Consider the following 57,179-nt stretch of genomic DNA (forward strand, 5'->3'; position numbering starts at 1 on the left):
CGGGTCTGACGGCGCTTAGTGCTGAATTCACTATCGGCGAAGGTGAGTTGATGGCTCATGATGTCCCTCTGGGATGCGCTCCGGATGAATATGATGATCTCATATCAGGAACTTGTTCGCACCTTCCCTAACACCATTGATATAACGTTAGTAAGACTTCTGAAACTATTGTTATTAGTAGGGTACGAGTACGTCTGCTTTTTGCTGTGAGTTCAACCTATGGATGCAACACACCTAAGCAACCTGACCATAATACCAGCGTTCTCCTGTGAACCATTCATCACGATCCTCGCTTCCATAGTATTCGAGTGTGATACCGATTTCCTGTACGTTAGCTGGCAGAATGAGTCCCCACTCAGCAGCAAGGCTACGATCTTTGATCAAAGCAGAAGCACCATTTTCAGAACGACCTTCAGTTACGAAGCCTTGATAATATTCCTCGGAGCGATAAAGACAGACCTCACTTGTAAACATATCCGGAAGACATACTACAGCGGTAATCCGAGGGCTGTAATTCATACCAGCAGTGGCCGTTATGAGGTTTGAACATGCATTAATCAAAGCTTGCGCACAAGCTGCTTTGGTTTTAAGCGTGCTATATTTCCCCTGAACGAGGTTGATATCTACTGGAATTTTGAAATTCCAGTAATGCTCATCTTCTGAAAAAACACTACGTTCAAGGTTGTGAAAAGTACCAGCCCAACGGTTAAGAGCTTTTATGCGTCGGGGAATATTTCTGACTTTGGTTCGATGATCTCTGTTAAGTCGTCTACTCATGAATAATTTACTTTTTAGCTGCTCAAACGGTTCACGTTGTGTCCCTACAAAGAGCATTCTATCCTAAGTTGTTCAGTTTATCGTTACGTCTGCAATTTAATGCACCGCAATCGGCTTGCAAGAATTTATGTTCGCCCCTCGCTCAAAACAGACCTCACATTTCTTCATGCAAGTCTGCTTCGCGCCAGAAGCGAACACCACTTACCCCCGTAGCCACGGTGTGATCGTCAACCCGGTAAGCAAGCCTTCAGGGCTAAGCAGGCGAGTAACGGTTTGCCCCCACGGTTCGGTGCGGTTAGCCACCAGCAGGCGATAGCCTTTTTCACTCAGGATACGGGTAGCGGAAGCGAGATCCTGCACCTCATATTCAATCCATCCCTGCGGTATCGGATGGTCGGCTGGCCACTGCTCCTCGCCAAAACATGATGTTGCAGCCTGCGATAGCGGCCAGACGGCAAAATGTTTAACTCCCTTTAACATACCTTCTTCGGCAAGAAGATAGTCGCAGTTACCCTCCATTGGCTTAAGCGGCAATCCGAGTGTCTCGACATAAAACCCTGCACTGGACTCTGTATTTCGCGAAATGGGCCCGAAACCCGCGACAAACAAAACCTCAACGCCTGGTAAAATCTGCGACATATCCACCCCCTTAATTGCCTGAAATTAATTCTGAATTTATATTACGGCTGGCCTAAACGCTACCCTCAATTCTGGTATCTCATTCACTGTACGGGTTTAGCACTCAGGGCTATGACAATCAACAGGATGGCACCCGCACTCATTACCAGCCATGCGCTGGTCAGTGAAACCGCATTGTCGCGAAGGATCCCTCGCAATTAATGGCATGAGTGCAGCAATCATGTATCCACCACCTTGCACTTTAGAGAGTAACCTCCCGGCCTGTGCAGGTGTTCGTGTGTGCTAGAAGGTGATGATGAGAGACTGCGGGAAGAGGGCTCCGATACCTGTGCAGGCAGCAAGGTTGACACTGCCTACCCGGCGAAAATACCAGACACATTAGCCTCGCCATCAGTAGCAACAGAACAGCGAGCAGTGGAACACGACGATCGGGGAATTTATCAGCCAGCGCTGAAACGACAAACCCTGCGACAACTTCGGTTGAATGGTATAACGTCTTGCGGCAATCTGGTTGCTGTAAGCTGTTCAAAATCACAAAGGCTCATATGAAACAAATTACTATCAGTGACCTGAACCACCAAAGCGAGCAAGCCGCAAATTCCCCTCGCTTACGTGCTCATCGGAATTTCCACACTAATCTGAGTGATCCAGTTCAGCGTCTAGCTATTACTATGGAGCCAGGCACCGCTGTGCTGATGAAATGGTACGCTCAGGTGCAAGTGGGCGATGGTGGTTTTACTCTGTAAATTATTTACAGTGGGCCCAGCGAGTTGAAATGTGATCCTATTCAGTTGGCATTTTAAAATACTAATCACTTGCGATCTAAAATATTACGAACGGTCCTCTTTTAAAACGGAATGATAAAATGGCCCATTCATTACAACGACTTGATGATGACCCTCTAAGGGAACAAATCCGGGGGGTAAATGTCTATCAACATGACAGCGGCCAGCTTCCCTTCGGAAACATTGATGCCTCACATTTTGAGTTATTGATTGCCGATCTTTTCCGGCACATGCAGGGCACTGGAGTCGATTGGAACTGGTATGATGATGTCTGCCGGGTAAATGATGGTGCCGATAATGGCGTTGATGTCCTGTTATCTCTTGATCAAGAGAGCCGGGGTATTGTGCAGTGCAAACGTTATTCGAGCGCTGACGTTACCATGACGCTGGTTCGTCAGGAGTTGCTTGCTCTTACTCTGCGCGGACTGATCATTGACGACCTGCTTCCTCCCGAGGATCACTCAACACCCTTCCGGTATATTCTTGCGGTATCCAACAACGTCGCGGCAGATGTGTTCAGTTTCTTTACAAAGAAAAATGCTGTGATTAAAGATCTCACGAATAACCAAAGTAAGTGGGAAACGGCGGCCAGAATCGTTAAGAGCAAATATGCCCTGCTTAAAAACAGCTCTGTGTTTACCGGTAAAACCGATGCCCAGCTTCTGGCGATGGTGAGCGACAGATTAAAAGCATTTAAATATACGCTGTTCCGTCAGGAGTCACTTTCTCCGCTGGTGAGGAGGTGCGACTATGTCATGAATACCTATTTTGCCCGGGAGCAAGTTTGTACGGTAGATGAGATCCACCGGTTATTCCAGGAGTATATGCCGGAACAGCCAGAGCTGCTTGCGTCAAATTACCTTGCTTACAGGTCCGTATATACACGGTATTTCAACGCAACAATGCTGTACGGTAAACGACTTCATTCGGTACTCATCCACCAGAGAGGACATGAGGCGCTCAAGACACTAGACGAGATGCTGACAACACATCTTCCCCGCCAGACGGGCTCACAGCCTTCGGTAATTGTGTTCTGTGCAGATGCCTTCACACTATCTGATTATGCAACCCTTAATAATCTTATCAGCAGCTATCCCTTTCCCGTTGTGTTGCAAGCTGGTTTCGGGTGCGTAAAAGGCAGTGATCTGAATGGGTTACGAGAATCAGCGATAAATTTCCCGGACGGTGACACAACGCTTTACCCGGCTGACGCAGACTATCAGGGGGGCTGGTGCTGGATAAAGGAAGAGAATTCAGCTCCAGAGGTATGGTTATTACTCGAAACCACTGACCGCGGTTCGGGGACTGGACACGGCAGATTGTCCCTTCGACTGAGTTTTGCGGATATCAATCTCTGGTGCACCCTGAGTGGTGATTTTTACCCGGATACGCAGAATAAACACTTGCTGTGCGAAAAAGTTCTGGTCGGGATGAAGGATGATCGTTCAGGAAGAGGTAATCTCCTGCTCGTCTCTTCTGCCGGCCCCATTCAGCAGAACACAGTCTGCCGTCAGGTGAATCTGTTCAATATGCTCAGAAGGCAGTCGGAGTTGGGGGTGGTACTTTGTCACGCGGCAGGAAACCCGGAAATCAGTGAGGCTCTGCGACATGCCACGGGATTTTTCCCGCTGAGTACCGGCGATGACCGGTTGTTCCTCTGTCCGAAGGCGCAGGATTTCTTCCTCCTGAGAAGCAGTCACATTGCCTCAGTTATACTAACGCTTACCTTTGACAAGACCCGTAACAGTTTTAGCCTGATTGATTCCTTTTTATATCAGCGGCATGCGGGGCAGTTACTGTCCCTCAGCAAGGGCATTCAGATGGAGCTTGACCGTATGTTAAGCCCGTTGATCCCGGCGACGATGTATCCTATGACTTCCGCCGGTCTCACTGCTCTGCGCCAGGGAATACTGACGGGAACAATCCCATATCCGGAAAACCTGGTGCAATATGCACTCAATGGTACGGGCTCTGAAAACAACACCGAACCGGATTCCCTGCATTATCATAGGATTGCCCTGCTTCGGATCCTGAAAGCGCTTAGTTATCTCTCCGGTGATGTCAATATCAGCTGGCAGTCTGACACGAGCATGACGGCACACCTTTCCTGGGAACAGGCAGGTGGGCAGAAGGACGGGATCCTTGGCTGGGATGCTCAGGGAATGAATTATATCCAGGTGCAGAGTCGCCTGCTCGAATGGATGAGGGATGGTTCATGGCACCCCGACTTATTTGTTTTCGCTCTCTTCGAGGGACATATGCCAGCCGGGCAAAACCGGGTACCGCTCGATCTGACCCGCAATGACATTGTACAGCCCGACGAAATTCCGGACAGCACCGTTATGCCAAGGATTTCCCGCAGGGCCTGGGTGGTGGGGCTGATGGACTTGGTGCAAAACAGCATGACAAGCACAACAACAGCGGATCGCACGTCCTTCCTGAAACAGATACAGGGTCTAAAAAATGGATAACCTAGTAAACCTGATAGATGCCAGAGCCAGCATGACAGGGTTTTTACCCCATAAAAAGGCCCGCACCCGATTTGCGCAGGTGAAGCATGCGGTAGGGTATTGGGAGTCCGATTATGCCTCGCTTCTGCTCTGGGATGTCAGTTATGTGCCTCAAAACGACCTCATCCGTGTGATGAATTACGGTGAGCAGGTTCTTGATACCCTGACGCGCGAAAGAGAAACAAAAGGGTACGTTATCGATGCTTCTCTCATTTATGCCTTCAGGGATCCGTCCCTATGTCCTTCAGCTCTTGTCGGACGGATCGAACGTGACACACATCTGGCCCGTAAGCACGTTGTTATTAGGGTGGACGGCCGTTGGACCCGGACAGAACGGATCACTGTTCTGGGGCTTTCCCCAGTCTCGACAGAAATTCATGCGTCCGATGGCGCACGTTTTACCGATGCTACAGAGCGTCTGATCATGGACATTACCCACAGCAGTCCCTCCGGTCTTGCCCGCCGACATGCAAATGAATGGGAGAATGGTGATGTTTGATTTACGCATTTTATCGGTAAAGATTAAGAATTTCAGGGGTATTAAGGGAGAGGTTACGCTTCCACTTGATGCGGGGCTGACCGTCATTTATGCGGTAAATGGCACGGGAAAAAGCACGTTGTGTCATGCAGTTGAGTGGGTTCTCACTGGTGAAGTGGCCGAGGTCCCTGCAGATGCGTTGGTGTGCCATTTCGCCACCGGTACGACGGAGGTGACCTGTGTTTGTCTTCTTGATGGAAAAAAAACAACCCTGGTTCGCACCCTGCAGGGTGCCACTCTTCAAACAGAGGAAGGAGAAGAGAGGCATATAAAAGATGACGAGTTGCTCGCGATGCTGACGCCGGCAGAAGCTGGTCTCAAAGCGCGATCAAACATTGCCACGAGAAACAAACGCGAGTGGTTACGGCACAGTCGCTGGCTCTATTCGCATTCGCTTGCTCTGCTGGTTGATGAAGCCGAATCGGAACAGCGTTCACAAATTTTTGCCAATATACTTGGTTATGGTCACTTACTTCCTCAGCAGAAATTACTGATGGACTATCTGCGGTATTTGCCACAGTCCGTCTCGCTTTATAAAAAGCTCAGGGATACGGAAACAAAACGGCAGGAACTCGAACAAAAGCGTGAGCATTACGGGATACTTGCAACCCGCACCGAAGAGAGGCTGACAGCGCTATGTGATGCGCTGCGGATCCCGAGGGAAAACGTTCCTCCCCGGACACAGCTTGATCGGGCCTTGATGACACTGCAGATACGGCAGTTTGATCATCAGCTTCAGCAAACTCGCTACAGACAACTCGCCGAAACCTGGGAATCCGCCCACTATGCGGAAAAAGAACTGACACTTGCGGATCAAAAACATCTCTATTTTGAATCTGAGATCCGTTCCCGTGAGGAAAAGCAGAGTGAACGGAAGACGCAGATACGTGCTTTAAAACACCATATTGCGGAAGTGAACCACCAGCGGGACAGGGTAACCGAAACTCTCACCACTCTTAACAATCAGTGGGAAATGGTCAGTGAGCGCGTTTTTGAAACCATCGGGGAGTATCCAGACCGACTCACATTAGCGCAGTTACAGGCAACGGTGCCTGAATCCCGTCTCTCCTCTGCCATGAGCGGAAAACGACTTTCCTTACTGCATAAAGCTCTCGCCGTACACCGGGCATGCTGGCCTGACGAAGACACGAGAAAGGAGTGGCAAGAATACATACGGGAATACAGTGATGAAGCTCCGCTGAAAGCCAGGGGGGAGCGTTTTCAGGTGCTTAAGGAAAAGCGCGATTCTTTCCGTTTCAGACAGATACATCTCAACGACACTCTGACCCAGCTCATAATCCTCGGCGAGCGTATCGTCAGTCATTCTGGTGAAAGTCATTGTCCATTATGCAGCCATGACTGGGAGGGAAATGCATCTCTGATGGAGGCGATACGGCAGTCAGAAAGCATGCTCTCGCCAGCTTTACATGCACTTAAGACCGAGCTGCGGCAAACTGAAGAGGAGATGGGGCAGCTCCGGGAAGAGATCCGTGGCCTGAAAGTTAAACGAGATCGTGCTACTAGCTATCAGGAACGTCTGCGTCGTGCTGATAAAACGTTTCTTGAACAAAAAGCGCTTCTTGATGTGGAGTGGCTCACGCCCTTGACTCCGGAAACGTGGCGACATGAGACACTGGAAAACTACTTAACCCGGCTGAATATGGGCCGGATGATTGCCGAGTTTGCGGATAAAATTAGGCAAGCTGAGAGGTTACTGGATGACCAGACACTGAGGAATGATGTCGCTCTGGGGGATCTGCCTGAGGAATACCGTTCAAGACTTACAACTACGCAACGAACACATGAGGTTTTGCTGACCAATCTTGCTCGCCAGCAAGCAGAGCTGGAACTAAAGCTCGGGCAGGAGTCTGTTTTGTTAAATGAACTGATTTCCGAGCGTAATCACATTGAAATAGTGCTTCGAGGGTACAGGGAAACCTGGGACTCATTCAGAACATTATGGGACAGTTTTACCGGAAACGCTCCGGTAAGTCAGAAAACACTTTCTGAATACAAAAACACACTGGATAACGATCTTACTGCCGATGAGAACATCACCCTGCTATATGAAAAGGCTAAGCTTGCCGTTCATGCCGCTGTAGCTGGCGAAGACTATACCCTTCTGCTCAGTGAAGAGAAGGAACTTCGTCAGCGTATTGAATTACAGGCAAAACGCAAACAGGTCGCTAGTGTTGCTCTGTCAGAAGTTACGCATGAAATTGAGAAACTGGCAGATGCACGCATTAATGAGCTGATCGTGCCGGCTTCAGAGCTCTTCTCCAGAATGCATGCCAATGAGGTCTATAAGGGACTGAATATTGCCGGCAAAGGAGAACTTCGCTGGCGGGCTCTGGTTGAAGGGCCGGGAGACAATGATGATGCTTTGGTGGCTGACAGCTACTTCAGCCAGGGGCAACGTCAGGATCTGGCCCTTTCTCTCTATCTGGCGCGGGCACGTTCTCTGGGGGGCACATTCTTTCTGGATGAACCCGTGGCACATCTTGACGATCTAAACCGCGCTGCAATGGTCGATATCTTCAGGGTGCTTTCAGTCCAGAATCCAAATATGAGTCTTGTGCTGACCACCAACAGCGATCTGCTGAGGCGGCATCTGATACAGAAGTACGCCCTACTGAGCGATCAGGCGCTGACGGTGATTACTATGACAGGAAATCCTCATCAGGGAGTCGATGTTACGGTCAGCTCAACAGGCAGGAGGCCTCACTTCCCGGATAACAGACTACCAGCCCCAGTCTGGTGAGGGACTTCTCACCGGAGCGGACGGGGTTGTCGGCTACAACTCGTGTAGTAGGCAGGTTCTCGTCGCTGGCAGTAATGTAGAATTTTTGACCCCCATCGGGTATACCGTGCTACGGTGTTCCAGTTTCTGAACGCTATAGCCGGTTTAGCTACAATCATTTTTATCAATGCAGATGTTTGCAGGAGTTGTCTGGAGTACCCGAGCAGGGTACTCCAGTGCAATGCGGCCTTTTATATCAGGCCGCCAGTTCGGGCATTTGCTCCTTCACGAAATTCAATACCTTCTTCGCGTCCAGGGACGCATAGGGCAGACTCTCAATAATGGCGATTGAACGCGTATTGCCAACCGTTTCTTTTATCTCATCAAGTTTGTATTGAATGTGCGGCGCAATGAGAAAACCGTCAAAAGCGGGGGCGACACTGGCGAAGTTATCCAGCCCGACAGCGCTAATCATCAGCGGATAGCCTTCCCGTTCAGCCAGAGACTGCATCTTTTTGGCGAGAGAGTTTGCGGTATTACCGAACAAACAACATATCAGAAGCTTTTTCATGTTTTTTACCTCCTGAAAACCGCTCACAGGGTATTCCTGGCATCATTCCTGAAATGAGCGCTACATCTTATTTTGTGACAAATAATGGATGGCGACTCTCAACGACTTATTACCTTTTAAGCCAGTCGAGAAAAAACTGGCTAAAAGCAGAGACCTGAAGCGGCTGTAATTTGCGTTGCGGGTAAACAAACTGCAGCCCGACATCTTTGCGGTCGTATCGGCTAAATCCGGTAAAACTGTCGGCAAACAGCACCGTGAGTCTGCCGGTCTCGACATCGTCTTTCACATCCCACCACGATTTTCCTGCTATACCCGCCCCACTGAGCGCCCACTGGCGAAGCAACGCCCCGTCGTCACACACCATCGCTGGTTCTACGCGAACGACGGTTTCTTCACCCTCATTTTCAAAACGCCATTCGTTCATCACCACCCCCTGAGACTCAAGTGCCAGACACCGGTGATGGGCTAAATCTGCAAAAGTGGAGGGGGTACCACGATCGTTCAGATAAGCCCTGGCAGCGACCAGAACCCGGTGATTCGGGCGGATATTTCTGACGACAAGGCTGCTGTCCGGCAGGTTGCCGAAACGAATGCTCATATCCAGCCGGTTAGCGACCAGATCCTCAACATGTTCCCTTAAGTAGATGAAAAAGTTCACTTCAGGATGGAGCCGGGAAAATTCGATAACGGCGGGGCTAAGGTACTGCCTGCCAAAGTCAGAGGGGGCGGAGAGACGAATATTGCCACTGAGAACACCTTCTTTTTGTGTCAGTAACGACTCGGCGTGATGCATCTCTTCCAGTACGCGCAGCGCGGCATGGTAAAACTCTTCGCCTGCGCGGGTGAGCGTGATGGAACGTGTAGAACGATGGAACAGACGAGTCTGGTAACGCTCTTCAATTGCCTTCAGGCGGGCCGTCATGGTCGCAGGAGATAGCGACAGGCGTCGTCCGGCGGCGGAAAGGCCTCCTGCCTCGGCGACTTCAACCAGCAATGCCATGTCTTCAAGTTTGCCCATTATTCATTTTTTCCGAAAAGTGCATCTGTTTTTCGTGTAATTATCAAAGTCAGTAGCCATCTGTAAAGTGTTTTCATCCAAAGCACAAGGGATGAAATCATGAACCGTATTTCACTTTTTGAACGTTACAGGTTGGGTAAACAGAACCTGAAAAATCGTATCGTTATGGCACCGATGACGCGCGCGCGCTCCCTTCAGCCGGGAAACATTCCGTCCTCCCTGATGGCTGAGTATTACCGGCAACGAACCAGCGCAGGATTGATCATCACGGAAGCCACACAGATCTCTCCCCAGGGCCAGGGATATTCATGGACACCCGGGATCCATTCGCCTGACCAGGTTACAGGGTGGCAACTCACCACGGGGGCTGTGCATCAGGCGGGAGGTGTGATTTTTTCTCAGCTCTGGCACGTCGGCCGGATGTCACATGCCAGTTTTCACCAGGATGGAAAGCCCGTTGCCCCGTCAGCCCTGGCTCCTGACGCAAAGGTGTGGGTAGTGAATGACAAAGGTGAAGGCCAAATGGTTGACTGCCCGCAACCGAGAACGCTTTCACGCAAGGATATTCACGGCATTATTGCTCAATATCGTCAGGCTGCATTGAATGCTGTTCAGGCCGGGTTTGATGGCGTGGAAGTCCACGGGGGAAACGGCTATCTGATCGACCAGTTCCTGCGTCAAACATCAAACAAACGCACGGATGAGTATGGCGGCACCCTCGCCAACCGGATCCGTTTTGCGCAGGAGGTGTTGAACGCCATTGCTGAGGCCATTGGTCACGAGCGCACGGGCATCCGCCTGTCACCGTTTATTACCCAACGCGGGATGAACGATCCGCAGGTCACTGAGGCGATACTCGCTCTCGCGGCCTGGTGTGAACAGCGAGGGATTGCGTTCATCCACCTGGCCGAAGCTGACTGGGACGATGCGCCACAAGTGCCTGACCACTTCCGTAAATCACTTCGTGAGGTATTCACGGGAACCCTTATCGTCGCGGGGAACTATGACCTTGATAAAGCGGAAAAAATACTGGCTGCGGGCTATGCCGACTTGATCGCGTTCGGTCGGCCGTTTATTTCCAACCCGGATTTACCGCATCGACTTGAGCACCATTTGCCTCTGGCTCGGGTGCGTGATCCCGCCACGCTGTTTGGTGGCACCGCGACGGGATATACCGATTACCCCATTTACAACCTGCAAGAGAATGATCTGCAGTGACCTTAATAACGAGTTGAGAGAGATTATGAAATATTCAACGTATTTGGCCCCAGGCGTAATGGCGCTCATTCTTGCTGCTACCACAGGAACAGCCTTTTCGGCCCAGGTAGAACTGGTGAAACCGGAACATCTTATTGTCGATAAGAGCCTGCCACAGACGCAATTAGCGGCGAATGAATATGTTGCCAGAGAGTATGCGACATTCTGGAATACGGGAAAAGAGTCCCTGGCCCGTGACGCCCTGGCGATCAATTTCATTGATAAAACGCCCCCTGAAGGTCGTAAGCAGGGACCTGATGGTGCAATTCTGGCCTCCAGGGCGTTTCGTTCAGCTGTACCTGATTTGCGCTGCGACGTTGAACAAATGATTATTTCAGGTAACCGTGTCGTATCCCATTTACATTTTCGCGGTACGTTCACCGGGACATTTGGCAAGCTGAAGGGGATGGGGCAGAAAATAGATTTCATCGCCACGGATATCTATGAAATCAGCGAAGGTAAAATTGTGGCTAACTGGCATATTGAGGATAACCTGACACTGATGAAACAGCTGGGCGCACTGTAAATTCATCACTCCGGGTAACCGGGGGTGGCCCGGAGTGATGCGTAAATCCTATAGCCCAAGGTCGCTCAACGAGGGGTGATCGTCCGGGCGTCTGCCCAGCGGCCAGTGGAACAGTCGCTCTGATCCCTTGATCGGCATATCGTTTACACAGGCGAAACGACGCTTCATCAATCCGTCCGGCTCGAACTCCCAGTTTTCATTGCCGTACGAACGGAACCAGTTGCCTGAATCATCATGCCATTCATAGGCGTAGCGAACCGCGATCCGGTTTTCTGTGAATGCCCAAAGCTCTTTTATCAGACGGTAATCCAGCTCTTTCTTCCACTTCCGCTCCAGAAACGCCTGGGCCTCTTCACGGTTATTGGCGAATTCTGCGCGGTTACGCCATTGGGTATCCAGCGAATAGGCCAGCGCGACTTTCGCAGCGTCGCGACTGTTCCAGCCATCTTCTGCCAGTCTGACTTTTTCGATGGCACTTTCACGCGTAAAGGGCGGTAAAGGAGGACGTGTGTTCATGGCGATTACCTCAGAGTGATATTAAGTAGACAGATCTGTCTACTTGCGGTAATCTAGTCCTGAAAAATAACGCTGTCAATACTCTCGTTTGAGGCTACCGAAAAGTGAATACAGAAATCACGAGCAACGATAAAAAAATCAGCGTCAGGGATAAGATATTACTTACGGCGCACGATCTGTTTTATTCCACGGGCTTCAGGGCGACAGGGGTGGATACGCTGATTAAAGAGGCGAAAGTGACGAAAGTGACGTTTTATCGCCATTTTCCGAGTAAAAGTTTACTTATTCTTGCCTATTTGCAATATCGGCATGAAATATGGATTAAGTGGTTTGAAACCACGCTGCGCCGACATCTCGACGAAAGCCAGATACCTTCTGATGCGTTATCTGCAACGCTCGCTGAATGGTTTATTTCGCCACAGTTTCACGGCTGTGCGTTTATTAACGCCAGCGCAGAGGCAAAATCCGAAGATATTGAAAGCGAAATAAAAGAAATATGCCGCAATCATAAATTCGAAACAAAGAAAGTCATTACGTTGCTGACGGGAATGGCTGATGAGAACGTCGTCAGTGAAATAATGTTACTCATTGATGGCGCGATTATTCACGCGCAAATGGGGATAAATTCAGATGAGGTAATAACCCAGCTAAAGGCAGGTTTAATGAGACTGAGCGGAAACGGCTATACACCTGAACAACATTCATACCGGAAATGAGCGTATGGCCCATAACTGCACATTCTCCCTTGATATCGGCTGGAAAACCTTGCGGAAGGACGCGGGGCTTGAGCCAGAACAAATACTCCGCGGATGTGCTCGCCCGTGCCGCTAAAAGTCATCGCTTGCGACCGCGCCTGGCTGGGAGACCGTCTATGTGATCGCATTATTCTCAGCCAGACGCGATGATCCCTGCGTCGAGGGTAGTGGTTACGCGCCGAGTTCTTTGCGGATAATCTCTGCCCCGGCGCTCAGGGCCTTCAGCTTACCGTTGGCAACCTGACGGGAAAGCGGGGCCATACCGCAGTTGGTTGACGGGTAAAGCTTGTCGGCATCGACAAACTGCAGCGCTTTACGCAGCGTATCGGCCACTTCTTCTGGCGTTTCGACACTGTTCGTGGCGACATCAATTGCGCCAACCATCACTTTTTTACCACGGATCAGTTCCAGCAAGTCCATTGGCACGCGTGAGTTATGGCACTCCAGGGAGATAATGTCGATGTTTGACGTCTGCAGCTTAGGGAACGCTTCTTCATACTGTCGCCATTCTGAGCCCAGCGTCTTTTTCCAGTCGGTATTGGCTTTAATGCCATATCCGTAGCAGATATGCACCGCCGTTTCGCATTTCAGCCCTTCAATGGCGCGCTCTAACGCAGCAATACCCCAGTCGTTCACCTCATCAAAGAAGACGTTAAACGCAGGTTCATCAAACTGGATAATGTCGACACCAGCGGCTTCTAATTCTCTGGCCTCCTGATTCAGTATTTTGGCAAATTCCCAGGCCAGCTTTTCGCGGCTTTTATAATGAGCATCGTAGAGCGTATCAATCATCGTCATCGGGCCAGGCAGTGCCCATTTGATCGGCTTGTCAGTGAGCTGGCGCAGGTACTTCGCATCATCAACGAAAACCGGTTTTTGACGCGTCACGGCATCCACGACGGTAGGGACACTTGCATCATAGCGATTGCGAATGCGCACAGTCTGACGGTTTTCAAAATCCACGCCGCTGAGATGTTCAATAAAGGTGGTGACAAAGTGTTGGCGGGTTTGCTCGCCGTCGCTGACGATATCGATACCCGCGCGTAGCTGTTCGTCGAGGGATAAACGCAGGGCATCCTGCTTACCGGCACGTAATTCATCGTCCTGCAATTTCCACGGGGACCACAGCGTTTCGGGTTGGGCAAGCCAGGTTGGCTTAGGTAAGCTGCCAGCCGTTGATGTCGGGAGCAATGTTTTCATAATAATAAACCTTTTAATATTGATTAATCACAGCGTGAAGTTATGAGACCACTGCTCAAGAATGTGTTTGTAGGGCTTAATAAATTGCTCTTCCGTAAACTTGCCCTGCTGAATAGCGAGCTGGCTACGTTCTTCCCGGTCGTAAACAATTTTTGTTAATGAATGATCCTGTTGATTCAAATCCGGCTGATAGCATTGTCCTGCCGCCGAGTTCGCATTATAAATTTCCGGACGATAAATCTTTTGAAATGTCTCCATCGTACTGATGGTTCCGATCAGTTCAAGATTGGTGTAATCGGCAAGCAAATCGCCGGAATAATAAAAGGCAAAAGGTGCTGCGCTGTTTTCAGGCATGAAATAACGAACCTTCAGCCCCATTTTACCGAAGTACTGCTCAGTCAATGATGACCCCTCTGGCTGATACTCAATACCCAACACCGGGTGGGAGTTACCTGTGCGGTGGTAGATATCTTTACTGGAGACACTCAGGCAGATCACTGGCGGCTTTTTGAAGTTCTGCTGGTATTCAGCGGATTGTGTAAAGTGCTTAAAGATGTTGCCATGCAAATCACCAAAGTTATGTGGGATGCTGAACCTGGATTGATCTTTATTGTGATCGAGCAGCAATACGCTGAAGTCATAGTCGCGTACGTATGAAGAAAAATTATTCCCGACAATGCCTTCAACACGCTCGTTGGTTTCTTTGTCGACAATGAACGTTTGCAGTATTTCAATTGCCGGGAAGCTATTGTCGTCACCAACATTCATATCAACAGAAACAATTTCAAGCTCGACCGAATAACGGTCGGATTTAGGGTTATCCCAGCGTGCTAATGCATTAAAACGGTTGTTAATCATCACCAGCGTATTACGCAGATTTTCCTGACGCTTTTCACCGCGCGCTAAGTTGGCAAAATTGGTCGTAGTACGCGTATTTTCTGAAGGGTTATAGTTCTCATCGAAGCAACTGCGCTTAAGGGTGAATGTAAAATTTTTATTCATTGTGGTTATGCATCCTAAGTTCATGTTGCCAGGAAGTTATCAATACATCATTTATGCCTTAGCCAGTGGTGCAGGGGAAGTGACTTAATTTCAATGCAACATGAGCTATCTTCATACACGGTGAAAAGGACTAACGTTCGGCCAGTCTGGTACACCCTCGCTAATTCCCGGTATAATTGCCAAAATTTCCAACCGGTTTAGAAACGAACATGACAAAACTCACCTTACAAGAGCAGATGCTGAAAGCGGGCTTAGTGACCAGCAAGAAAATGGCTAAAGTCCAGCGCACGGCAAAAAAATCCCGCGTACAGGCTCGCGAGGCGAGAGAGGCTGTGGAAGAGAACAAGAAAGCGCAGATTGAACGTGACAAGCAGCTCAGCGAACAGCAAAAACAGGCCGTGCTTGCAAAAGAGTTCAAAGCGCAGGTGAAGCAACTGATTGAAATGAACCGTATTACCGTTTCAAAAGGCACGATCACCTTTAACTTCACCGACGGTAATCTGATCAAAAAAATCGACGTCGATAAGCAGACGCAAACCCAGTTGATTAATGGTCGTCTGGCCATTGCGCGCCTGGTGATTAACGCTAACGGTGATTGTGAATACGCGATTATCCCGGCAGTGGTGGCGGATAAAATCGCCCAGCGTGATGCGGAAAGTATTGTTTTGAACAGCGCGCTGAGCCAGGAAGAGCAGGATGAAGACGATCCGTATGCAGACTTCAAAATCCCTGATGATTTGATGTGGTAAGCAACGTTCAGAATGGTGCGTCGTGACGGGCGTTGATCGGTTTTCCGCTCACCGGATGAACAAAATCCAGCCCGCTTGCGTGCAGCATGAGCCGGGGCGTCTGTTCGGTGCCCGGCCATTCAAGACCACCATACAAATCGCAACCGATAATCGGGTGACCTAACTGCTGGCAGTGAATGCGTAGTTGATGGGTTCGCCCGGTCTCCGGGGTAAGCTGCACGCGCGTCAACGGTAACACCGTTCCGTCTTCCTGTTCCTGAAACATTCGCTCTACCACCCGATAACGGGAGCGGGCAGGTTTGCCGTTGATGGCGCAAATCGACATTAGCGGGAACAGCGCCGGATCTTTGGCAATCGGTGCATCAATGACCCCCTCGTTGTTATCCACATGCCCGCAGAGCAGAGCCGTATAAACCTTGTTGATGGCGCGCTGGCTGAACTGATGGCAGAGTGCGGCATTGATCGCCTTATTACGGGCAATCACCATCAGCCCGGAGGTGCCGAAATCAAGACGATGCACCAGCGTGCAGCCGGGGAAGGCCTGTACCAGACGGTAGTGTACAGAATCGAGGTTTTGCGGGTTTTTACCTGAGAGGCTCAACAACCCTGAAGGTTTGTTGATCAGTATAAGGTCGTCATCCTGCCAGAGGATCTCTATTTCCGCAAAGCACGGCGGGGCAATAAAAGTATCAATAATCGCAGACATCAGGCAGCCCGACAGGAGAGTGGGTGCGGATAATAACGAAATGGCGGGAAAAAGAAAAACCCTCTCACCAGGCGGTGAGAGGGGGAAATCTTAGGCGGCTACGAAGTCATCGATAGCGGCTTTCGCATCAGACTGCGCTTTGGTCGCCATTTCCGGGCCGTAAGCGATACCTTCAGCGAACACGAAGTTCACGTCGGTGATGCCGATGAAGCCCAGGAAGACGCTCAGGTACGGTGTAACCAGGTCAGTTGGGGTATCTTTGTGAATACCGCCACGGCTGGTCAGAACCACAGCACGTTTACCTTTAACCAGACCTTCTGGGCCATTCTCGGTGTAACGGAAGGTTACGCCTGCACGCGCTACCAGGTCGAAGTAGTTCTTCAACTGAGTTGAAATGTTGAAGTTGTACATTGGGGCGTTGATCACGATGACGTCGTGCGCCTGCAGCTCAGCAATCAGCTCATCAGAGAGAGCCAGCGCTTCCTGCTGACGTGAGGTCAGTGGGGTGTCGCCTGGACGCAGCGCGCCAACCAGTTCGCCATCCAGCACAGGAATTGGGCGGGCAGCCAGGTCACGTACGGTGATTTCATCAGCAGGATGCTGTTCACGCCACTGCTCAACGAAGTAATCAGACAACTGACCAGACTGAGAGTACCCTGCCAGAATACTGGATTTCAAAACTAATACTTTGCTCATGGGTGATTCCTGTTTTGCATTTGATTGAAGGGGGGGGCCCCGTTGCTTGTTGACACTTTATTCACAATCCTGTCGCAGAGATAGCGCAATATATCGAAGTCTATGTTCGAATTTTTTGAATAAGGCACTGAAAGCGCCAATGTGGTACTCTATAGCAATCATTAAAATGAGATTTTACCCGGCAGAGCACTGCCCGTTAACGCTATGACAGAACAACAAAAATTAACCTTCCCGATGCTCCTGCAACAGCTTGATTCGTTGATGCTGCGCGACAAACAGCGGTTTGCCCGCCGTCTGCACGGGGTCAAGAAGGTTAAAAATCCTGATGCACAACAGGCCATTTACCAGGAGATGGCGAAAGAGATTGAACAGGCAGCAGGGAAGGTTGTGCTGCGCGAAGCCGCACGTCCGGATATCACCTACCCGGAAAACCTGCCTGTCAGCCAGAAAAAACAGGACATCCTTAACGCCGTGCGCGACCACCAGGTGGTGATTGTCGCGGGGGAAACGGGTTCCGGGAAAACCACCCAGTTGCCGAAAATTTGCATGGAGCTGGGGCGCGGTGTGAAAGGGCTGATTGGTCATACGCAGCCGCGTCGTCTGGCGGCGCGTACCGTGGCGAACCGTATTGCCGAAGAGCTGCAAACGGAGCCGGGCGGTTGCATTGGTTACAAGGTGCGATTCAGCGATCACGTTAGCGATAACACCATGGTCAAGCTGATGACCGACGGTATTCTGCTGGCCGAAATCCAGCAGGACAGGCTGCTGATGCAGTACGACACCATCATCATCGATGAAGCGCATGAACGCAGCCTGAATATCGATTTCCTGCTCGGCTACCTGAAAGAGCTGCTGCCACGTCGCCCGGATCTGAAAATCATCATTACTTCCGCGACCATCGACCCGGAACGTTTCTCGAAGCATTTCAACAATGCACCGATTATCGAAGTTTCTGGCCGTACTTTCCCGGTGGAAGTGCGTTATCGCCCGATTGTTGAAGAGGCGGATGATACCGAGCGCGACCAGTTGCAGGCTATTTTCGATGCCGTCGATGAGCTGGGGAACGAAAGCGCAGGCGATATCCTGATCTTTATGAGCGGCGAGCGTGAAATTCGCGATACCGCTGATGCGCTCAGCAAGCGCGACCTGCGCCATACAGAGATCCTGCCGTTGTACGCACGCCTGTCGAACAGTGAACAGAACCGTGTGTTCCAGGCGCACAGCGGGCGTCGCATCGTGCTGGCAACCAACGTGGCGGAAACCTCGCTGACCGTGCCAGGCATTAAATATGTCATCGACCCGGGTACGGCGCGTATCAGCCGCTACAGTTACCGCACCAAAGTTCAGCGTCTGCCGATTGAGCCGGTTTCACAGGCCTCTGCCAACCAGCGTAAAGGGCGCTGTGGCCGTGTATCGGAAGGGATTTGTATTCGCCTCTATTCCGAGGACGATTTCCTGTCGCGCCCGGAATTTACCGACCCGGAGATCCTGCGTACCAACCTGGCGTCCGTCATCCTGCAGATGACCGCGCTGGGGCTGGGTGATATCGCCGCGTTCCCGTTTGTGGAAGCACCGGATAAACGCAACATTCAGGACGGCGTGCGCCTTCTGGAAGAGTTAGGGGCCATCACCACTGACGAACAGGCAACGGCGTATAAACTGACCCCGCAGGGGCGTCAGCTCAGCCAGTTGCCGGTTGACCCGCGTCTGGCACGTATGGTGCTGGAAGCGCAGAAACACGGCTGTGTGCGCGAGGCGATGATCATCACTTCGGCGCTTTCCATTCAGGATCCGCGCGAGCGGCCGATGGATAAACAGCAAGCGTCTGATGAGAAACATCGTCGCTTCCACGATAAAGAATCCGATTTCCTCGCCTTTGTGAACCTGTGGAACTACCTCGGCGAGCAGCAGAAAGCGCTGTCGTCGAACCAGTTCCGCCGCCAGTGTCGTGTGGATTTCCTTAACTACCTGCGCGTGCGCGAGTGGCAGGATATCTACACTCAGCTGCGCCAGGTGGTGAAAGAACTGGGTATTCCGGTGAACAGCGAACCGGCTGAATACCGTGAAATACATATCGCGCTGTTGACCGGTCTGCTGTCCCATATCGGGATGAAAGATGCCGAAAAACAGGAGTTTACCGGCGCACGTAACGCCCGTTTCTCCATCTTCCCTGGCTCTGGTTTATTCAAAAAACCGCCGAAGTGGACCATGGTGGCCGAACTGGTGGAAACCAGCCGTCTGTGGGGGCGTATTGCTGCCCGTATCGATCCTGAATGGGTTGAGCCGGTTGCTCAGCATCTGCTGAAGCGCGCTTACAGTGAACCGCACTGGGAGCGGGCGCAGGGCGCGGTCATGGCGACCGAAAAAGTGACCGTTTATGGCCTGCCGGTAGTGGCGGCGCGTAAGGTTAACTACAGCCAGATTGACCCGGCGCTGTGCCGCGAGCTGTTTATTCGTCATGCGCTGGTTGAAGGCGACTGGCAGACGCGCCACGCGTTCTTCCGTGAAAACCTTAAGCTGCGTGCTGAAGTTGAAGAACTTGAACATAAATCCCGTCGCCGCGACATTCTGGTGGACGATGAAGCACTGTTCGAGTTTTACGACCAGCGCATCAGCCACGATGTGATTTCTGCCCGTCATTTCGACAACTGGTGGAAGAAAGTCAGCAAAGAGACGCCTGACCTGCTCAACTTTGAGAAGAGCATGTTGATCAAGGAAGGGGCGGAGTCGGTCAGCAAGCTCGATTACCCGAACTTCTGGCACCAGGGCAACCTCAAGCTGCGACTGACCTATCAGTTTGAACCGGGAACGGATGCCGATGGTGTAACGGTGCATATCCCGTTGCCGTTGTTAAACCAGGTGGAAGAGTGCGGGTTTGAGTGGCAGATCCCCGGCCTGCGCCGCGAGCTGGTGATTGCGTTGATTAAATCGCTGCCAAAACCGGTGCGCCGTAACTTTGTTCCTGCGCCGAACTATGCCGAAGCATTTTTAGGCCGCGTGACGCCGCTGGAGCTGCCGCTGCTGGATTCTCTTGAACGTGAATTCAGGCGCATGACCGGCACCACTATCGATCGCGATGACTGGAACTGGGATCAGGTGCCCGATCACCTGAAAATCAGTTTCCGCGTGGTGGACGATAAAAACAAAAAACTGCAGGAAGGCCGTTCGCTAACCGAACTGAAAGATGCCCTGAAAGGCAAAGTTCAGGAAACACTCTCTGCCGTCGCGGATGACGGTATCGAGCAGAGCGGGTTGCACATCTGGAGTTTTGGTCAACTGCCGGAAAGCTACGAGCAGAAACGCGGCAACTATAAAGTGAAGGCCTGGCCAGCACTGGTGGATGAGCGTGACAGCGTGGCGATCAAGCTGTTCGATAATCCACAGGAACAACAGCAGATGATGTGGCGCGGACTGCGTCGTTTGCTGCTGCTCAACATCCCGTCGCCGATCAAGTATTTGCACGAGAAGTTACCGAACAAAGCCAAACTGGGTCTGTACTTTAACCCGTACGGCAAGGTGCTGGATCTTATCGACGACTGTATCTCCTGCGGCGTGGATAAGCTGATTAACGAGGCGGGTGGCCCGGTCTGGTCGGAAGAGGCGTTTGTCACGCTGCACGATAAGGTGCGGGCAGAGCTGAACGACACCGTCGTGGAAATTGCTAAACAGGTCGAGCAGATCCTGACAACCGTGTTCAACATCAACAAACGCCTGAAAGGGCGCGTGGATATGACGATGGCGCTTGGGCTATCGGATGTGAAAGCTCAGATGGCGGGGCTGGTTTACCGTGGGTTTGTTACCGGCAATGGCTTTAAACGTCTGGGTGACACCCTGCGTTACCTGCAGGCGATAGAAAAACGTCTGGAGAAAATGGCCATCGACCCACATCGTGACCGCGCGCAGATGCTGAAAGTGGAGAGCGTTCAGCAGACGTGGCAGCAGTGGCTGAACAAGTTACCTCCGGCGCGCCGCGAAGATGAAGACGTGCAGGCGATCCGCTGGATGATTGAAGAGCTGCGCGTCAGCTTCTTCGCTCAGCAGCTGGGAACGCCATATCCGATTTCGGATAAACGTATTTTGCAGGCAATGGAGCAGGTTTCAGCGTAGCAGTTACCCGGGAATCCCTCTCCCGGTGGGATGAGGGTTCCCCCGTAAAGTAATCGGGCAGTGCACAATTCCCTCACCCCTCTGGGGCGAGGGGAACCCTCCGGCACACATGTTCATCCGTTCACTATTGCCAGCGTAAAGCCATCCCACCCCTTCAGACCGACCGTTTGCAGCGCTGTGGCAGTAAGACGTGGATTATCTCCCGTCATCTCAATAAACCGCCGTACGCCCTGTACGCGTGCGTCATCACTTTGGCCGTTAATGACTTCGCCGTCGCGCACGACGTTATCACCGATAATCAACGTGCCCGGACGCGAGTAGTACAGTGCCCACTCAAGGTAGCCGGGATTGTTTGGTTTATCGGCATCAATAAAAATCAGGTCAAACGGGGGAATATCGCCAAATTGTTCGAGGGATTTGAGCGCCGGACCTTCTGTCAGTTCAATGCGCTCATTAAGCCCCGCCAGCTGGATATTCGTGCGTGCCACCTCAGCATGTACCGGGTCAGCTTCGAGTGTCATCAGCTTCCCGTCAGCCGGCAGGGCGCGAGCCATCCAGATGGCGCTGTAAGCACCCAGCGTGCCAATCTCCAGAATGCGTCTTGCCTGTGTCATACGGACAAAGAGGGCCAGAAGCTGCCCCTGATTAGCGGCAACGTCGTGCTCAGGTAAACCGGCACGTTTGTTGTTTTCGAGAACCTGCTGGAGAACCTCATCCTGAGGAATGAGCGAAGAAATCATGTAATTATCGACTGCAGACCATTGTTGTTGCACAGATTGACTCCTTAGTTTCAGGCTTGTCTTAAAGCGTTTCCTGGCCTACTACCTGGTGTCCGATGATTCAGCGTCTGACGTAAAACAGAGTTCAAATGAATATGATTCATTCATGTTAATCATATGTGAATGGAAAAGTTAATGAAAAACGAGCGCTGACAGGGTCACGATGAAATAATCAGCAATCGGTGCTTTTTCACTGGAGGTGAGCGGCGTAATGTTTTGTATGATGGTTAATCGAAAGCATAAAATGCAGGTTAGCCCGGCTGTTTTTGATTATTCCAGAAAGATGGCAATCTGCCGGGGTGACGGGGATGTCGGCTTTCGGAGATATCTCCTGTTCAGCCACGATGTGCGCAGTACTCTGACCCAAACACTGTAAGGATATCACTATGACACGGGCACGTTTCCCTTGTTTACCCGACGCCACACGCCATGCCATTAACATTGTGGGAGAGTGGCTGGCGCAGGACGATCTGCAGAACGATCAGTCCGTTGATCTTGTCATTCTGGCGGGAAATGCGGTTATTCCGACTATCGACGCGGCCTGTCGCGTGGCGGCAGAGCAGGGTGTTCCGCTGCTTATCAGTGGTGGTATCGGCCACTCCACCTCTTTTTTGTATGCCGCGATTGCGCGCCATCCCCGCTATAACACGCTTCCCACCGCTGGGCGCGCTGAAGCCGCCATTCTGGCGGATATCGCGCGTGAGTTCTGGAATATCCCTGCGGAACGGATTCTGGTGGAAGATCAGTCAACCAACTGTGGTGAGAACGCCCGCTTTAGCCGGGAGATGATAAAACGCCTCCGTCTGGCCGCTGAACGCGTGCTGGTGGTTCAGGACCCTACCATGCAGCGACGCACCATGGCGACCTTTGCACGTGTGTGTCGGGACGAGCCTGTATCACCGATGTGGGTAAGCCATCCCGGCGTAACGCCGGTGTTGCAAAATAGCGATGATGGTCTGGTCTTGCGGGGCGGGAATGAAGGCCTTTGGCCTGTTGAACGTTATTTGTCGCTGGTGCTGGGTGAGCTCCCGCGCCTGCATGACGACATTAACGGCTACGGCCCGGCAGGGCGAGATTTTATCGCCCATGTTGAATTTCCTTCAGACGTCGACGTCGCGTGGCGTACCTTGCGCGAGGACGCGATCCTGACCGATGCCCTCGCCAGCCGTTCACTGCTCTGAAGATTCCCCTCTCAGCAGAGAGGGGATGTTGAGTTACAGCGCGGCATACTTATCCAGCGTACGCACCAGCTGTGTGACAAACCCGTATTCGTTGTCGTACCAGGCGACGGTTTTGACCAGTTGCACGTCACCCGCATCTGTCACTTCTGTCTGGGTGGCATCAAATACTGACCCAAAGTGAGAGCCGATCACATCGGAAGAGACAATCTCTTCATCGGTATAACCGAATGATTCATTGTTTTCCGTGGCCCGTTTCAGCGCCTGATGAATCTCCTCGACAGTGACCTTTTTGTTCAGGACAGAAACCAGCTCAGTCACGGAACCGGTCTTGACCGGGACGCGCTGCGCATGACCTTTCAGTTTGCCGCTGAGGGCCGGGATCACCAGACCAATGGCCTTTGCAGCCCCGGTGGTGTGCGGGATGATATTTTCCGCCGCCGCGCGCGAGGCGCGAAGATCTTTCCCGCGCGGGCCATCCACCAGCGCCTGAGTACCGGTATAGGCGTGAATGGTGGTCATGGTACCCACGTTGATACCAAATGCGTCGTTCAGGGCTTTCGCCAGCGGAGCCAGGCAGTTGGTGGTACAGGAGGCGACGGAAATGATCGTATCGCGACTATCGATGGTGTCGTCGTTGACGTTGAACACAATGGTTTTCATCTCACCTGCGGGGGCCGAGATCAGCACTTTTCTGGCTCCTGCATCCAGATGGGCTCTGGATTTCTCTTCCGAAGTATAAAAACCGGTGCATTCCACGACGATATCGACCCCAGCCGCTTTCCACGGAATATGTTTAGCCTCTTTTTCGGCGTAAACCGCGATCGATTTGCCATCGACAATCAGCGAATCTTCGGTGAAATCAACGCTCCACGGAAAGCCGCCGTAGTTAGAATCATGTCTGAGCAGATAGGCCAGAACTTTGGGGGAGGTAAGATCGTTAATGGCAACGACGGTGTTGCTGTCCTGGGTTTCAAGAAGGCGACGAAGTACAAGGCGTCCAATGCGTCCAAATCCGTTAATACCAATTTTACTCATGGTTTACTCCTGGTGAACGTGTCGGTGCGACAGTGTGAACTCATCCAGGCTTAGACCATGACGGGCATGGCGGCAATTGAAGATGCTTCATCCCTGGGGAAGTATTTGAAAAACCATGCAGAAAAGTTAATGAATTTTTAGGGAAAGCTGGTTATGTTGGCGCTGTATTTGTTCTTTATCAGGAAATGACATGCGCACTAAATATACAAGCCTGCAAATAAGCATTCACTGGCTGGTGTTTCTGTTAATTATCGTGGCCTACTGTGCAATGGAGTTCAGAGGCTTTTTCCCCCGTACCGCCCGTCCCCTGATTAATATGATCCACGCCTCGTGCGGTATCGCGATTCTGGTGCTGATGGTGACGCGCCTGCTGGTTCGCCTCAAATTCCGCTCACCGCCGATCCAGCCGAAGCCTAAAGCGATGGTGACAGGGTTATCCCATCTGGGGCATCTGGTTGTTTATCTGCTGTTTATCGCCTTACCGTTGGTGGGTATTATGATGATGTATAACCGTGGTAATGACTGGTTTGCCTTTGGCATGGTGATGCCGTACGCGGCGGAATCGAATTTTGACCTGGTGGACGTTCTGAAAGAGTGGCACGTGACGCTGGCCAATCTGGGGTATTTTATCATTGGCCTGCACGCACTGGCGGCGCTGATGCATCACTACTTCTGGAAAGACAACACGCTTCTGCGCATGATGCCGAAAAAAAGCCAGACCCCATGATTTTTATGCCCTGCGGTGAACTGCAGGGCATCCTTCACGTCTGATTATTGCAGATGGGCGCGTTCTTCTGGCGTCAATTCCAGCGACTGGGTTGACCCTGTCTCTGATGATTTCACTGCCGCCTCCAGCACTGCCATGACCGCTAATGCCTCAACAGGATGAACCGGGTTATCGATCTTACCTGTCAGCGCATCGCGTACATTGATGTAATACTGGCGCTGGTCGCCTTTCGGGGTTTTAACCGCCTGCGCGTCGCCGCTGGCACCAAACAGCAGCATATCGTCGCTGTCTTCCCCCCAGCTTTCGCTACCTGGAATAACGCCAGCCAGCAGTTGCGCCTCCTGTTGGTCAATTCTGGCTTTTACCACGCTGCCTTTATCCCCGTGGACGGTAAAACGGGATGTCCCGCCCGCAACCAGCATGCTGCAATGCAGAATGACCTTGTGCTCCGGGTAATTTAATACAACGTGTGCCCAGTCATTAATTTCTGCGCCGTCGCGCAGTGTCGCAATATTGCCCTGAACGGACTGAGGCAGGCCAAAGAGCTGCAGCGTCTGGTCGATCAGGTGCGGCCCCAGGTCAAACCACAAACCACTCCCCGGGACGTTTTGCTCTCTCCAGCGCACGCGAACTTCCGGGCGGAAACGATCGATATGTGACTCAAGGTGTTTAATCTTACCGAGACTGCCTTGTTCAATAACCTGCTTAATACCGAGGAAATCGCTGTCCCAGCGGCGGTTGTGGAAGACGGAGAGCAGCAGCTGCTTTTCATCAGCCAGGGCAATCAGGTCGCGTGCTTCCTGCATATCAAGGGTGAATGGTTTATCCACCACCACATGTTTGCCTGAGTTGAGGGCAAGCGTCGCCAGCGGCGCATGAGTTGCGTTAGGGGAGGCTATTACCACCAGGTCAACATCCGGATGCTGGATTGCCTCTTCGGGGGACGCCACAACGGTCACATCCGGGATATCACGTTTGACCTTTTCTTCATCGCGAGATGAAACCACCGCCAGCTTAAGTCCTTCAACCGACTGGATCAGCGGAGCATGGAAGGTTTTACCCACAAATCCATACCCGATCAGTGCAATGTTAATTGTCTTCATTTTATTCATGACCTTCTCCACATTATTACGCGTCTGCAAGGGTGATTTGCAATGCGTCAGTATCCCCGGCTTCAGCCCAGGGACGGTCTAAAAACAGTTGATGAATGTCGGATAACCCGCAAACCAGATGCGGTTCACAGTGGTTTAATTTCAAATGGTCGGCGACGATCCAGTGTTCATGGCTTGCCGCCAGCATGGCTCGTTTGACTTCCGCATCGGCTTCTGTGCTGGCGCTCAGGCCGAGCCGGGCGTGAATGGCGCACGCGCCGAGGATAGCAATGTCCGCCCGGTAGCGGGACAGCAGGGATAGCGTGGCACTTCCGGCAAACAGGCGCTGCTTCTGATCCCATTTTCCGCCGAGCAGGATCAGCCCGATATCTTCCCGGTCGCTAAAATGCTGCGCGATATCCAGCGAGGGGGTGATCACCGTCAATGGCCCCTTAAGAAAACGCGCAACCGCCATCACCGTGCTGCCGGCATCCAGAAACAGCGTCGACCCGGCAGGGACGCTTTCCGCCACCCGTTTTCCCAGACGTTGCTTGGTTTCAGGCAGCAGCGTATTTCTGCCCTGGCGATCCATTGCCGGGAGATTAAGCGCGATAGCCCCGCCGTGGTTCTTCTGTGCCAGACCCTGTTTTTCGAGGTCGGTCAAATCACGGCGGATAGTATCAGCAGAAACCTGCAGCTTTTCTGCAAGCTCAGTAATACTGGCTTGGCCCTGTTCACTCAGAATATCAATGACATATTTTTGCCTGGCGGTTTTGTGCATGTTTCTTTTAATCCTGCAAAATGTCGCAATAAATCGCATATTACAGCATTTTGCGGGAAAGGGAATATCAGATGCAATGGACGGTTTACATAAACAAATAACTCAAATACCATACCCCCCTATAGTATCTTAAGGAGAGCCGTATGCCGCATTCACCCGAAGATAAAAAGCGTATTCTGACCCGCGTTCGCCGCATTCGGGGGCAGGTCGATGCGCTTGAGCGCGCGCTGGAATCAGGCGATCCCTGTCTGGCTATCCTGCAGCAAATTGCCGCCGTGCGCGGTGCTGCCAATGGCCTGATGGGCGAGATGGTCGAAATTCACCTCAAAGATGAGCTGGTGACGGGGGAGACAACCCCGGATCAGCGGGCAGTTCGGATGGCAGAAGTCGGCCATTTACTGCGCTCTTATCTAAAATAAACCCACAGACCTCACAACAAGGGAAGAGACACTATGAAATCTCGCGCAGCTGTCGCGTTCGGCCCAGGCCAGCCGCTGAAAATCGTTGAAATTGATGTCGCACCGCCGAAAAAAGGCGAAGTGCTGATCAAAATTACCCATACCGGCGTGTGTCATACCGATGCATTCACCCTGTCAGGGGATGATCCTGAAGGCGTATTCCCGGCAGTGCTCGGCCATGAAGGTGGTGGGATCGTGGTGGAAGTGGGCGAGGGTGTGACCAGCCTGAAGCCAGGCGATCACGTCATTCCGCTGTACACTGCGGAATGTGGCGAGTGTAAGTTCTGTAAATCCGGTAAAACCAACCTCTGCCAGGCCGTGCGTGCGACGCAGGGGAAAGGGCTGATGCCGGACGGTACCACCCGTTTCTCTTACAACGGTGAGCCGGTTTATCACTACATGGGGACCAGTACCTTCAGTGAGTACACCGTCTGCGCGGAGATCTCGCTGGCAAAAGTGAACCCGCAGGCTCCGCTGGACAAAGTCTGTCTGTTGGGTTGCGGTGTGACCACCGGGATCGGCGCGGTGCATAACACGGCGAAAGTCAAAGAGGGAGACACCGTTGCGGTGTTCGGTCTCGGTGGCATTGGTCTGGCGGTTATCCAGGGAGCGGTACAGGCAAAAGCCGGTCGTATCATTGCGGTTGATACCAATCCGGAGAAATTCCGGCTGGCGGGTGAAATGGGGGCGACCGATTTCGTGAACCCGAAAGATGACGAAAAACCGGTTCAGGACGTCATTGTTGAACTGACTGACGGTGGTGTCGATTTCAGCTTTGAATGCATTGGTAACGTTGACGTGATGCGTTCTGCCCTCGAATGTTGCCATAAAGGCTGGGGTGAGAGCGTTATCATTGGCGTGGCAGGTGCAGGTCAGGAGATCAAAACGCGTCCGTTCCAGCTGGTGACGGGGCGTGTATGGCGTGGTTCGGCATTCGGTGGCGTGAAAGGTCGCACCCAACTGCCGGGCATGGTTGAAGATGCGATGGCCGGGAAAATTCAGCTCGATCCGTTCATCACCCATCGCCTGCCGCTGGAACAGATCAATGAAGCATTCGATCTGATGCACGAAGGAAAGTCCATTCGTACCGTCATCCATTTCGGCGACAACTAATTATTCTGCCAGCGGTTTTTGCCGCTGGCCTTTCTTTAATAATCTTCTCTAAAGTGTGACCTGTCTTGCGCTTTTCGCCATAATCAAATTTCCTGCCGTGCCGATGACTATTTTACAGGCGTGTTTATACGCATCTTACCTACAAGAGAGTCGACGGTCATGGACAACACAACTTCGATGCAGGCGCAGCAAAAGCTGAGCTTCTTGCATCACATCAGGCTGGTTCCGCTGTTTTCCTCCATTCTCGGTGGCATCATTCTTCTGTTTGCCTTGAGCTCAGGCCTGGCGGGCTATTTCCTGTTGAAAGCGGATACCGATCAGCAGGATGTCACATCAGAAATTCAGGTTCGTCTGGGTTTATCAAACAGCTCTAACCACCTGCGAACCGCGCGTATCAACATGATCCATGCAGGTGCGGCAAGCCGTATCGCTGAAATGGAGGCGATGAAGCAAAACATCAGTGAAGCAGAAACGCGTATTAAGCAGTCGCAGGAGGGATTTAACGCGTACATGAATCGCGCTGTGCGCACACCTGCCGACGAAGCGCTGGATGCTGACATAAAAGCGCATTATGACGCGTATATCGCCGGTCTTCAGCCGATGCTCAAATTTGCCAAAAACGGCATGTTTGAAGCCATCATTAACCACGAAAATGACATTGCGCGTCCGCTGGATGACGCCTATAACGACGTGTTGTTGAAGGCGATTAAAATCCGTACCGATCGTGCCAACGCATTGACAGCAGAGGCACATACCCGAACACAACTGGGGCTGATGTTTATGATCGGTGCGTTCGGGCTGGCACTGGTGCTGACGGTCATGACCTTCATCGTACTGCGCCGCACGGTGATCAACCCGCTGCAACGTGCTGCAACGCGCATTGAGAATATCGCTAAAGGCGATCTGACCATGTCGGAGGATGTGGCAGGGCGTAGCGAAATCGGGCGTCTGACGCGCGATCTGCAAATCATGCAGCGCTCTCTGGTGACCACGGTAGGCACCGTGCGTCAGGGAGCGGAAGAGATCTACCGCGGCACCAGCGAGATTTCTGCCGGTAACACCGACCTCTCTTCACGCACCGAGCAGCAGGCCGCCGCCATTGAACAGACGGCAGCCAGCATGGAACAGCTGACGGCAACCGTGAAGCAAAACGCCGATAACGCACATCATGCAAGCAAGCTGGCGGAAGATGCCTCTGGCAAAGCCAGCCGCGGTGGTCAGATGGTTTCCGGCGTGGTGAAAACAATGGGTAACATTTCCACCAGTTCGAAGAAAATCTCTGAAATTACCGCAGTCATTAACAGCATTGCGTTCCAGACTAATATCCTGGCACTCAACGCCGCGGTAGAAGCCGCACGAGCGGGTGAGCAAGGCCGTGGTTTTGCGGTGGTGGCGAGTGAGGTGCGTACTCTGGCAAGTCGCAGTGCGAATGCAGCAAAAGAGATTGAAAGTCTGATCAACGAATCCGTGTCACTGATTGACCAGGGTTCCGGCGAGGTGGTGGCTGCGGGCAACACCATGAATGAAATTGTCGAGGCGGTTAAACGCGTCACCGATATTATGCTGGAGATTGCCGCTGCGTCTGACGAACAGAGCCGGGGTATTGTGCAGGTGAGCCAGGCGATTTCGGAGATGGATAAAGTCACCCAGCAGAACGCCTCGCTGGTGGAAGAAGCCTCTGCAGCCGCGGCATCGCTCGAAGAGCAGGGTGCGCGTCTGACTGAGGCCGTCGGAGCGTTTCGGTTGAGTGGTAAAACACAGGGGCGTGGACAACCTCAGACCTCTGTGGCCGTAAAACCTGCGGCGTTACGTCCAACGGTCGCGGATAACGGGGATAACTGGGAAACGTTCTGAGTTCGCTACCCGGAAAAAAAGGGTCATATGATCTAATGCTTGTCAGTTAAGCATGGTGGATAATTCCGTTCACCTTAATATCCGCAGAAAATAATACGCTCACAACCTGTGAACGGGACAAGGGGGCCACCGCGGCCCCCTTGCCAATCCCCGCGGCCCCGCAGAGAAATCGGTGCTTCGCACTGCGCTCACCTCCCGACCGGCTGCCTGCGGTCGGCTCGACTCAACATCCTGTCTCGTTTCGCCTCTGGCCGCCATCCCTGGCGTCCAGCCCTTGTCATCCGGTCTCCGGTTCGCCGATTTCAGCGGGGACTCAACACCCGTGCCACATTCAGGCGATGAAGAAGGTTGAGGGAGCGTGAGTCCGGCTGAAAATCGCCGAAGCGTTTCCTGGAGGCCGGGGCGAGGCGCAGGGATGCGCCGAGAGGGCATTGCCTGCAGGGATGCAGGCTAATGCCCGACCCGAAGCCGGAAGGAATAAGCTGAGGGTACCGCGAAGCGGCGATTTTCTTTGCCGGGAGACGGGATTGTTAAGGGGGCGCGATAGCCCCCTTAACACGTTCACCGCAGCGGATTATGCAGGTAGCAGAATGTCTGAGTGAACGGAACGATACCACTGAAATAACAAAGTACTCTGGTGTCGCTTAACTGACTGGTATTAGATCATCTGATCCCTTTTTTTATGCCGTCCGCTTAACAGGGGCCATCAGGCTGGCATTGATTTTCGGATCGCGCTGAGCAGCGTTTGTGCGCCTGATGAGAGTGGGGCATCTACCCGGGTGAGGATCCCAATAGGTTCACCCGCCCCCGGCGATGTGACCGGCAGTGCTGTTAGTGTACCCCGGCGTAAATCGTCTTTTACCGCGCCGGAAGGCACGAACCAGACGTAATCAAAATCTACGGTGAGCTGGCGTGAAAGAGAGGCCGACAGCGTTTCAATACAACCTGAAGGTAGCTTGCAGCCCTGCATCTCTAATAACGCCTCGGCGTTCTGGCGCGGAACTGTACCTTTTGGTGACACCACTACAGGCCACTCCATGACGCGGCTTAAGGTGACGGTGTCCTGCAGCAACGGGTGGTTGGGACGCACGACCAGCTTCAGTGATTCCAGGAACAGCAGTTCGTAATTAAGCCCCCCCATCAGTTCAGGATCGGACATGCGCCCAATGCCGAGATCCAGCTCGCCGGATTTCAGCCCCGCGAGCAGCATGGTGTTATTCATGGTCGCGACCTGGATCGTCGTATGCTTTTGCTGCTTGTGGAACTGACCAATAACGGCAGGCAAAATCCCCAGCGCAGCCGTAGGCAGAGCGCCAACGCGCACAATCTCGCTGGTGTGCTCCTCTTTACGGTTCAACGCCTGACCTGCGGTGTTGAGAGCATCCAGAACCTTGACGGCGTGCGTCAGGAATTGTTCCCCCACAAGCGTAAGTTGTGCGCCCAGGCGACCACGATCGAAAAGCCGGGTTCCGGTGAGTTGTTCCAGCTCGTTTAGCGTTTTTGAGAGGGCGGGCTGGCTAAGGTTAAGAGTTTCAGCCGCTCGCCCCAGCGTTCCCTGTTGAGCGACGGCCACAAATGTATGCAAATGGCGCAAGCGTATGCGCTGACTGAACAGACCATTTTTTTCCATAGGCGATGTTAAAAACAGAGCGGTGCGGGTGACAAGTTAAGTTGTTTAATTTTGATAACCTGATAGCAAAATATTTTTAACATTTGATCTGTTTGAGTTACAAGCTGTTTTTCGCGCCGCGCAATTTTCCCTCATGAGCCAGGGTTCTGAGTTTGTTCCGGAAAGAGCAGGCTTTAACCACTCGCCTGTCCAGATCACAAATCGTAAATTCTTCCCGCCAGAAAGAACGGGCTTCTCTACACTCCAGGTAATATTCACTGGAGGCATGACATCATGGCGAACACCATCACGGCTGATGATATTCGGGAACACTTTTCGCAGGCTATGTCGGCGATGTACCAGCAGGAAGTTCCGCAGTACGGCACATTGCTTGAACTGGTTGCGGACGTAAACCTGGCGGTTCTGGAAAATAACCCGCTCTTACATGAACAACTGGCGAACTCAGATGAACTGGCGCGTCTGAATGTTGAGCGCCACGGTGCGATCCGTGTCGGTACTGCGCTTGAACTTTCAACATTACGTCGCATGTTTGCCATTATGGGCATGTACCCGGTCAGCTATTACGACCTCTCCCAGGCAGGGGTTCCCGTCCACTCGACGGCGTTCCGGCCGGTGGAGGATGCAGCACTTTGCCGTAATCCATTTCGTATTTTCACATCGCTGCTACGTCTTGAGTTGATTGAAAATGTCGCCCTGCGCGAACGGGCGGCGGAGATCCTCTCACGGCGAAACATCTTCACGCCACGCTGTCTGGAACTTATTGAACTGCATGAATCAACCGGGCAGTTCACCGACGCACAGGCGCGTGAGTTTGTTCAGGAAGCACTGGAAACCTTCCGCTGGCACCGCCATGCGACGGTCGATCAGGAAACCTACCTGGCACTGCATAATGAACACCGCCTGATTGCCGACGTGGTCTGTTTCCCCGGTTGCCACATCAACCATCTCACACCGCGCACGCTGGATATCGACCGGGTGCAGGAGCTGATGCCGAAGTACGGTATTGAGCCAAAAATTTTGATTGAAGGGCCGCCGCGTCGAGAGGTGCCAGTTTTGCTACGTCAGACCAGCTTTAAAGCGCTGGAGGAACCGGTGTTCTTTGCCGGGGAACATAAAGGCACCCATACCGCCCGGTTTGGTGAAATTGAGCAGCGCGGCGTCGCACTCACGCCGAAAGGCCGCGAACTGTACGATAGTTTGCTCGGGCAGGCCGGGACGGGCAAAGACAACCTGACGCACCAGCTGCATTTGCAGGATATCTTTAGCGCTTTCCCGGACAGCGAAATGTTAATGCGCCGTCAGGAGCTGGCGTATTTCCGCTATCGCCTGACACCCGCAGGGGAAGCGCATCGCCATGCGTTTCGTCCGGGCGACGATCCGCAGCCACTGATTGAGCGCGGGTGGGTGGTCGCACAGCCGATCACCTACGAAGATTTTCTGCCGGTCAGTGCAGCAGGGATTTTTCAGTCGAACCTCGGTAATGAAACTCAGGCGCGAAGCCATGGTAATGCCAGCCGCGAGGCTTTTGAAGCGGCGCTGGGAAGCCCGGTCTATGACGAGTTTACCCTTTACCAGGAGGCGGAAACACGCAGCAAACAGCGTTGCGGTTTACTCTGAAATCGTTACTCTGCTGGGGTGTGATGGAAAAAGAAGGTGGTTATGAAAAATTCCTCCGCCCCCGTGGCTGAAACGCTGCAGGGCGCTCTGACGGGTTTTACCGATGACAATGTTCACGTCTGGTGCGGCATACCCTATGCTGCACCGCCTGTTGGTCAGTGGCGCTGGCGTTCCCCGCAACCGCCCGAACGCTGGGACGGTGTGCGGCAGGCGACGACGTTTTCTGCCTCAAGCTGGCAAAGCAGTGAGTATTGCCAGGAACTTGGCGGCGGCGATCCCGGTCAATTTTCTGAAGATTGTCTTTACCTCAACGTCTGGTCGCCGGCCACGCACCAGGCTCCGCTTCCGGTGATGGTCTGGCTGCACGGCGGTGGGTTTACCATCGGCGCGGGTGGGCTTCCACCGTATAACGGCAAAGCGCTGGCAGAACGTGGCGTGGTTGTCGTGACCCTCAATTACCGTCTCGGGCATCTCGGCTTTTTCGCCCATCCTGCGCTGGAGGGAGAAGAAGATCGCGTGGTGCATAATTTTGCGTTGCTCGACCAGATTGCGGCGCTGGACTGGGTGCGGGACAATATTGCCGCGTTTGGCGGCGATCCGAACAACATCACGCTGTTTGGCGAATCAGCCGGTGCGCGCAGTGTGTTGTCACTGCTGGCATCTCCTCTGGCGGAGGGGGCATTCCATAAAGCGATTGTGCAAAGCGGGTACACGTTACCGGACACGCCGCGCGAGCAGGCAATGCAAAAAGGGGAAGCGCTGGCCACACATTTTGGCCTTGAAAACGCCAGCGCGGAGCAGTTGCGCGCCATTCCGCCAGAGGCGTTCTGGTCTCTGACGGCTCCGCTGAACATTGCCCCTGCGCCGGTGGTGGGAGATTGTGTCCTGCCGGAAGCGATGCTCGATATGTTCTTTGCTGCCCGCCAGCATCCGGTTCCGGTCATGATTGGCTCTAACAGCGATGAGGCCAGCGTGATGGCGGTATTTGGCATCGATCTTGCCGGGCAAATTCAGAAGCTTCGCCGTGAACGACGTTTTGGCCTGGGGTTGATTAAGCTGCTCTATCCGGGTGTGAAGGGGGATGAGGAGCTGGGCAGGCAGGTGTGTCGTGATATGGCTTTCACCACGATGGGATATGTGGTGATGCAGGCTCAGCAACGCGTCGGCGCGCCGTGCTGGCGCTACTGGTTTGATTATGTGGCGGAAGCGGAACATGCGACTTATGTCAACGGTGCCTGGCACGGTAACGAAGTGCCTTATGTTTTTGACACGCTTGGACAGATAGAACCTTCCCGCCAGTATGTCAACGCCCGCGATCTACAGTTTTCTGCAAACGTAGCCGACTACTGGGTAAGCTTTGCACGTGACGCCCACAGTAGCCGTGATATCCTCCCGGGGCCGACGCACTGGCCCGCCTGCCGCAAAGGCCGCGATGTGTTGCTACGTATTGGCGTGAATAAACATGCAGGTTTCAGGCTTGAGAACCGCTTTATGCGCGCCCGCATGAGTCTCTTTAAGCGAGTGATGAAGCACCACGTCAGCCTCGACTGAGCAGGCAGGAACGAAACGCCGCCAGGCCATGTTCGGGGCCTGGCGATTCGCGTAACACCAGCCGATAGCTCGCACCGGTTTTAATGCTCGTCTCAAAAGGCCGCGCCAGCCTTCCGGCGCGGACATCCTCTTCCACCAGTGTCTCGTCGGCGATGGCAATGCCCAACCCCTGAATGGCGGCAGTAATGGCGAGATCCATCGTATCGAAGTGTTGATTTTTGTGCATGACAAATGTCGGATGCGTCTGTTTCGCCAGCCACAATGACCAGTCAGTCTTATCCCTTGTCGGGTGGAGAAACGTCAGTGACTCCAGCGCCGCCCCCGCCCGCAACGGGCTGAGTACCGGGGTTAAGGCCTCTTCAAACAGCAGATCGCCCGCACTCATGTGGGTGCCGAAAACAATGGCCGCGTCGTAGGATTCGGTTTTGAAATTGACGTTGTGATCGGTGGTCGTGGTTAAGGCGATTTGCAGATCAGGCTGCTCGCGCTCGACCTCCAGCAGACGGGGTACCAGCCAGCGCATGGCACAGGTAGGCGCTTTCAGACGGATCACGGTTTGCTGGGCACGGGCCTGCAGGGCCACGGTAAGCAGATGCTCAAAAGCGGATTGCAGCTCCGGAAGCAGGGCACTGCCTTGCGGGGAGAGGCGCAGACCGCGTGAATGACGCTCAAATAAGGGAAAACCAAACCACGCTTCAAGGGCGGCAATTTTGCGGCTCACGGCTCCCTGAGTCAGGCAAAGCTCTCTGGCAGCATGGGTGAGATTAAGGTGACGCGCGGTTTTCAAAAACGCGTCAACCGCATTGAGCGGGAATGAACGGCGCGACATAGAACACCTCAGTTATGCATTTTTCTCATGGCTATTATGACAACAATTCGATTGTCCCGACAACGCACTTATTGTTTGAATAGTTATGCAATATCCACGAGAAGGGACAGATGATGACTTTGAAAACCCCGGTGCAAGCCCGTTCCAAACTGCCTGACGTTGGTACCACCATTTTTACCGTTATCGGTCAGCTCTCTGCCCGGCATAACGCCATCAACCTTTCTCAGGGTGCGCCGAATTTTTCCTGCGACCCGAAACTGATAGCCGGCGTGACCCGTGCGATGGAAGCCGGGCATAACCAGTACGCGGCGATGACCGGCCTGCAGCCATTGAAGGAGCGTATCGCGGAAAAAATCGCCACCCTTTACGGCACACAGTATGACCCGGGCAGCGAGGTACTGGTCACGGCCAGCGCCAGTGAAGGGCTTTACTCGGCAATCAGCGGACTGGTGCATCCGGGTGATGAGGTGATTTACTTCGAGCCGTCATTTGACAGCTATGCGCCAATTGTGCGCCTGCAGGGGGCCACACCGGTTGCCATCAAGCTGACCGTGCCAGACTTTGCCGTTAACTGGGATGAAGTCCGGGCAGCAATCACCCCGCGAACGCGCATGATCATCATCAACACGCCGCATAACCCGAGTGGCCAGGTGTTTTCAGCGCATGACCTGCAACAGCTGGCGGCGGTGACCCGTAATACCAATATCATTATTTTGTCTGACGAAGTGTATGAACATGTGGTGTTTGACGGTGAACCGCACCACGGGATGGCCACGCACCCGCAACTGGCGGAGCGGAGCGTCATTATCTCATCTTTCGGAAAAACCTATCACGTCACTGGCTGGCGCGTAGGGTATTGTGTTGCGCCAGCGGTACTGATGGACGAAATCTGCAAGGTCCATCAATTTCTGATGTTTTCTGCCGATACCCCCATGCAGCACGCGTTTGCCGAACATATGACCGATCCGCAAACCTGGCTGTCGCTGGCGGCGTTTTATCAGCGTAAGCGCGACCTGCTGCAAAATTTGTTGAGTGATTCACCGTTCAGACTGCTGCCGAGTGCCGGTTCATTCTTCCTGCTGGCGGATTACAGCCATTTCAGCGAGGAGAGTGACAGCGACATGGTGAAACGGCTGATTACTGAATACGGTGTTGCCACGATCCCGCTGTCGGCGTTTTATGCTGACGGCACAGATAATAAATTGATCCGTCTCTCTTTTGCGAAAGATGAGGCGACGTTACGGGCAGGTGCCCAGGCCCTGTGTCGGGTTAAACCACGCTAAGTGCCTATCCCATTAGGCTCGAAGGAGTTGTTGATGAAATTACGCGCGTTAGTTGTCGGCATGGGATTGCTGTGTACGTTTTCGTCGTTCGCCGCCACTGAGCTGCGTTACGGGCTGGAAGCGGAATATCCACCGTTTGAGAGCCGTAATGCCTCCGGTGAGCTGGAAGGGTTTGACGTTGAGCTGGGCAAGGCGATTTGCAACGCAGCCGCGCTGAAATGTAGCTGGGTTGAAACATCATTTGATGCGTTGATCCCGGGACTGGCGGCGAAGAAATTTGATGCTATTAACTCGGCGATGAACATCACCGAACAGCGGCGCAAGAGCATTGATTTTACCCAGCCTATCTACCGTATCCCTTCCCAGCTCGTCGGCAAGGCCGGCACGGCGGTTGAGGCAACGCCTGAAGGGCTGAAAGGCAAAACCATCGGCGTGCTGCAGGGCTCGATTCAGGAAACCTATGCTAAAGAGCACTGGGAAAAACACGGTGTCACCGTAGTGTCTTACAAAGATCAGAACATGGCGTGGGGAGATTTGCTGAATGGCCGCATTGATGCCTCGCTGGTGATGTCAGCTGCCGGGCAGGCAGGTTTCCTCAGCAAGCCGCAGGGTAAAGGGTTTGGTTTTATCGGCAAACCGGTGTCTGACGACACGATCCTGGGCAGCGGTATCGGCTTTGGGTTGCGTAAGGGGGATGAGGCTACCCAAAAGCAACTTAATGCCGCAATCGATAAAGTGCGTGCCGACGGCACGATCGCCAGACTCGCTGATAAGTACTTCCCGGGTATCGATGTCAGCGTAAAATAAGCGTCTCGTTTGGTCCCGGCTGTTGATGTCCAGCCGGGACTCTTTTATACCGCGCTTTACATCACTTCCGTGCTGTTCCGGTCGACAGAAAATATTTCTCACTTTGTTCATATAATCACCTGGCAACAATTGGATTCTTAACCGTTTTTGTTTAGGCTGTGCGTTCTTTCTTGCCGTCGTTTCGCCACTCGCGAAATACATTCACACGACCATAAGGACGTTTTTCCAGGCATGAATCGCAGACGTTTTTTAAAAGGCTCGCTGGCAATGGCTGCCCTGAGCGGCACATCTGGCCTTGCTTCTCTGTTTTCCCAGGCGGCATACGCTGCTGACTCTGATATTGCTGACGGTCAGAGCCATCGTTTTGATTTCTCCGTACTGCAATCTATGGCGCATGATCTGGCAAAAACCCCGTGGGGGGGTGCACCGCGTCCGCTACCGGAAACGCTGGCAACCATGACGCCGCAGGCGTACAACGCCATTCGATACGATGAAAAGCAGTCACTGTGGAATAATATTGAAGGCCGTCAGCTTGACGTGCAGTTCTTCCATATGGGGATGGGTTTCCGCCGCCGTGTGCGCATGTTCTCACTGGATCAATCCACGTCTCAGGCGCGTGAGATCCACTTCCGGCCGGAGCTGTTCAGTTACGGTGACACCGGTGTGGATACCAAACAGCTGGAAGGGCAAAGCGATCTCGGTTTTGCGGGTTTTCGCGCCTTTAAAGCGCCTGAGCTGGCGCGTCGCGATATTGTCTCGTTCCTGGGGGCAAGCTATTTCCGCGCGGTTGACGATACCTACCAGTACGGTCTTTCTGCCCGTGGTCTGGCGGTGGATACCTTTACCGATACGCCGGAAGAGTTTCCTGATTTCACCGCGTTCTGGTTTGAAACCGTCAAACCGGGCGACACCACCTTTACCGTTTATACGCTGCTGGATAGCCCAAGCATCACCGGTGCCTATAAGTTCGTGATCCACTGTGAGAAGAGTCAGGTGATCATGGAGGTGGAAAACCATCTCTATGCGCGTAAGAACATCAAACAGCTGGGCATCGCGCCGATGACCAGTATGTTCAGCTGCGGTAATAACGAACGCCGCATGTGCGACACCATTCACCCACAAATTCATGACTCCGACCGTCTGGCGATGTGGCGTGGTAACGGCGAGTGGATCTGCCGCCCGCTGAACAACCCGCAGAAACTGCAGTTCAATGCCTATGTCGACAAAAATCCGAAAGGGTTTGGCTTGCTGCAGCTTGACCGTGATTTCTCCCACTATCAGGACATCATGGGCTGGTATAACAAACGCCCAAGCCTGTGGGTTGAACCGCGCAACAACTGGGGCAAAGGCGCAGTTGGCCTGATGGAGATCCCGACCACGGGTGAAACGCTGGATAACGTGGTGTGCTTCTGGCAGCCAGAGAAACCAGTGGAAGCAGGCGATGAGCTGGACTTCAAATATCGTCTTTACTGGAGCGCGCAGCCACCTGTGCGTTCGCCGCTGGCGAATGTCTACGCGACCCGTACCGGTATGGGCGGTTTCCCGGAAGGCTGGGCACCTGGTGAAAACTATCCGAAAGTGTGGGCCCGTCGCTTTGCTATCGACTTCGTCGGTGGCGATCTGAAGGCCGCCGCGCCGAAAGGGATTGAACCGGTGATCACGCTTTCCAGTGGTGAAGCGAAGCAGATTGAGATCCTCTACGTCGAGCCGTTTGACGGGTATCGCATTCTGTTTGACTGGTACCCAACGTCTGATTCAACAGATCCGGTGGATATGCGTCTGTTCCTGCGCTGCCAGGGGGAGGCTATCAGCGAAACCTGGTTGTATCAGTACTTCCCGCCTGCGCCGGATAAACGTCACTACGTTGACGACCGGGTTATGCGTTAATCGGGTGGAAATCTGCCGGGTGGCGCTATGCTAACCCGGCATACAACAACTTCGCTATAAAGCCCCCAGTAACGGCGTGCGGGTGATCCGCTGATTGCCGTTAATCACTTTTTCACCGCGCAGGTGAATATTTTCGCCCGCAAAAGCCTCAATGACCACATCGTCGGTAACATCCACCCGGTGCTCAATTAACACATCACCACTGATCCGTGCGCGTCCCTGAATGACAACCCGGTCGTCAAGCATGATTGGCCCGCCGCGTAACCACGCCTGGCCGCCGATCAGCACATGGTGCTTAATGATGCAGTTGCCTTCGACCACCGCATTCTCCGCCACCTGAGAGCTGTAGCGCACGGTAGGAATGGCATCCTCGCCAAAACCGGCAATCAGACGCGCATTGCCATACACTTTTGCACAGTCGCAAACCCAGACGTTATTGAGATCGTTGCCCTCGAGAATGGCATTGTCGAACACTTCGGCGCGGTGCTCAATAAACGCATAATTCACCAGCGCCTCGCCGTAGATTTGCGCCTGATGCACAACGTGTGATCGGCTCACAGTGGCTTTATCGTAGATTTTAAGGATCTGATCGTGGTCAGGCGTAAGCCCTTTGGCCGCAATAACCATGCTGTTGTGAAGCACGCGGGCATCGCCGTAAATATGGCATTCGCCACGCACGCTGGAATGCTGAATGGTGACGTTGTCACTTATTTGCGCCCCATGACTGACCTGAGCGCCATCCAGCCAGCTGTTACCGCCAATACGGGCGTGATGGCTAACGACGCAAGGCAGGGTAAGACGGGCATTATCAGACACAGTGGCTCCGGCAAACACCACGCTGTTTTCGTCGTAGATCCAGCAGTGCCCCTCTTGTGCGAGGGCGCTCTCATCGTCAATCCAGCCGCCTTTTGTCCCGCAGACAATGTCGTTAAAATCAGCGGTGGCGATAATTTGTCGCAGGGTGGTCGAGCGCTTTGTCTCACCGTTTTGCCATTGCCAGAGGCGGGTTTCGTCGCTAAGCCGGTACTTTTTCATGATGTTATCTCTGATAAGCGTCTTAACTAAACGTAGCAAACTTTCGGCTTTGCGAAGTGCTGGCATCCGCTGCGGAAACCCCTTAAAATGGCATTTAAAATACATTTTAAAATTTAAAATAAATGCATAAAACTAACAAAGCTCAACAAGTCCTTAACTTACCCGCGGGCTACTTTGGTATGGTGCTGGGAACCATTGGTATGGGCTTCGCCTGGCGTTACGCCAGTACTATCTGGCCGGTGACGCGCTGGCCGGGAGAGTGTCTGGTTGCCCTGGCAGTGGGGATCTGGTTTTTGCTGACAGTGGCATTTATCACCCGCGCGATCCGTTTTCCGCACAGCGTACTGGCGGAAATGCGTCATCCGGTGATGAGCAGTTTTGTCAGCCTTTTTCCCGCCACGACCATGCTGGTGGCTATCGGTTTTGTTCCCTGGTTCCGCCCGGTCTCGCTGGGATTGTTCAGCGTAGGGGTGGTGGTTCAGCTCTCATATTCTGCCTGGCAAAGCGCCGGGTTATGGCGCGGTAAACACCCGGAAGAGGCCACAACGCCCGGGTTATATCTGCCTACGGTCGCGAACAACTTTATTAGCGCGATGGCCTGTGGTGCGCTGGGGTTCAATGATGCGGGATTAGTCTTCCTGGGGGCGGGGATTTTTTCCTGGCTCAGCCTCGAACCAGTGATTTTACAACGCCTGCGCAGCGCCGGGGAGCTACCTTCGGCGCTACGTACCTCATTGGGTATTCAACTGGCTCCCGCGCTGGTGGCCTGTAGTGCCTGGTTTAGCGTCAACGGCGGTGAGGCGGATACCCTGGCCAAAATGCTGTTCGGCTACGGCCTGTTGCAACTGCTGTTTATGCTGCGCCTGATGCCGTGGTATCTGTCCCAGCCCTTTAACGCCTCTTTCTGGAGCTTCTCGTTCGGCGTTTCAGCGCTGGCGACCACCGGGTTACATCTGGGACAGAGCAGCCCGTCGGGTTTCTTCCACGTTATTGCGCTCCCCCTGTTTATTTTCACCAACGTCATCATTGTGATGCTGTTGGTTCGTACATTTATCTTGCTGATGCAGGGCAAACTTCTGGTGCGCACTGATAAGGCTCTGCTTATGCCATCTGAGGAAAAATAATGACTGTTGCTGAGAATATCTTCACCGAAAAATATGGTCTGACCCGTACGCACTCTGAGGTGCTGTACAGCGCGAAAATCGTTAAGCCGGGTAATACGCTCGATCTCGGGTGTGGTAATGGGCGTAACAGTCTCTGGCTTGCCGCCAACGGTTACGATGTGACGGCGTGGGATAAAAACCCAATGAGCATTGATACCATCGAGCGTATTAAAGCGGCGGAAGGGATCGAAAACCTGCAGACGGCGATCAAAGATCTCAACAGCCTGAGCTTTGACGGAGAGTACGATTTTATTCTTTCCACCGTGGTACTGATGTTCCTGGAAGCGAAAACCATTCCTGGTCTCATCACCAATATGCAGCGTTGCACCAGACCGGGCGGTTACAACCTGATTGTGGCTGCAATGGATACGGTGGATTATCCGTGCACCGTCGGTTTTCCGTTTGCCTTTAAAACCGGAGAATTGAGCAATTACTATGCTGGCTGGGAGTTGCTTAAATATAACGAGGAAGTCGGGGAGCTGCACCGCACTGACGCAAACGGAAACCGCATCAAGCTGCGTTTTGCCACCATGCTGGCGCGCAAAAACGCGTAACGGGTTTATGTTCGGGCAGTCTTTTTGCTATTTGTGCTATCAGTATCATTTTTTGCCACAACAAACCCACACATCTTTTGCTATAACTTCAAGTGCATACTTGCAGATAACATGGAATACCATCATGCGTACTCAAACTTTTTATAAAGTTGCAGTGCTTACTGGTCTGTTGGCGTTGGCGGGTTGTTCTTCAAAAGTAGCAGCCCCCGAACAATACTCAGGCTTTTTAAAAGACTATTCTGGCTTGAAGGAAACCACTTCCGCGACGGGTAAACCAACATTGCGTTGGGTTGATCCGTCCTATAAGGAAGCGAATTATGACAGTATTGTCTGGAACCCGATTACCTATTATCCGGTACCAAAACCGACAACACAGATTGGTCAAAAAACGCTGGATGAGCTGCTGACATATACCAATACCAAAATGAAAACGGCGATTGGTCAACGTAAGCCGATTGTGGCAACGCCGGGCAAACATAGCCTGATCTTCCGTGGGGCAATCACCGGGGTGAGTTCACAGAAAGAAGGCCTGCAGTTCTATGAAGTCGTACCTGTTGCGCTGGTTGTTGCGGGTACGCAGATGGCAACCGGCCACCGCACGATGGATACCCACCTCTACTTTGAAGGTGAGTTAATTGATGCAGCGACCAACAAGCCTGTGATGAAGGTCGTTCGTAAAGGTGAGGGTAAAGAACTGGCTAACGAAAATACGCCAATGGGCTTTGCGACGCTGAAACAGGTTGTTGATGACATGGCAACGGATGCGACCATGTTTGATGTGCATAAAACGGCAAAATAATAAAAATGGCCTGCAATGTAGCAGGCCATTTTTTTACGCCGTGCGCAGACGGCGGAACCAGGTTTCCGGCTTCGTGAACATCACCATATTCCCGCCAAGAATCAACAGCAGGCCGATAATTCCATTGATGTGCCACTCGTATCCCTCGTAAACCGTTGAGATAGACAGCGCGACCAGCGGGAACAGCAGGGTGCTGTAAGCCGCTTTGCCCGGGCCGATACGCCCCACCAGCGTAAAGTATGCCCCGAACGCAATCACCGAGCCAAAGATCGCCAGATAGAGCAGCGCACCGATGTAACTCACGTTCCACTCAGGCATAAAGTTGTCGCCGCGCAAGAGTGCAATCAGCCCCATCACCAGTGTGCCGTAGAGCATTGCCCAGGCGTTGGTGGTCATGGTTTCAAGCCCGTTTCGCTGGTGGCGAAGGCTTATCATGTTGCCCAGCGAGAACCCATAGGTGCCGAGGGCAGAAAGACCAATACCGGTAAGCAGTGAGGCGCTCCAGCCGCTTGCCAGCAGGTCGTTCCAGAAGAGCGTGATGATCCCCACCAGACCCAGCGTTGCTGCCGTCCAGAAGCGGGCAGGAGGACGTTGTCCAAAGAAGATAAAGCTGTTGATGGCGTTATAGAGTACCGCCATAGAGAAAATCACCGACTCCAGCCCGGTATTGATGTGCGCAGCCGCGGTGTAAAAGCACCAGAAATTGAAGCAGAAAACGCAGCATCCCTGAACAACACAAAAGAGGTGATCCCGCAGTGACAGCTTGCGTAAACGGCGAAGGGCGGTTAATACGATCATCATCGTGGCGCAGGCCACGGCGAAGCGCCAGAATATCGACACAGGAGCAGCAACCGTGCCCTGTTGCAGAAAAATGGCAATCCAGGTTGTTCCCCAGATAACCACCACCAGCCCATACAGTATTGCGTTCATTGTTTCTCTCTTCTCAAACCGCGGAAACCCTCAGTGTGGCGACATTGACTCTGCGTGGCTTTCACCGGCTTGCGGTGGACTTGCAAATTCTTGCGCTTTTTTATCGCGTCAGATCTGGCAACGGGGAGCAACAATTCTTAGACTTGAGTTCTGATTAATGACTTGTTAACGGCTATGTCTCGCGCTTACGACACCTTTGAAACGCTACGCCAACAGAATGCAGTGCTGCGGGAAACCGTTGCGCTTAACTCTGGCATTCAGCTGGCGGCCTGGTACAACAAGCACGATACGATAACGGTCAAAAGCGATCATCATACACTCAGCCTGTACGTGGCAGACGGCTACGAAAGCTATCAAAAAACGCCGGGTGGCTGGAAGAATGGGGGTGGCCCGGATCGTTTTTGTCTGATGCCGAAAGAAAGCGAATCCACGTGGGATATCCGCGACGATTTGTCGTTCGTCCATCTCTACTGTACTGATGAGCACCTGCGCGATGTCGGCGAGAAAATCTGGGATCGGCGGCCAGTGTCGTTGACGCTGGATGAAAAGATCTTCGGCAGTGACCCGAAAATCACCGCGCTCTACCGCCAGTTTTTGCTTGGCTGTGACTGGCAGCAAAAGGCCAATCAGCTGACGCTGAGCACGGCATCTACGCTGTTACTGACCCACCTGTTGCAGAATTACGCCAGCGTGCAGTGGAAGTTGCCGGTAGTCACCGGCGGGCTGTCGCCGTTTGTGCTGCGAAATGTGCTCGCGTTTATTGAAGAGAACCTTTCTGAGCCGCTGACGCTTGCGGAACTGGCCGATCAGGCTGCGCTGAGCGAATATCACTTCGCCAGAATGTTCCGCCAGTCGATGGGGCAAGCACCGCATCAGTACGTGATGCTGCGGCGAATGGAGAAGGCCAAAGTGCTGGTGCAGCACACGGCGAAGCCACTCACAGAGATTGCGCTGGCCTGCGGATTTAACTCTGCAAGCCACTTCAGTAACCGTTTTCGCAGCGTGATGGGGATGACCCCGTCGCAATTACGCACGGCGAACGTGTGAAAACACGGCATAGCACAACCCACCGAGTACCAGCCCCCAGAATGCCGAGCCAATACCCAGGATAGTCACACCGCTGGCGGTCATCAGAAACGTGACAATCGCCGCGTCACGCTCAGTAACGTTATGCAATGCCTGATATAAGCTCCCGCTGATGGTGCCCAGCAGCGCCAGCCCAGCCAGCGTCTGGATCCAGCTCAGCGGCAGGGCGGCCATCAACCCGGTAATGGACCCCCCGAAAATACCCGCCAGCAGGTAAAAAACGCCCGCCGCAATGGCCGCCAGCCAGCGTTTTCCGGCATCCGGGTGGGCATCCGGACTCTGGCAAATCGCGGCGGTAATGGCCGCAATACAGATGGAATAGACGCCAAAGGGGGACAGCAGCAACGCCAGCCCGCCGGTGAAGATCATCAGCGGCGATACCGCCAGCGGATAGCCAGATGCCTTCATCGTGGCGAATCCGGGGGCATTTTGCGAGGCCATCGTCACCAGAAAGAAGGGTAAGCCAATGCTCACCAGACTGGTGAGGGTAAATGTCGGGGCGATAAACTGCGGCATCACAACAGATAATGTCACATTATTTGTGACAACGTCACCTACAGACCATGCCACGATCCCGCCTGTCAGCAGAGTCGCAACAATGGCATACCGTGGTGCACGCGCTTTGGCAATTATCCATGCCGCCAGCATGCTGCCGCACAGCAGAAAATGTCCTTCAAGATGGCTAAACGCCTGCAGCCCAAAGCGCAACAACACGCCTGCCAGCATGGCGGCGGCCAGTGAATGTGGGATGAGTTTCATCAGGCGCGCAAATAATCCGGTGACGCCACACAGCAGAATGAGCGCATTGGCAAAGATAAACACGCCGATGGTTTCGGCAAGCGTTACTCCGTGCAGGCTGGTGGCTAACAGCGCTGCGCCGGGCGTTGACCAGGCGGTGAGGACTGGCGCTTTATACCACCATGACAGTGCCAGCGTACTGACTCCCATACCGATCCCAAGCGCGGTCATCCACCCGGCGACCTGGTGGGCATTTGCCCCAGCCGCGGCGGCGGCTTGCCAGATGATGGCGGCAGAACTGGCATATCCCACCAGAACCGCAACAAAGCCGGCAAGAACGGCCGGAAAGAGAGAAGTCGAACTGCGCATAAAAACTCCGTTGTGCGTTATAACGTCCACCGGAAGATAACACTGTGCGCTATAACGCACAAGTGTTATACTGACCCGCACCGGGAGGGAAATATGGAAATTACACAACATCTTGCTACTACACTGAAAATACAGCGCCAGGCGAGGGGCTGGAGCCTGTCGAAGCTGTCGGAAGAGACGGGCGTTTCAAAAGCGATGCTGGGGCAAATTGAGCGCAATGAATCCAGCCCGACGGTATCCACGCTATGGAAAATTGCCACCGGGTTGAATGTCCCGTTTTCCGCATTTATTACGCCGGAGGCGGACAGGCAGGCCATCTTTGACCCGCAGCAGCAGGCGATGGTGGTGAAACCCTTATTCCCGTGGGATGAAACGCTGAAATTCGATCATTTCTCGATCACACTGGCACCGGGTGCCCTGAGCGAGTCCACGCCGCACGAGGCTGGCGTGATTGAACATGTGGTGGTGATAAGTGGCGAGCTGGAGATGAATATCGAGGGTGTATGGCGCACAATTTATGCCGATTCAGGTGTACGTTTCGCCGGCGATAAACCACATGCGTACCGCAACAGCAGCGCCCGGACGGTACATTTTCACTCCCTCATTCATTATCCCCGCTGAAGCAACGCAAAACTGTTTCGCTGTCGCATACTTCTGACTACAATAGCCGCCATTTTGACCATAACGGATAACGACGAAGTATGCGCCTGCAATCCCATCATCTTGAACTTTTAAGCCCGGCCCGCGACGCCGCCATTGCCCGTGAAGCGATCCTTCACGGCGCGGATGCGGTCTACATCGGTGGCCCTGGCTTCGGTGCCCGCCATAACGCCAGCAACAGTCTGAGCGACATTGCTGAGCTGGTACCGTTCGCCCATCGCTTTGGGGCGAAGGTGTTCGTGACCCTGAACACCATTCTTCATGATGATGAACTGGAGCCTGCACAACGTCTGATAACCGATCTCTATCAGGCCGGGGTCGATGCCCTGATCGTCCAGGACATGGGCGTGCTGGAGCTGGATATCCCGCCGATTGAGCTGCACGCCAGTACCCAGTGTGATATCCGCACGGTAGAGAAGGCGAAGTTTCTCTCCGACGCCGGTTTTTCTCAGATTGTGCTGGCGCGTGAGCTGAACCTGAACCAGATCCGCGACATTCACCAGACGACGGACGCGACCATTGAGTTCTTTATCCACGGTGCGCTCTGCGTGGCCTATTCCGGGCAGTGTAATATTTCCCATGCCCAGACTGGCCGCAGTGCTAACCGGGGCGACTGCTCGCAGGCTTGCCGCCTGCCGTATACCCTGAAAGACGATCAGGGGCGCGTTGTGGCGTTCGAAAAGCACCTGCTTTCCATGAAGGATAACGATCAGACCGCCAACCTGGGCGCGCTGATAGACGCAGGCGTACGCTCCTTCAAGATTGAAGGGCGTTACAAAGACATGAGCTATGTGAAGAACATTACCGCGCATTATCGCCAGATGCTGGATGCCATCATTGACGATTGCGGTGATCTGGCGCGTGCCTCTGCTGGTCGCACCGAGCATTTCTTTATTCCGTCGACGGACAAGACTTTCCATCGCGGCAGCACCGACTACTTTGTGAATGCCCGTAAAGGTGACATCGGTGCATTTGATTCACCGAAGTTTATCGGTTTGCCGGTAGGTGAAGTGCTGAAAGTGGCGAAAGATCACCTGGACGTTGAGGTCACTGAACCCCTGGCGAACGGTGACGGGCTGAACGTGATGATTAAGCGTGAAGTGGTGGGTTTCCGCGCCAATACGGTAGAAAAAACCGGGGAAAATCGCTATCGCGTGTGGCCGAATGAAATGCCGGCCGATCTCTACAAAGCACGTCCGAACGCAGCGCTGAACCGCAACCTTGACCACAACTGGCAGCAGGCGCTGCTGAAAACGTCCAGCGAACGCCGCATTGCGGTGGATATCGAGCTGGGTGGCTGGGAAGAACAGCTGATCCTGACCATGACCTGCGAAGACGGCATCAGCGTGACGCATACCCTCGACGGCATGTTTGAGGTGGCGAACAATGCGGAAAAAGCGCTCAACAGCCTCAGAGACGGCGTGGCAAAACTGGGACAGACGCTCTATTACGCGCGCAATATCGACGTCACTCTGCCGGATGCTCTGTTTGTCCCTAACAGCCTGTTAAACCAGTTCCGCCGTGAAACGGCAGAGATGCTGGATGATGCGCGTCTGGCAAACTATCCGCGTGGCAGTCGCAAGGCCGAAGCTGTGCCCGCGCCGGTTTACCCTGACACGCACTTATCTTTCCTGGCGAACGTCTATAACCATAAAGCGCGTGAATTTTATCATCGGCACGGTGTTCAGCTGATTGATGCGGCTTATGAAGCGCATGAAGAGAAGGGCGATGTGCCGGTGATGATCACCAAGCACTGCCTGCGTTTTGCATTTAACCTGTGTCCAAAACAGGCAAAAGGCAATATTAAGAGCTGGAAAGCCACGCCAATGCAGCTGGTCAATGGCGACGAAGTGCTGACGCTTAAATTTGATTGCCGTCCGTGTGAAATGCATGTGATTGGCAAGATGAAAAACCATATTTTCAAAATGCCACAACCCGGCAGCGTTGTGGCGTCCGTTAGCCCGGAAGAGCTGATGAAAACCCTGCCAAAGCGTAAAGGCAGCTAATTAGCGAAAGTGAGTGTCTGGTTTGCGCGATTTTTGCCACTGGTGGTGTTCGCGCAAACCTTCCGCTGACTCTTCTGCCACGCTGCGTAATTCATCGCTGTCGGCTTCATGACGAAGCTGATGTTCAACATTCTTCACCCACAGATATTCATGTCCTTTGTGCCCCGCCATGAGCTGACCTGAAAATAGTGCGCAGACCAGCACGATCAGTGTTAACCCTTTTCTAAACATTATTTCACCATTTGATGACAACGCACGGCTATCATGATGATATTTTCATAGAGTTATGATTCGGATATTCAAATTAGCGCAAAGTGAATGTCAGTTTCTGTTGCAGAAATAATAACCATAATAAAAGTGAAACATATTCATTCTGAGTCTTTTCTGCTCAATTAATAACTGTCAGATATAAATGGTAAAAATGGGAAAAGTAGGAATTCGGACATCATCTGAATGTGTCAAGGATAATGGCTCAAAGCCGTATAGCTGCCATTTATGGTGTAGGAATAATGCTTAATAATCGAGAAAATTCCTATATAATGATTTTTTCAGGCTAAGGAATAGGTCATAATTGAATGAAAAAAATATACACAGCCGCGCTTCTGATGGTCGCTGTAGGGGCAACAGCGTGTGTGAGCTATGCCTGGAATGATAAACCGGATTACATTCAATCCGCTGAAGTCCGTGTAACGTCATATTTAACCAGCGATTACGGGAAAACTGCCTGTAATAGCACCAAAATTAACGAACAGCACTGGGCGTTGAGCTGTATTAATAAGATGAAGGGAAAAACCTTCCAGTATGCCGTTTATTCTGCCAGCCAGGCACCGTATGCGGTATCCCGCCCGTTCTATCTTGAAGCTATCAATGATAATGCCAAACAGAGTGCGGAACAGGGGCTGATGCGCTACCTGCAAATTAATACCAAAGCGGCGGGTTAAGGTGTTGTTTACTCTTCGTTGAAACTGTGGATGGTAGGGTGTTCTCGATCCGCTGCCCGGCCTTGAATGTCGGGACGTAGAGACCAAAATACAAATCTATCCATGCAAGCATTTACCGCCCGATGTGGCGGTTTTTTTTGGCCTGTATTCAGAACGTTATTGGTCAGAACGTACAAACTGCTTGCGATACTGAGCCGGAGATAGCGCAAAATGCTGGCGGAAATGGTGGCGTAAGGTTGCAGCCTGGCCAAAGCCGGTTTGTTCCGCAATGCTGTCGATACTTAAACGGCTACTTTCCAGGTAATCTTTTGCCCGCAGCAGACGTTCAGTGAGCAGCCAGCGGGCAGGGGTTGTTCCTGTCGCATCCTGGAAACGGCGAAGAAAGGTGCGCTGGCTCATGCCGACCCGGCACGCCAGTGAATCGATGCTGTGGGATTCGGCCAGATGATTGTGCAGAAAATCAAACAACTTCCCTAATCGCTGGCTCTCTCGTAGTTGTGCCACCGGGCGGCTGAGTTGCTGCGGCTGTGAGCCATCACGGTGTGGAGGGATGACCAGACGGCGCGCAACGCTGTTGGCGGTTTCCATCCCAAAATCCCGCCGCACAACATGCAAACATAAATCTATGCCTGCCGCGCTGCCTGCGGAAGTCAGGATGTCACCTTCGTCCTGATAAAGTACATCTTCAACCACGCGGATGGCCGGGAACCGGGTCTTAAGTGCTTCAATATAGCGCCAGTGTGTCGTGGCTTTGCGCCCGTTAAGCAGGCCGGAAGCGGCCAGCACAAAGACACCTGAGCAGATGGACAGCAACTGACACCCTCGCGCGCTGGCCTGGCGTAATGCGTCGCAGAGCGCATCGGGAACCGGGGAGTCCAGACCCCGCCAGCCCGGAATGATGATCCGATCCGCAGACGCTAACAGACTGATATCGCCATCGGTCATGATGCGGATCCCGCCCGTCGCCCGAAGTTCACCGGCATCGATGCCTGCCACGGCAAAACGATACCACGCGTCACCCAGTTCAGGGCGCGACAGGCCAAAGATTTCAACGGCCACACCAAACTCAAAGGTACACAAACCGTCATACGCCAGCACAACCACCAGCGGGCGGGAAACCTGTCTTAAGTTTGTCATCTTTTTGCTGTTTTCTGGCATACACGGGCGCATTCATGGGCTGAATTTGTGGATAGAGTAGTGTTAACACAAATGCCAAAGATGAGGAAGGATCATGAGCTATGTTACTGAATTTCCGGCTGCAGAGCCGCAGGAAGCCGTCGCGCATTTTCTGTGTCGGCTGAGTGTTGAGACTGATTGTGCCGATGTTCACCATGCTCTGGTGAACCATGAGCAGGACTTTATTCTGCTACATGTGGTAGGTAACCCGGAACAATTTGCCCGCCGCCATGTACCCGGTGCTCTGCACTTGCCCTGGAGACAGATAACAGCAGAGCGCATGGCACACTGGCCTGCCGACACGCTGTTTGTGGTTTACTGCGCAGGGCCACACTGTAACGGTGCAGACAGAGCCGCGCTAAAGCTGGCGCGTCTGGGATTACCGGTCAAAATCATGACGGGCGGTATTACTGGCTGGGAAGATGAACAGTTTGAATTTGCCAGCCATACGCTGGTTTCCGCATCGTGACGCTGCGGCACAGCGCTGCATTATAAAAGTGCAACGCTGTGCCATCCTGAGTCGTTCCCGTCAGGTTATCTCTTTCTCCCCCTGAAAACAGGCCTCCTCCATTCTGGCATCCTTTTTGCTCTCCTGAAGCTGACGTTTTATTTTCTGCGTCCACGCGGCAACGGACGTTTAGCACAGCTTTCTTTTCAGGAGTGAAAATATGCACCGTCGTACCTTGTTAAAAGCTTTTGCACTGTCGGCCTCCGTGGTCGCGATGGGAATGAGTTTTGGCGTGCAGGCTGCCGATACCATTAAAGTGGGGATCATGCATTCGTTGTCCGGCACGATGGCAATCTCCGAGACGCCCCTGAAAGATGTCGCCCTGATGACCATTGACGAGATCAATGCCAAAGGGGGTGTGCTGGGTAAAAAACTGGAACCGGTGGTGGTTGACCCGGCCTCAAACTGGCCGCTGTTTGCCGAGAAAGCCCGCCAGCTGTTGAGCAAGGACAACGTGGCGGTGGTATTCGGTTGCTGGACGTCAGTATCGCGTAAATCGGTATTGCCGGTATTTGAAGAGCTGAACGGTCTGTTGTTCTACCCGGTGCAATATGAAGGTGAAGAGATGTCACCTAACGTCTTTTATACCGGTGCAGCGCCAAACCAGCAGGCTATTCCGGCGGTGGAATACCTGATGAGTGAAGATGGTGGCAGCGCAAAACGTTTCTTCCTGTTGGGTACCGATTACGTTTACCCACGAACCACCAACAAGATCCTGCGCGCCTTCCTGCATTCGAAAGGGGTTAAAGACCAGGATATCGAAGAGGTCTACACCCCGTTTGGTCATAGCGACTACCAGACCATCGTTGCCAGTATCAAGAAATTCTCCGCAGGCGGGAAAACGGCGGTGGTGTCGACCATCAACGGGGATTCCAACGTCCCGTTCTATAAAGAGCTGGCTAACCAGGGTCTGAAAGCGACCGATGTGCCGGTGGTAGCCTTCTCCGTGGGAGAAGAAGAATTGCGCGGGATAGACACCAAACCGCTGGTCGGCAATCTGGCAGCATGGAACTACTTTGAATCCGTTGATAACCCAACCAACCAGGCCTTTGTGGCGGATTATAAAGCGTACGCGAAGGCACATAAGCTGCCGAATGCCGATACCGTGGTGACTAATGACCCGATGGAAGCCACTTACGTTGGCATTCACATGTGGGCGCAGGCAGTCGAAAAAGCGGGCTCGACTGATGTAGATAAAGTTCGCGCGGCAATGGCTGGCCAGTCTTTTAAAGCACCGTCAGGCCTCACGCTCACGATGGATGAGACCAACCACCACCTGCATAAGCCGGTCATGATTGGCGAAATCGAAGGTAACGGCCAGTTTAACGTCGTCTGGCAGACTGAACAGCCAGTACGTGCTCAGCCCTGGAGCCCATTCATCGCAGGGAATGACAAAAAACCTGACCAGCCGATGAAAACCGCCAGTAACTAAGTCATTACCGCAGGGAGAAAAGTCATGAACGCCATGCGCATGATCATCGCTATTGTGTGGCTTACCGGACTGCTGCCAGGGATGGCGCAGGCATCGGATGCCGATAATTTTGTTGCTGCGAATCGCAGCCAGCAGGCGGCAATGCTGACGCAGTGGGCGACTTCGCCGGAGGTGGCCCGGCTGCCGTTGCTCCAGGCGTTACAGAACGAAAACCTCTTTATCGACAGTCAAAAACACGCCTTCGTGCGAAGTAATGGCGAGATGGTCGCGCTGGGTGCGTCAACAGTGGCGACAGGGCCAACCAAAGCCGTGCGTCTGACTAACCGTCTGCGCGTTCTGGCAGGCTCGGCGCTGGCTATGCATCAACTGATAAGTGACAACGTCACAGAAAGGCGTGCCGCTGCCCGTCAGCTACAGCGTGATGTCCAGCCTGATATGCTCGATTTTCTGCAAAAACGGGTGAGCGGCGAAACGGATGATGTGGCCCGTCAGTCGCTGTTGATGGCGCTGGCTAATCTTCAGCTGGCAAGCCCACAGGCCGATGTTCGGCGTAAGGCCATCGAGTTGTTGGGGCAGTCTGATGACCCGGACGTTCAGGCAAAACTGACGCCGTTCACCCGGACGCCGACGGAGCCAGATGCAAGTGTTCGCGCTGCCGCTCAGGAGAGCCTGAGCCATATTCAGCACCGTCTGATGTGGGGTGACTTGCTGGGGCAAGCGTTTATGGGGCTTTCATTGGGGTCGGTACTGCTGCTGGCTGCTCTGGGGCTGGCAATCACGTATGGCTTACTGGGCGTCATCAATATGGCTCACGGCGAGATGCTGATGCTGGGAGCCTATGCGACCTGGATGGTGCAACAGGCGATGGCGCAACTGACTCCCCAGTGGCTGGCGCTGTATCCCATTGTCGCGCTGCCGGTCGCGTTTATGCTGACGGCCAGTGTCGGGATGGTTCTGGAGCGTACGATTATTCGTCATCTGTATGGTCGACCGCTGGAAACGCTGCTGGCGACATGGGGGATCAGCCTGATGATTATTCAGCTGGTGCGCATGACCTTTGGTGCTCAAAACCTGGAGGTGGCCAACCCGGCCTGGCTTTCCGGTGGCGTGCAGGTTTTTGCCAACCTGACGCTACCGTGGAACCGCTTTGTGGTGCTGGGTTTTGTGCTGCTGGTGCTGTTCTTCACCTGGCTCATTCTGAATAAAACCCGCCTTGGTCTGAACGTGCGCGCGGTGACGCAAAACCGCAGCATGGCGGCCTGCTGCGGGGTTCCGACCGGGCGTGTCGATATGCTGGCCTTTGGGCTGGGTTCCGGGATTGCCGGTTTAGGCGGCGTGGCGTTATCTCAGCTAGGCAACGTGGGGCCGGAACTGGGCCAGGGCTACATCATCGACTCTTTCCTGGTGGTGGTGTTGGGCGGCGTTGGTCAACTGGCGGGCAGCGTGGTTGCCGCGTTTGGTCTGGGGATTTTCAATAAAATTCTTGAGCCGCAGCTGGGGGCCGTGCTTGGCAAAATCCTGATCCTGGTGGCGATCATTCTGTTTATTCAGAAGCGTCCACAGGGGTTGTTTGCACTGAAAGGGAGGGTTATTGACTGATGAGCCAGCCACTGACCTTAACGCTGGCGCGTAAAGCGCCACGTACCACTCAAATTGCAGGCAGCCTGCTGGTGGCGTGTCTGTTGATATTGCCGTTTTTTGCTCTGTTGCCCGCTACCCATCCGCTGGCACTGTCGACCTGGATGCTGACGCTGACAGGCAAAATCCTCTGCTACGCCATCGTTGCCGTGGCGCTCGACCTGGTGTGGGGGTACGCCGGGATGCTCTCGCTGGGACACGGCATTTTCTTCGCGCTGGGCGGTTATGCGATGGGTATGTACCTGATGCGCCAGGCGGCGGGCGATGGTCTGCCTGCGTTTATGTCGTTTCTCTCCTGGAGTGACCTGCCGTGGTTCTGGTGGGGGACGCAGCACTCCGCCTGGGCGATGGTGTTAATTGTCGCAATTCCAGGGCTGCTGGCGCTGGTGTTTGGCTGGTTTGCCTTTCGCTCAAAAATTAAAGGGGTCTATTTCTCCATTATGACCCAGGCGCTGACCTATGCGGGCATGCTGCTGTTCTTTCGTAACGAAACCGGTTTTGGCGGCAACAACGGTTTTACCGGCTTCACAACGCTGCTCGGGTTTTCCGTCACGGCCACCACCACGCGTATCGCGCTGTTTCTGGCGACCGTTATGCTGCTGATCCTGGCGCTGGGGACAGGTTATGCGCTGGCAAAGAGTAAGGTTGGCCGCATTCTGACCGCCGTACGCGACGCCGAAAACCGCCTGACGTTTTGCGGTTACGATCCCCGCGGATTCAAACTGCTGGTGTGGACGCTCTCCGCCGTGCTGTGTGGCCTGGCGGGGGCGCTGTATGTTCCACAGGTGGGCATTATCAACCCAGGAGAAATGTCACCCACCAACTCGATAGAAGCCGCCATCTGGGTGGCGCTGGGAGGACGTGGAACGCTGGTCGGCCCGGTGATTGGTGCAGCGCTGGTGAATGGCGCGAAAAGCATCTTTACCGTTGCAATGCCGGAATACTGGCAGCTGTTTCTGGGGCTGATTTTTATCGCTGTTACGCTGTTTTTGCCGAATGGCGTCTACGGTCTGTTTCGTAAGGGAGAGAAATGATGCAGCCAGCCGAAGGACTTTTTACCCGCCAACTTCCCGGCGATCGTTACCGTGAACAGACTGACCCGGTGCTGCAGCTTGAGGCCATCAACGTGAATTTTGACGGTTTTCAGGCACTGACGGATCTCTCGTTAAACATCGGTGTAGGCGAGTTGCGCTGCGTTATTGGGCCAAACGGTGCAGGTAAAACCACACTGATGGATGTCATTACCGGTAAAACGCGGCCAAAAAGCGGAAGCGCGATTTACGACCAGTCCATCGACCTGACCACGCTGGAGCCTGCAGCCATTGCCCGAAACGGGATCGGGCGAAAATTCCAGAAACCCACGGTTTTTGAAGCCTTGACGGTGTGGGAAAACCTTGAAATTGCGATGAAAACGGACAAGTCCGTCTGGGCGAGCCTGCGGGCAAAACTCAGTGGCGAGCAACGCGATCGTATTGATGAAATGCTGGTGTTGCTGCGGCTCAGCAGCGAACGCGACCGCCGTGCAGGACTGCTCTCGCACGGGCAAAAGCAGTTTCTGGAGATCGGTATGCTGCTGGTACAGGATCCGCATTTGCTTCTGCTGGATGAACCTGCCGCCGGGATGACCGATGCGGAAACCGAATATACGGCGGAACTCTTCAGAACGCTGGCAGGCAAGCATTCACTGATGGTGGTGGAGCACGATATGGGGTTTGTCGAAACCATTGCCGATCACGTTACCGTGCTGCACCAGGGGCGTGTGCTGGCCGAGGGTTCATTGCGCGAGGTGCAGGCCAACGAGCAGGTGATTGAAGTCTATCTCGGACGCTAAGGAGCGGTGATGTTACAGGTTAACGAACTGAATCAGTATTACGGCGGAAGCCATATTCTGCGCGACGTGAGCTTTGAGGCGATCGCCGGAGAAGTCACCTGCCTGTTGGGGCGCAACGGTGTGGGGAAAACCACCTTGCTGAAGTGCCTGATGGGGTTAATTCCGGCGAAAACGGGCGAGATAATATGGCAGGGGAAAAAAATTACCCACAGTAAACCGCCCCAGCGGGTGCAGTCGGGGGTAGCGTATGTCCCGCAGGGGCGTGAAATTTTCCCGCGTTTAACCGTCGAAGAAAATGTGTTGCTGGGGCTGTCACGGTTTTCCGCCCGCGAGGCAAAGAGTGTCCCGGAGGAGATCTGGCAGCTTTTCCCGGTATTACAGGAGATGAAACATCGTCGCGGAGGCGATCTCTCCGGCGGGCAACAGCAACAGCTGGCGATTGGGCGCGCGCTGGCGAGTCGCCCTCAGCTTCTGATCCTCGATGAGCCGACGGAAGGTATTCAGCCCTCGGTCATTAAAGAAATTGGACAGGTGATCCGCAAGCTGGCAGACCGGGGTGATATGGCCATACTGCTGGTTGAGCAGTTTTACGATTTTG

General features: G+C 53.3%; 51 protein-coding genes and 2 pseudogenes (1 of these 53 running past the window's edge). 32 read left to right on the forward strand and 21 right to left on the reverse strand.

Annotation, left to right across the window (positions count from 1 at the left end; translation table 11 throughout):
* Positions 1-234: 234 nt before the first annotated feature.
* The 3 genes and pseudogenes from ACHHZ6_RS18660 to ACHHZ6_RS18670 all read right to left on the reverse strand — a co-directional run.
* Positions 235-834 (reverse strand): DUF3916 domain-containing protein, encoded by a 600-nt coding sequence (locus ACHHZ6_RS18660; protein ID WP_232105419.1) that lies wholly within the window; start codon positions 832-834, stop codon positions 235-237.
* Between the two features lie 144 nt (positions 835-978).
* A complete protein-coding gene (locus tag ACHHZ6_RS18665; RefSeq protein ID WP_196391261.1) occupies positions 979-1,416 on the reverse strand; it encodes a VOC family protein in 438 nt (145 codons plus the stop codon).
* Between the two features lie 83 nt (positions 1,417-1,499).
* Positions 1,500-1,897: pseudogene (locus tag ACHHZ6_RS18670) on the reverse strand (MFS transporter); the annotation flags it as partial.
* Between the two features lie 64 nt (positions 1,898-1,961).
* Between ACHHZ6_RS18670 and ACHHZ6_RS18675 the strand changes: the two are divergent.
* The 4 genes and pseudogenes from ACHHZ6_RS18675 to ACHHZ6_RS18690 all read left to right on the forward strand — a co-directional run.
* Positions 1,962-2,108: pseudogene (locus ACHHZ6_RS18675) on the forward strand (WbuC family cupin fold metalloprotein); the annotation flags it as partial.
* Positions 2,109-2,281: 173 nt separating this feature from the next.
* Complete coding sequence (locus ACHHZ6_RS18680) at positions 2,282-4,672, forward strand: ABC-three component system protein (protein WP_196391262.1); 2,391 nt, start codon at positions 2,282-2,284, stop codon at positions 4,670-4,672.
* Positions 4,665-5,210 (forward strand): hypothetical protein, encoded by a 546-nt coding sequence (locus ACHHZ6_RS18685; RefSeq protein ID WP_182918463.1) that lies wholly within the window; start codon positions 4,665-4,667, stop codon positions 5,208-5,210. The genes ACHHZ6_RS18680 and ACHHZ6_RS18685 overlap by 8 nt, the downstream gene beginning before the upstream one ends.
* On the forward strand, positions 5,203-8,010 hold the full coding sequence (locus ACHHZ6_RS18690; protein WP_395122849.1) for an AAA family ATPase: 2,808 nt from the start codon (positions 5,203-5,205) through the stop codon (positions 8,008-8,010). The genes ACHHZ6_RS18685 and ACHHZ6_RS18690 overlap by 8 nt, the downstream gene beginning before the upstream one ends.
* A 235-nt stretch (positions 8,011-8,245) precedes the next feature.
* On the opposite strand, the gene ACHHZ6_RS18695 is transcribed toward ACHHZ6_RS18690, so the two are convergent.
* Both ACHHZ6_RS18695 and ACHHZ6_RS18700 read right to left on the reverse strand, forming a co-directional pair.
* A complete protein-coding gene (locus ACHHZ6_RS18695) occupies positions 8,246-8,560 on the reverse strand; it encodes a PTS sugar transporter subunit IIB (protein WP_182271349.1) in 315 nt (104 codons plus the stop codon).
* A 109-nt stretch (positions 8,561-8,669) separates the two neighbouring features.
* Positions 8,670-9,578 carry a LysR family transcriptional regulator gene (locus ACHHZ6_RS18700; protein WP_182918461.1) on the reverse strand — a complete coding sequence of 303 codons (909 nt, stop codon included), beginning with the start codon at positions 9,576-9,578 and terminating at the stop codon, positions 8,670-8,672.
* Between the two features lie 99 nt (positions 9,579-9,677).
* Here ACHHZ6_RS18700 and ACHHZ6_RS18705 point away from each other — a divergent pair, with 99 nt between their 5' ends.
* Both ACHHZ6_RS18705 and ACHHZ6_RS18710 read left to right on the forward strand, forming a co-directional pair.
* Positions 9,678-10,796 carry an alkene reductase gene (locus ACHHZ6_RS18705; protein ID WP_395122850.1) on the forward strand — a complete coding sequence of 373 codons (1,119 nt, stop codon included), beginning with the start codon at positions 9,678-9,680 and terminating at the stop codon, positions 10,794-10,796.
* Between the two features lie 25 nt (positions 10,797-10,821).
* The gene (locus ACHHZ6_RS18710) at positions 10,822-11,361 is read left to right on the forward strand and encodes an ester cyclase (RefSeq protein ID WP_182271352.1); all 540 of its coding nucleotides are present in this window, start codon (positions 10,822-10,824) and stop codon (positions 11,359-11,361) included.
* Positions 11,362-11,409: 48 nt separating this feature from the next.
* Here ACHHZ6_RS18710 and ACHHZ6_RS18715 read toward each other — a convergent pair whose 3' ends face one another.
* Complete coding sequence (locus ACHHZ6_RS18715) at positions 11,410-11,877, reverse strand: DUF1348 family protein (RefSeq protein ID WP_182271353.1); 468 nt, start codon at positions 11,875-11,877, stop codon at positions 11,410-11,412.
* Between the two features lie 104 nt (positions 11,878-11,981).
* On the opposite strand from ACHHZ6_RS18715, the gene ACHHZ6_RS18720 reads away from it, so the two are divergent.
* The gene (locus tag ACHHZ6_RS18720; RefSeq protein ID WP_395122851.1) at positions 11,982-12,593 is read left to right on the forward strand and encodes a TetR/AcrR family transcriptional regulator; all 612 of its coding nucleotides are present in this window, start codon (positions 11,982-11,984) and stop codon (positions 12,591-12,593) included.
* Between the two features lie 210 nt (positions 12,594-12,803).
* Here the strand turns inward: ACHHZ6_RS18720 and ACHHZ6_RS18725 are convergent, their stop codons facing one another.
* Positions 12,804-13,832, reverse strand: coding sequence for a methionine synthase (locus ACHHZ6_RS18725; protein ID WP_196391268.1), 1,029 nt, complete (start codon positions 13,830-13,832; stop codon positions 12,804-12,806).
* A 27-nt stretch (positions 13,833-13,859) separates the two neighbouring features.
* Complete coding sequence (locus ACHHZ6_RS18730; RefSeq protein WP_182271356.1) at positions 13,860-14,834, reverse strand: DUF1852 domain-containing protein; 975 nt, start codon at positions 14,832-14,834, stop codon at positions 13,860-13,862.
* 209 nt (positions 14,835-15,043) lie between these two features.
* Between ACHHZ6_RS18730 and ACHHZ6_RS18735 the strand changes: the two genes are divergently transcribed.
* Positions 15,044-15,583, forward strand: coding sequence for a DUF2058 domain-containing protein (locus ACHHZ6_RS18735; protein WP_182271357.1), 540 nt, complete (start codon positions 15,044-15,046; stop codon positions 15,581-15,583).
* A 7-nt stretch (positions 15,584-15,590) separates the two neighbouring features.
* Here ACHHZ6_RS18735 and ACHHZ6_RS18740 read toward each other — a convergent pair whose 3' ends face one another.
* The gene (locus tag ACHHZ6_RS18740) at positions 15,591-16,289 is read right to left on the reverse strand and encodes an RluA family pseudouridine synthase (RefSeq protein WP_395122852.1); all 699 of its coding nucleotides are present in this window, start codon (positions 16,287-16,289) and stop codon (positions 15,591-15,593) included.
* A 90-nt stretch (positions 16,290-16,379) separates the two neighbouring features.
* The gene (azoR, locus tag ACHHZ6_RS18745) at positions 16,380-16,985 is read right to left on the reverse strand and encodes an FMN-dependent NADH-azoreductase (RefSeq protein ID WP_182271359.1); all 606 of its coding nucleotides are present in this window, start codon (positions 16,983-16,985) and stop codon (positions 16,380-16,382) included.
* Positions 16,986-17,189: 204 nt separating this feature from the next.
* On the opposite strand from azoR, the gene hrpA reads away from it, so the two are divergent.
* Positions 17,190-21,092, forward strand: a complete 3,903-nt coding sequence (gene hrpA / locus ACHHZ6_RS18750) for an ATP-dependent RNA helicase HrpA (RefSeq protein WP_395122853.1) — start codon at positions 17,190-17,192, stop codon at positions 21,090-21,092.
* 113 nt (positions 21,093-21,205) lie between these two features.
* Here hrpA and ACHHZ6_RS18755 read toward each other — a convergent pair whose 3' ends face one another.
* Positions 21,206-21,832, reverse strand: coding sequence for an O-methyltransferase (locus ACHHZ6_RS18755; protein WP_182274509.1), 627 nt, complete (start codon positions 21,830-21,832; stop codon positions 21,206-21,208).
* A gap of 425 nt (positions 21,833-22,257) precedes the next feature.
* Here ACHHZ6_RS18755 and ACHHZ6_RS18760 point away from each other — a divergent pair, with 425 nt between their 5' ends.
* Positions 22,258-23,052, forward strand: a complete 795-nt coding sequence (locus ACHHZ6_RS18760) for a YdcF family protein (RefSeq protein ID WP_395122854.1) — start codon at positions 22,258-22,260, stop codon at positions 23,050-23,052.
* Positions 23,053-23,085: 33 nt separating this feature from the next.
* On the opposite strand, the gene gap is transcribed toward ACHHZ6_RS18760, so the two are convergent.
* Complete coding sequence (gene gap / locus ACHHZ6_RS18765) at positions 23,086-24,087, reverse strand: type I glyceraldehyde-3-phosphate dehydrogenase (RefSeq protein WP_395122855.1); 1,002 nt, start codon at positions 24,085-24,087, stop codon at positions 23,086-23,088.
* 190 nt (positions 24,088-24,277) lie between these two features.
* Between gap and cybB the strand changes: the two genes are divergently transcribed.
* A complete protein-coding gene (gene cybB, locus ACHHZ6_RS18770) occupies positions 24,278-24,814 on the forward strand; it encodes a cytochrome b561 (protein WP_182271363.1) in 537 nt (178 codons plus the stop codon).
* A 44-nt stretch (positions 24,815-24,858) separates the two neighbouring features.
* Here cybB and ACHHZ6_RS18775 read toward each other — a convergent pair whose 3' ends face one another.
* Positions 24,859-25,926, reverse strand: a complete 1,068-nt coding sequence (locus tag ACHHZ6_RS18775; protein ID WP_182271364.1) for an oxidoreductase — start codon at positions 25,924-25,926, stop codon at positions 24,859-24,861.
* A gap of 16 nt (positions 25,927-25,942) precedes the next feature.
* Entirely contained in the window at positions 25,943-26,686 is a 744-nt protein-coding gene (locus tag ACHHZ6_RS18780) for a DeoR/GlpR family DNA-binding transcription regulator (RefSeq protein WP_182918452.1), read from the reverse strand.
* 143 nt (positions 26,687-26,829) lie between these two features.
* Between ACHHZ6_RS18780 and ACHHZ6_RS18785 the strand changes: the two genes are divergently transcribed.
* From ACHHZ6_RS18785 to ACHHZ6_RS18795, 3 genes are all read left to right on the forward strand, one after another.
* Positions 26,830-27,105 (forward strand): metal/formaldehyde-sensitive transcriptional repressor, encoded by a 276-nt coding sequence (locus ACHHZ6_RS18785; protein ID WP_003857256.1) that lies wholly within the window; start codon positions 26,830-26,832, stop codon positions 27,103-27,105.
* A gap of 33 nt (positions 27,106-27,138) precedes the next feature.
* The gene (locus tag ACHHZ6_RS18790; RefSeq protein ID WP_182918451.1) at positions 27,139-28,257 is read left to right on the forward strand and encodes an S-(hydroxymethyl)glutathione dehydrogenase/class III alcohol dehydrogenase; all 1,119 of its coding nucleotides are present in this window, start codon (positions 27,139-27,141) and stop codon (positions 28,255-28,257) included.
* Positions 28,258-28,416: 159 nt separating this feature from the next.
* Positions 28,417-30,111 (forward strand): methyl-accepting chemotaxis protein, encoded by a 1,695-nt coding sequence (locus ACHHZ6_RS18795; RefSeq protein WP_182918450.1) that lies wholly within the window; start codon positions 28,417-28,419, stop codon positions 30,109-30,111.
* Between the two features lie 706 nt (positions 30,112-30,817).
* Here the strand turns inward: ACHHZ6_RS18795 and ACHHZ6_RS18800 are convergent.
* Complete coding sequence (locus ACHHZ6_RS18800) at positions 30,818-31,741, reverse strand: LysR substrate-binding domain-containing protein (RefSeq protein WP_395122856.1); 924 nt, start codon at positions 31,739-31,741, stop codon at positions 30,818-30,820.
* 273 nt (positions 31,742-32,014) lie between these two features.
* On the opposite strand from ACHHZ6_RS18800, the gene ACHHZ6_RS18805 reads away from it, so the two are divergent.
* Entirely contained in the window at positions 32,015-33,358 is a 1,344-nt protein-coding gene (locus ACHHZ6_RS18805; protein ID WP_182919986.1) for a VOC family protein, read from the forward strand.
* Positions 33,359-33,400: 42 nt separating this feature from the next.
* Positions 33,401-34,909 carry a carboxylesterase/lipase family protein gene (locus ACHHZ6_RS18810; RefSeq protein ID WP_395122857.1) on the forward strand — a complete coding sequence of 503 codons (1,509 nt, stop codon included), beginning with the start codon at positions 33,401-33,403 and terminating at the stop codon, positions 34,907-34,909.
* Here the strand turns inward: ACHHZ6_RS18810 and ACHHZ6_RS18815 are convergent.
* Positions 34,896-35,738: a LysR family transcriptional regulator gene (locus ACHHZ6_RS18815; RefSeq protein ID WP_182271371.1), complete on the reverse strand. Its 843-nt coding sequence runs from the start codon at positions 35,736-35,738 to the stop codon at positions 34,896-34,898. The two genes, ACHHZ6_RS18810 and ACHHZ6_RS18815, sit on opposite strands and share 14 nt — an antisense overlap.
* 113 nt (positions 35,739-35,851) lie before the next feature.
* Between ACHHZ6_RS18815 and ACHHZ6_RS18820 the strand changes: the two genes are divergently transcribed.
* The 3 genes from ACHHZ6_RS18820 to ACHHZ6_RS18830 all read left to right on the forward strand — a co-directional run bounded on the left by ACHHZ6_RS18820 (position 35,852) and on the right by ACHHZ6_RS18830 (position 39,715).
* On the forward strand, positions 35,852-37,021 hold the full coding sequence (locus ACHHZ6_RS18820; RefSeq protein WP_395122882.1) for a pyridoxal phosphate-dependent aminotransferase: 1,170 nt from the start codon (positions 35,852-35,854) through the stop codon (positions 37,019-37,021).
* Positions 37,022-37,054: 33 nt separating this feature from the next.
* Positions 37,055-37,828, forward strand: a complete 774-nt coding sequence (locus tag ACHHZ6_RS18825) for a transporter substrate-binding domain-containing protein (RefSeq protein ID WP_182271372.1) — start codon at positions 37,055-37,057, stop codon at positions 37,826-37,828.
* 231 nt (positions 37,829-38,059) lie between these two features.
* On the forward strand, positions 38,060-39,715 hold the full coding sequence (locus ACHHZ6_RS18830) for a glucan biosynthesis protein D (protein WP_182271373.1): 1,656 nt from the start codon (positions 38,060-38,062) through the stop codon (positions 39,713-39,715).
* 54 nt (positions 39,716-39,769) lie between these two features.
* Here the strand turns inward: ACHHZ6_RS18830 and ydcK are convergent, their stop codons facing one another.
* Positions 39,770-40,750 (reverse strand): YdcK family protein, encoded by a 981-nt coding sequence (gene ydcK / locus ACHHZ6_RS18835; protein WP_395122858.1) that lies wholly within the window; start codon positions 40,748-40,750, stop codon positions 39,770-39,772.
* Positions 40,751-40,872: 122 nt separating this feature from the next.
* Here ydcK and tehA point away from each other — a divergent pair, with 122 nt between their 5' ends.
* The 3 genes from tehA (at position 40,873) to ACHHZ6_RS18850 (ending at position 43,266) form a co-directional block, all read left to right on the forward strand.
* Positions 40,873-41,874, forward strand: coding sequence for a dicarboxylate transporter/tellurite-resistance protein TehA (gene tehA, locus ACHHZ6_RS18840; RefSeq protein ID WP_395122859.1), 1,002 nt, complete (start codon positions 40,873-40,875; stop codon positions 41,872-41,874).
* Positions 41,874-42,467, forward strand: a complete 594-nt coding sequence (tehB, locus tag ACHHZ6_RS18845; protein ID WP_182271376.1) for a tellurite resistance methyltransferase TehB — start codon at positions 41,874-41,876, stop codon at positions 42,465-42,467. Before tehA ends, tehB begins: the two co-directional genes overlap by 1 nt.
* A 124-nt stretch (positions 42,468-42,591) precedes the next feature.
* Complete coding sequence (locus tag ACHHZ6_RS18850) at positions 42,592-43,266, forward strand: DUF3313 domain-containing protein (protein WP_182271377.1); 675 nt, start codon at positions 42,592-42,594, stop codon at positions 43,264-43,266.
* A 33-nt stretch (positions 43,267-43,299) separates the two neighbouring features.
* Here the strand turns inward: ACHHZ6_RS18850 and ACHHZ6_RS18855 are convergent, their stop codons facing one another.
* Positions 43,300-44,196, reverse strand: coding sequence for a DMT family transporter (locus tag ACHHZ6_RS18855; RefSeq protein WP_182271378.1), 897 nt, complete (start codon positions 44,194-44,196; stop codon positions 43,300-43,302).
* Between the two features lie 174 nt (positions 44,197-44,370).
* On the opposite strand from ACHHZ6_RS18855, the gene ACHHZ6_RS18860 reads away from it, so the two are divergent.
* Positions 44,371-45,243, forward strand: coding sequence for an AraC family transcriptional regulator (locus ACHHZ6_RS18860; RefSeq protein ID WP_182271379.1), 873 nt, complete (start codon positions 44,371-44,373; stop codon positions 45,241-45,243).
* Here the strand turns inward: ACHHZ6_RS18860 and ACHHZ6_RS18865 are convergent.
* Entirely contained in the window at positions 45,223-46,389 is a 1,167-nt protein-coding gene (locus ACHHZ6_RS18865; protein WP_395122860.1) for a benzoate/H(+) symporter BenE family transporter, read from the reverse strand. The two genes, ACHHZ6_RS18860 and ACHHZ6_RS18865, sit on opposite strands and share 21 nt — an antisense overlap.
* A gap of 93 nt (positions 46,390-46,482) precedes the next feature.
* Between ACHHZ6_RS18865 and ACHHZ6_RS18870 the strand changes: the two genes are divergently transcribed.
* Both ACHHZ6_RS18870 and ACHHZ6_RS18875 read left to right on the forward strand, forming a co-directional pair.
* Positions 46,483-47,010, forward strand: coding sequence for a helix-turn-helix domain-containing protein (locus tag ACHHZ6_RS18870; protein ID WP_182271381.1), 528 nt, complete (start codon positions 46,483-46,485; stop codon positions 47,008-47,010).
* An 80-nt stretch (positions 47,011-47,090) separates the two neighbouring features.
* The gene (locus tag ACHHZ6_RS18875) at positions 47,091-49,055 is read left to right on the forward strand and encodes a U32 family peptidase (protein ID WP_395122861.1); all 1,965 of its coding nucleotides are present in this window, start codon (positions 47,091-47,093) and stop codon (positions 49,053-49,055) included.
* On the opposite strand, the gene ACHHZ6_RS18880 is transcribed toward ACHHZ6_RS18875, so the two are convergent.
* Positions 49,056-49,286, reverse strand: coding sequence for a DUF2554 family protein (locus tag ACHHZ6_RS18880; protein ID WP_182271383.1), 231 nt, complete (start codon positions 49,284-49,286; stop codon positions 49,056-49,058).
* 344 nt (positions 49,287-49,630) lie between these two features.
* Here ACHHZ6_RS18880 and ACHHZ6_RS18885 point away from each other — a divergent pair, with 344 nt between their 5' ends.
* Entirely contained in the window at positions 49,631-49,996 is a 366-nt protein-coding gene (locus ACHHZ6_RS18885; RefSeq protein WP_395122862.1) for a hypothetical protein, read from the forward strand.
* Positions 49,997-50,152: 156 nt separating this feature from the next.
* Here the strand turns inward: ACHHZ6_RS18885 and ftrA are convergent, their stop codons facing one another.
* The gene (gene ftrA / locus ACHHZ6_RS18890) at positions 50,153-51,154 is read right to left on the reverse strand and encodes a transcriptional regulator FtrA (RefSeq protein WP_395122863.1); all 1,002 of its coding nucleotides are present in this window, start codon (positions 51,152-51,154) and stop codon (positions 50,153-50,155) included.
* Between the two features lie 73 nt (positions 51,155-51,227).
* Between ftrA and ACHHZ6_RS18895 the strand changes: the two genes are divergently transcribed.
* The 6 genes from ACHHZ6_RS18895 to urtE all read left to right on the forward strand — a co-directional run.
* Positions 51,228-51,641, forward strand: a complete 414-nt coding sequence (locus ACHHZ6_RS18895) for a rhodanese-like domain-containing protein (protein WP_395122864.1) — start codon at positions 51,228-51,230, stop codon at positions 51,639-51,641.
* Between the two features lie 199 nt (positions 51,642-51,840).
* The gene (gene urtA / locus ACHHZ6_RS18900) at positions 51,841-53,112 is read left to right on the forward strand and encodes an urea ABC transporter substrate-binding protein (protein WP_395122865.1); all 1,272 of its coding nucleotides are present in this window, start codon (positions 51,841-51,843) and stop codon (positions 53,110-53,112) included.
* A 24-nt stretch (positions 53,113-53,136) separates the two neighbouring features.
* Positions 53,137-54,711: an urea ABC transporter permease subunit UrtB gene (gene urtB, locus ACHHZ6_RS18905; protein WP_395122866.1), complete on the forward strand. Its 1,575-nt coding sequence runs from the start codon at positions 53,137-53,139 to the stop codon at positions 54,709-54,711.
* On the forward strand, positions 54,711-55,784 hold the full coding sequence (gene urtC, locus ACHHZ6_RS18910; RefSeq protein ID WP_395122867.1) for an urea ABC transporter permease subunit UrtC: 1,074 nt from the start codon (positions 54,711-54,713) through the stop codon (positions 55,782-55,784). Before urtB ends, urtC begins: the two co-directional genes overlap by 1 nt.
* A complete protein-coding gene (gene urtD, locus ACHHZ6_RS18915; protein WP_182274511.1) occupies positions 55,784-56,581 on the forward strand; it encodes an urea ABC transporter ATP-binding protein UrtD in 798 nt (265 codons plus the stop codon). The genes urtC and urtD overlap by 1 nt, the downstream gene beginning before the upstream one ends.
* Positions 56,582-56,590: 9 nt before the next feature.
* Positions 56,591-57,179, forward strand: the 5' portion of a protein-coding gene (gene urtE, locus ACHHZ6_RS18920; protein WP_395122868.1) for an urea ABC transporter ATP-binding subunit UrtE. It continues 110 nt past the right edge of the window; the window shows 589 of its 699 coding nt (coding positions 1-589); the start codon lies at positions 56,591-56,593; the stop codon falls past the right edge of the window.

This window comes from Enterobacter cloacae complex sp. 2024EL-00214, from assembly GCF_043945575.1.
Taxonomy (GTDB): Bacteria; Pseudomonadota; Gammaproteobacteria; order Enterobacterales; family Enterobacteriaceae; genus Enterobacter; species Enterobacter cloacae_P.

Coding starts and splice junctions, on each gene's coding strand:
- ACHHZ6_RS18660 (WP_232105419.1), bottom strand. CDS start 834: ATGCTCTTTGTAGGGACACAACGTGAACCGTTTGAGCAGCTAAAAAGT.
- ACHHZ6_RS18665 (WP_196391261.1), bottom strand. CDS start 1,416: ATGTCGCAGATTTTACCAGGCGTTGAGGTTTTGTTTGTCGCGGGTTTC.
- ACHHZ6_RS18680 (WP_196391262.1), top strand. CDS start 2,282: ATGGCCCATTCATTACAACGACTTGATGATGACCCTCTAAGGGAACAA.
- ACHHZ6_RS18685 (WP_182918463.1), top strand. CDS start 4,665: ATGGATAACCTAGTAAACCTGATAGATGCCAGAGCCAGCATGACAGGG.
- ACHHZ6_RS18690 (WP_395122849.1), top strand. CDS start 5,203: ATGTTTGATTTACGCATTTTATCGGTAAAGATTAAGAATTTCAGGGGT.
- ACHHZ6_RS18695 (WP_182271349.1), bottom strand. CDS start 8,560: ATGAAAAAGCTTCTGATATGTTGTTTGTTCGGTAATACCGCAAACTCT.
- ACHHZ6_RS18700 (WP_182918461.1), bottom strand. CDS start 9,578: ATGGGCAAACTTGAAGACATGGCATTGCTGGTTGAAGTCGCCGAGGCA.
- ACHHZ6_RS18705 (WP_395122850.1), top strand. CDS start 9,678: ATGAACCGTATTTCACTTTTTGAACGTTACAGGTTGGGTAAACAGAAC.
- ACHHZ6_RS18710 (WP_182271352.1), top strand. CDS start 10,822: ATGAAATATTCAACGTATTTGGCCCCAGGCGTAATGGCGCTCATTCTT.
- ACHHZ6_RS18715 (WP_182271353.1), bottom strand. CDS start 11,877: ATGAACACACGTCCTCCTTTACCGCCCTTTACGCGTGAAAGTGCCATC.
- ACHHZ6_RS18725 (WP_196391268.1), bottom strand. CDS start 13,832: ATGAAAACATTGCTCCCGACATCAACGGCTGGCAGCTTACCTAAGCCA.
- ACHHZ6_RS18730 (WP_182271356.1), bottom strand. CDS start 14,834: ATGAATAAAAATTTTACATTCACCCTTAAGCGCAGTTGCTTCGATGAG.
- ACHHZ6_RS18735 (WP_182271357.1), top strand. CDS start 15,044: ATGACAAAACTCACCTTACAAGAGCAGATGCTGAAAGCGGGCTTAGTG.
- ACHHZ6_RS18740 (WP_395122852.1), bottom strand. CDS start 16,289: ATGTCTGCGATTATTGATACTTTTATTGCCCCGCCGTGCTTTGCGGAA.
- azoR (WP_182271359.1), bottom strand. CDS start 16,985: ATGAGCAAAGTATTAGTTTTGAAATCCAGTATTCTGGCAGGGTACTCT.
- hrpA (WP_395122853.1), top strand. CDS start 17,190: ATGACAGAACAACAAAAATTAACCTTCCCGATGCTCCTGCAACAGCTT.
- ACHHZ6_RS18755 (WP_182274509.1), bottom strand. CDS start 21,832: ATGATTTCTTCGCTCATTCCTCAGGATGAGGTTCTCCAGCAGGTTCTC.
- ACHHZ6_RS18760 (WP_395122854.1), top strand. CDS start 22,258: ATGACACGGGCACGTTTCCCTTGTTTACCCGACGCCACACGCCATGCC.
- gap (WP_395122855.1), bottom strand. CDS start 24,087: ATGAGTAAAATTGGTATTAACGGATTTGGACGCATTGGACGCCTTGTA.
- cybB (WP_182271363.1), top strand. CDS start 24,278: ATGCGCACTAAATATACAAGCCTGCAAATAAGCATTCACTGGCTGGTG.
- ACHHZ6_RS18775 (WP_182271364.1), bottom strand. CDS start 25,926: ATGAATAAAATGAAGACAATTAACATTGCACTGATCGGGTATGGATTT.
- ACHHZ6_RS18780 (WP_182918452.1), bottom strand. CDS start 26,686: ATGCACAAAACCGCCAGGCAAAAATATGTCATTGATATTCTGAGTGAA.
- ACHHZ6_RS18785 (WP_003857256.1), top strand. CDS start 26,830: ATGCCGCATTCACCCGAAGATAAAAAGCGTATTCTGACCCGCGTTCGC.
- ACHHZ6_RS18790 (WP_182918451.1), top strand. CDS start 27,139: ATGAAATCTCGCGCAGCTGTCGCGTTCGGCCCAGGCCAGCCGCTGAAA.
- ACHHZ6_RS18795 (WP_182918450.1), top strand. CDS start 28,417: ATGGACAACACAACTTCGATGCAGGCGCAGCAAAAGCTGAGCTTCTTG.
- ACHHZ6_RS18800 (WP_395122856.1), bottom strand. CDS start 31,741: ATGGAAAAAAATGGTCTGTTCAGTCAGCGCATACGCTTGCGCCATTTG.
- ACHHZ6_RS18805 (WP_182919986.1), top strand. CDS start 32,015: ATGGCGAACACCATCACGGCTGATGATATTCGGGAACACTTTTCGCAG.
- ACHHZ6_RS18810 (WP_395122857.1), top strand. CDS start 33,401: ATGAAAAATTCCTCCGCCCCCGTGGCTGAAACGCTGCAGGGCGCTCTG.
- ACHHZ6_RS18815 (WP_182271371.1), bottom strand. CDS start 35,738: ATGTCGCGCCGTTCATTCCCGCTCAATGCGGTTGACGCGTTTTTGAAA.
- ACHHZ6_RS18820 (WP_395122882.1), top strand. CDS start 35,852: ATGACTTTGAAAACCCCGGTGCAAGCCCGTTCCAAACTGCCTGACGTT.
- ACHHZ6_RS18825 (WP_182271372.1), top strand. CDS start 37,055: ATGAAATTACGCGCGTTAGTTGTCGGCATGGGATTGCTGTGTACGTTT.
- ACHHZ6_RS18830 (WP_182271373.1), top strand. CDS start 38,060: ATGAATCGCAGACGTTTTTTAAAAGGCTCGCTGGCAATGGCTGCCCTG.
- ydcK (WP_395122858.1), bottom strand. CDS start 40,750: ATGAAAAAGTACCGGCTTAGCGACGAAACCCGCCTCTGGCAATGGCAA.
- tehA (WP_395122859.1), top strand. CDS start 40,873: ATGCATAAAACTAACAAAGCTCAACAAGTCCTTAACTTACCCGCGGGC.
- tehB (WP_182271376.1), top strand. CDS start 41,874: ATGACTGTTGCTGAGAATATCTTCACCGAAAAATATGGTCTGACCCGT.
- ACHHZ6_RS18850 (WP_182271377.1), top strand. CDS start 42,592: ATGCGTACTCAAACTTTTTATAAAGTTGCAGTGCTTACTGGTCTGTTG.
- ACHHZ6_RS18855 (WP_182271378.1), bottom strand. CDS start 44,196: ATGAACGCAATACTGTATGGGCTGGTGGTGGTTATCTGGGGAACAACC.
- ACHHZ6_RS18860 (WP_182271379.1), top strand. CDS start 44,371: ATGTCTCGCGCTTACGACACCTTTGAAACGCTACGCCAACAGAATGCA.
- ACHHZ6_RS18865 (WP_395122860.1), bottom strand. CDS start 46,389: ATGCGCAGTTCGACTTCTCTCTTTCCGGCCGTTCTTGCCGGCTTTGTT.
- ACHHZ6_RS18870 (WP_182271381.1), top strand. CDS start 46,483: ATGGAAATTACACAACATCTTGCTACTACACTGAAAATACAGCGCCAG.
- ACHHZ6_RS18875 (WP_395122861.1), top strand. CDS start 47,091: ATGCGCCTGCAATCCCATCATCTTGAACTTTTAAGCCCGGCCCGCGAC.
- ACHHZ6_RS18880 (WP_182271383.1), bottom strand. CDS start 49,286: ATGTTTAGAAAAGGGTTAACACTGATCGTGCTGGTCTGCGCACTATTT.
- ACHHZ6_RS18885 (WP_395122862.1), top strand. CDS start 49,631: ATGAAAAAAATATACACAGCCGCGCTTCTGATGGTCGCTGTAGGGGCA.
- ftrA (WP_395122863.1), bottom strand. CDS start 51,154: ATGCCAGAAAACAGCAAAAAGATGACAAACTTAAGACAGGTTTCCCGC.
- ACHHZ6_RS18895 (WP_395122864.1), top strand. CDS start 51,228: ATGAGCTATGTTACTGAATTTCCGGCTGCAGAGCCGCAGGAAGCCGTC.
- urtA (WP_395122865.1), top strand. CDS start 51,841: ATGCACCGTCGTACCTTGTTAAAAGCTTTTGCACTGTCGGCCTCCGTG.
- urtB (WP_395122866.1), top strand. CDS start 53,137: ATGAACGCCATGCGCATGATCATCGCTATTGTGTGGCTTACCGGACTG.
- urtC (WP_395122867.1), top strand. CDS start 54,711: ATGAGCCAGCCACTGACCTTAACGCTGGCGCGTAAAGCGCCACGTACC.
- urtD (WP_182274511.1), top strand. CDS start 55,784: ATGCAGCCAGCCGAAGGACTTTTTACCCGCCAACTTCCCGGCGATCGT.